At 65.5% G+C, this 57,671-nt stretch carries 46 protein-coding genes (2 of these 46 cut by a window edge); 23 read left to right on the top strand and 23 right to left on the bottom strand.

Annotated elements, in window-relative coordinates:
• From EDE08_RS22110 to EDE08_RS22080, 6 genes are all read left to right on the top strand, one after another.
• On the top strand, positions 1-297 hold the 3' portion of the coding sequence (locus EDE08_RS22110; RefSeq protein ID WP_131871028.1) for a c-type cytochrome, methanol metabolism-related. 195 nt of this gene lie to the left of the window's left edge; 297 of the gene's 492 nt are visible here — the last part of the coding sequence; its start codon lies off the left edge, out of view; the stop codon is at positions 295-297.
• Positions 298-358: 61 nt separating this feature from the next.
• Positions 359-1,468 (top strand): S-(hydroxymethyl)glutathione dehydrogenase/class III alcohol dehydrogenase, encoded by a 1,110-nt coding sequence (locus tag EDE08_RS22105; RefSeq protein ID WP_061883481.1) that lies wholly within the window; start codon positions 359-361, stop codon positions 1,466-1,468.
• A 33-nt stretch (positions 1,469-1,501) separates the two neighbouring features.
• The gene (gene gfa, locus EDE08_RS22100; RefSeq protein ID WP_131870909.1) at positions 1,502-2,065 is read left to right on the top strand and encodes an S-(hydroxymethyl)glutathione synthase; all 564 of its coding nucleotides are present in this window, start codon (positions 1,502-1,504) and stop codon (positions 2,063-2,065) included.
• Positions 2,066-2,686: 621 nt separating this feature from the next.
• A complete protein-coding gene (locus tag EDE08_RS22090; protein WP_061883483.1) occupies positions 2,687-3,139 on the top strand; it encodes a (2Fe-2S)-binding protein in 453 nt (150 codons plus the stop codon).
• Position 3,140: 1 nt separating this feature from the next.
• A complete protein-coding gene (locus EDE08_RS22085; protein ID WP_131870908.1) occupies positions 3,141-5,453 on the top strand; it encodes a xanthine dehydrogenase family protein molybdopterin-binding subunit in 2,313 nt (770 codons plus the stop codon).
• Positions 5,454-5,526: 73 nt separating this feature from the next.
• A complete protein-coding gene (locus EDE08_RS22080) occupies positions 5,527-5,784 on the top strand; it encodes a hypothetical protein (protein ID WP_131870907.1) in 258 nt (85 codons plus the stop codon).
• A 130-nt stretch (positions 5,785-5,914) separates the two neighbouring features.
• Here the strand turns inward: EDE08_RS22080 and EDE08_RS22075 are convergent, their stop codons facing one another.
• From EDE08_RS22075 to EDE08_RS22060, 4 genes are all read right to left on the bottom strand, one after another.
• Positions 5,915-7,639 carry a methanol/ethanol family PQQ-dependent dehydrogenase gene (locus tag EDE08_RS22075; protein WP_131870906.1) on the bottom strand — a complete coding sequence of 575 codons (1,725 nt, stop codon included), beginning with the start codon at positions 7,637-7,639 and terminating at the stop codon, positions 5,915-5,917.
• Between the two features lie 141 nt (positions 7,640-7,780).
• Positions 7,781-8,434 (bottom strand): QcrA and Rieske domain-containing protein, encoded by a 654-nt coding sequence (locus EDE08_RS22070; protein ID WP_131870905.1) that lies wholly within the window; start codon positions 8,432-8,434, stop codon positions 7,781-7,783.
• A gap of 243 nt (positions 8,435-8,677) precedes the next feature.
• Positions 8,678-9,142, bottom strand: coding sequence for a group III truncated hemoglobin (locus EDE08_RS22065; RefSeq protein ID WP_131870904.1), 465 nt, complete (start codon positions 9,140-9,142; stop codon positions 8,678-8,680).
• Positions 9,143-9,279: 137 nt separating this feature from the next.
• Positions 9,280-10,131, bottom strand: coding sequence for a 3-hydroxybutyryl-CoA dehydrogenase (locus tag EDE08_RS22060; protein WP_131870903.1), 852 nt, complete (start codon positions 10,129-10,131; stop codon positions 9,280-9,282).
• A 939-nt stretch (positions 10,132-11,070) separates the two neighbouring features.
• On the opposite strand from EDE08_RS22060, the gene EDE08_RS22055 reads away from it, so the two are divergent.
• The 4 genes from EDE08_RS22055 to EDE08_RS22040 all read left to right on the top strand — a co-directional run bounded on the left by EDE08_RS22055 (position 11,071) and on the right by EDE08_RS22040 (position 17,616).
• Positions 11,071-13,647 carry an autotransporter family protein gene (locus EDE08_RS22055; protein ID WP_245524849.1) on the top strand — a complete coding sequence of 859 codons (2,577 nt, stop codon included), beginning with the start codon at positions 11,071-11,073 and terminating at the stop codon, positions 13,645-13,647.
• A 194-nt stretch (positions 13,648-13,841) separates the two neighbouring features.
• Entirely contained in the window at positions 13,842-14,969 is a 1,128-nt protein-coding gene (locus EDE08_RS22050) for a hypothetical protein (protein WP_131870902.1), read from the top strand.
• Between the two features lie 63 nt (positions 14,970-15,032).
• Positions 15,033-15,311 (top strand): TonB-dependent receptor plug domain-containing protein, encoded by a 279-nt coding sequence (locus tag EDE08_RS22045; protein WP_131870901.1) that lies wholly within the window; start codon positions 15,033-15,035, stop codon positions 15,309-15,311.
• Between the two features lie 295 nt (positions 15,312-15,606).
• Positions 15,607-17,616: a putative bifunctional diguanylate cyclase/phosphodiesterase gene (locus tag EDE08_RS22040; protein WP_165936091.1), complete on the top strand. Its 2,010-nt coding sequence runs from the start codon at positions 15,607-15,609 to the stop codon at positions 17,614-17,616.
• 2 nt (positions 17,617-17,618) lie between these two features.
• On the opposite strand, the gene EDE08_RS22035 is transcribed toward EDE08_RS22040, so the two are convergent.
• The 8 genes from EDE08_RS22035 to EDE08_RS22000 are packed head-to-tail and all read right to left on the bottom strand — an operon-like array spanning position 17,619 to position 25,980.
• Positions 17,619-18,338, bottom strand: a complete 720-nt coding sequence (locus EDE08_RS22035; protein WP_131870899.1) for an ABC transporter ATP-binding protein — start codon at positions 18,336-18,338, stop codon at positions 17,619-17,621.
• On the bottom strand, positions 18,331-19,086 hold the full coding sequence (locus EDE08_RS22030; RefSeq protein WP_131870898.1) for an ABC transporter ATP-binding protein: 756 nt from the start codon (positions 19,084-19,086) through the stop codon (positions 18,331-18,333). Before EDE08_RS22030 ends, EDE08_RS22035 begins: the two co-directional genes overlap by 8 nt.
• On the bottom strand, positions 19,083-20,081 hold the full coding sequence (locus EDE08_RS22025; protein WP_131870897.1) for a branched-chain amino acid ABC transporter permease: 999 nt from the start codon (positions 20,079-20,081) through the stop codon (positions 19,083-19,085). Before EDE08_RS22025 ends, EDE08_RS22030 begins: the two co-directional genes overlap by 4 nt.
• Positions 20,078-20,953 carry a branched-chain amino acid ABC transporter permease gene (locus EDE08_RS22020; protein WP_124161847.1) on the bottom strand — a complete coding sequence of 292 codons (876 nt, stop codon included), beginning with the start codon at positions 20,951-20,953 and terminating at the stop codon, positions 20,078-20,080. The genes EDE08_RS22025 and EDE08_RS22020 overlap by 4 nt, the downstream gene beginning before the upstream one ends.
• Positions 20,954-20,965: 12 nt before the next feature.
• Entirely contained in the window at positions 20,966-22,207 is a 1,242-nt protein-coding gene (locus EDE08_RS22015; RefSeq protein ID WP_131870896.1) for an ABC transporter substrate-binding protein, read from the bottom strand.
• Positions 22,208-22,229: 22 nt separating this feature from the next.
• A complete protein-coding gene (locus EDE08_RS22010; protein ID WP_131870895.1) occupies positions 22,230-24,605 on the bottom strand; it encodes a xanthine dehydrogenase family protein molybdopterin-binding subunit in 2,376 nt (791 codons plus the stop codon).
• A complete protein-coding gene (locus tag EDE08_RS22005; RefSeq protein WP_131870894.1) occupies positions 24,602-25,123 on the bottom strand; it encodes a (2Fe-2S)-binding protein in 522 nt (173 codons plus the stop codon). The genes EDE08_RS22010 and EDE08_RS22005 overlap by 4 nt, the downstream gene beginning before the upstream one ends.
• Positions 25,120-25,980, bottom strand: coding sequence for an FAD binding domain-containing protein (locus EDE08_RS22000; protein ID WP_131871026.1), 861 nt, complete (start codon positions 25,978-25,980; stop codon positions 25,120-25,122). The genes EDE08_RS22005 and EDE08_RS22000 overlap by 4 nt, the downstream gene beginning before the upstream one ends.
• 251 nt (positions 25,981-26,231) lie before the next feature.
• Between EDE08_RS22000 and EDE08_RS21995 the strand changes: the two genes are divergently transcribed.
• Positions 26,232-26,867, top strand: coding sequence for a TetR/AcrR family transcriptional regulator (locus EDE08_RS21995; RefSeq protein ID WP_165936090.1), 636 nt, complete (start codon positions 26,232-26,234; stop codon positions 26,865-26,867).
• Between the two features lie 6 nt (positions 26,868-26,873).
• On the opposite strand, the gene hutU is transcribed toward EDE08_RS21995, so the two are convergent.
• From hutU to hutI, 3 genes are read right to left on the bottom strand one after another with little or no spacing between them, the layout of a single operon-like run.
• Complete coding sequence (gene hutU, locus EDE08_RS21990; protein WP_131870892.1) at positions 26,874-28,544, bottom strand: urocanate hydratase; 1,671 nt, start codon at positions 28,542-28,544, stop codon at positions 26,874-26,876.
• A gap of 10 nt (positions 28,545-28,554) precedes the next feature.
• Complete coding sequence (hutH, locus tag EDE08_RS21985) at positions 28,555-30,114, bottom strand: histidine ammonia-lyase (protein WP_131870891.1); 1,560 nt, start codon at positions 30,112-30,114, stop codon at positions 28,555-28,557.
• The gene (gene hutI, locus EDE08_RS21980) at positions 30,111-31,325 is read right to left on the bottom strand and encodes an imidazolonepropionase (protein ID WP_131870890.1); all 1,215 of its coding nucleotides are present in this window, start codon (positions 31,323-31,325) and stop codon (positions 30,111-30,113) included. The genes hutH and hutI overlap by 4 nt, the downstream gene beginning before the upstream one ends.
• 83 nt (positions 31,326-31,408) lie before the next feature.
• Between hutI and EDE08_RS21975 the strand changes: the two genes are divergently transcribed.
• The 8 genes from EDE08_RS21975 to EDE08_RS21940 all read left to right on the top strand — a co-directional run bounded on the left by EDE08_RS21975 (position 31,409) and on the right by EDE08_RS21940 (position 42,217).
• A complete protein-coding gene (locus tag EDE08_RS21975; RefSeq protein WP_131870889.1) occupies positions 31,409-32,767 on the top strand; it encodes a formimidoylglutamate deiminase in 1,359 nt (452 codons plus the stop codon).
• Positions 32,764-33,492, top strand: a complete 729-nt coding sequence (gene hutC / locus EDE08_RS21970) for a histidine utilization transcriptional repressor HutC (protein WP_131870888.1) — start codon at positions 32,764-32,766, stop codon at positions 33,490-33,492. The genes EDE08_RS21975 and hutC overlap by 4 nt, the downstream gene beginning before the upstream one ends.
• A gap of 105 nt (positions 33,493-33,597) precedes the next feature.
• On the top strand, positions 33,598-34,542 hold the full coding sequence (locus tag EDE08_RS21965; protein ID WP_131870887.1) for an ABC transporter substrate-binding protein: 945 nt from the start codon (positions 33,598-33,600) through the stop codon (positions 34,540-34,542).
• 71 nt (positions 34,543-34,613) lie between these two features.
• Positions 34,614-35,387 (top strand): ABC transporter permease, encoded by a 774-nt coding sequence (locus EDE08_RS21960; protein WP_131871024.1) that lies wholly within the window; start codon positions 34,614-34,616, stop codon positions 35,385-35,387.
• Complete coding sequence (locus tag EDE08_RS21955; protein ID WP_165936089.1) at positions 35,384-36,169, top strand: ABC transporter ATP-binding protein; 786 nt, start codon at positions 35,384-35,386, stop codon at positions 36,167-36,169. The genes EDE08_RS21960 and EDE08_RS21955 overlap by 4 nt, the downstream gene beginning before the upstream one ends.
• Positions 36,162-37,394, top strand: coding sequence for a Zn-dependent hydrolase (locus EDE08_RS21950; RefSeq protein ID WP_131870886.1), 1,233 nt, complete (start codon positions 36,162-36,164; stop codon positions 37,392-37,394). The genes EDE08_RS21955 and EDE08_RS21950 overlap by 8 nt, the downstream gene beginning before the upstream one ends.
• Positions 37,395-37,965: 571 nt before the next feature.
• Positions 37,966-39,126 carry an MFS transporter gene (locus EDE08_RS21945; RefSeq protein WP_131870885.1) on the top strand — a complete coding sequence of 387 codons (1,161 nt, stop codon included), beginning with the start codon at positions 37,966-37,968 and terminating at the stop codon, positions 39,124-39,126.
• Between the two features lie 247 nt (positions 39,127-39,373).
• Positions 39,374-42,217: an ATP-binding protein gene (locus tag EDE08_RS21940; RefSeq protein WP_131870884.1), complete on the top strand. Its 2,844-nt coding sequence runs from the start codon at positions 39,374-39,376 to the stop codon at positions 42,215-42,217.
• A gap of 209 nt (positions 42,218-42,426) precedes the next feature.
• Here the strand turns inward: EDE08_RS21940 and msrA are convergent, their stop codons facing one another.
• The 6 genes from msrA to EDE08_RS21905 all read right to left on the bottom strand — a co-directional run bounded on the left by msrA (position 42,427) and on the right by EDE08_RS21905 (position 47,484).
• Positions 42,427-42,945: a peptide-methionine (S)-S-oxide reductase MsrA gene (gene msrA, locus EDE08_RS21930; RefSeq protein ID WP_061883644.1), complete on the bottom strand. Its 519-nt coding sequence runs from the start codon at positions 42,943-42,945 to the stop codon at positions 42,427-42,429.
• Between the two features lie 162 nt (positions 42,946-43,107).
• Positions 43,108-43,530, bottom strand: coding sequence for an OsmC family protein (locus EDE08_RS21925; RefSeq protein WP_061883511.1), 423 nt, complete (start codon positions 43,528-43,530; stop codon positions 43,108-43,110).
• Between the two features lie 114 nt (positions 43,531-43,644).
• Positions 43,645-44,493 carry an enoyl-CoA hydratase/isomerase family protein gene (locus EDE08_RS21920; protein WP_165936088.1) on the bottom strand — a complete coding sequence of 283 codons (849 nt, stop codon included), beginning with the start codon at positions 44,491-44,493 and terminating at the stop codon, positions 43,645-43,647.
• Between the two features lie 32 nt (positions 44,494-44,525).
• Positions 44,526-45,839 (bottom strand): epoxide hydrolase family protein, encoded by a 1,314-nt coding sequence (locus tag EDE08_RS21915; RefSeq protein WP_131870881.1) that lies wholly within the window; start codon positions 45,837-45,839, stop codon positions 44,526-44,528.
• Positions 45,840-46,080: 241 nt separating this feature from the next.
• Entirely contained in the window at positions 46,081-46,770 is a 690-nt protein-coding gene (locus tag EDE08_RS21910; RefSeq protein WP_131870880.1) for a VOC family protein, read from the bottom strand.
• Between the two features lie 45 nt (positions 46,771-46,815).
• Positions 46,816-47,484 carry a sensor histidine kinase gene (locus EDE08_RS21905; RefSeq protein ID WP_131871023.1) on the bottom strand — a complete coding sequence of 223 codons (669 nt, stop codon included), beginning with the start codon at positions 47,482-47,484 and terminating at the stop codon, positions 46,816-46,818.
• Positions 47,485-47,808: 324 nt separating this feature from the next.
• On the opposite strand from EDE08_RS21905, the gene EDE08_RS21900 reads away from it, so the two are divergent.
• The 3 genes from EDE08_RS21900 to EDE08_RS21890 all read left to right on the top strand — a co-directional run bounded on the left by EDE08_RS21900 (position 47,809) and on the right by EDE08_RS21890 (position 52,572).
• The gene (locus EDE08_RS21900; RefSeq protein WP_131870879.1) at positions 47,809-50,652 is read left to right on the top strand and encodes an ATP-binding protein; all 2,844 of its coding nucleotides are present in this window, start codon (positions 47,809-47,811) and stop codon (positions 50,650-50,652) included.
• A 118-nt stretch (positions 50,653-50,770) separates the two neighbouring features.
• Positions 50,771-51,478 carry a hypothetical protein gene (locus EDE08_RS21895; RefSeq protein ID WP_131870878.1) on the top strand — a complete coding sequence of 236 codons (708 nt, stop codon included), beginning with the start codon at positions 50,771-50,773 and terminating at the stop codon, positions 51,476-51,478.
• 137 nt (positions 51,479-51,615) lie between these two features.
• Entirely contained in the window at positions 51,616-52,572 is a 957-nt protein-coding gene (locus EDE08_RS21890; protein ID WP_131870877.1) for an alpha/beta fold hydrolase, read from the top strand.
• Positions 52,573-52,597: 25 nt separating this feature from the next.
• On the opposite strand, the gene EDE08_RS21885 is transcribed toward EDE08_RS21890, so the two are convergent.
• Positions 52,598-55,477, bottom strand: a complete 2,880-nt coding sequence (locus EDE08_RS21885) for an ATP-binding protein (protein WP_131870876.1) — start codon at positions 55,475-55,477, stop codon at positions 52,598-52,600.
• Positions 55,478-55,824: 347 nt separating this feature from the next.
• Between EDE08_RS21885 and EDE08_RS21880 the strand changes: the two genes are divergently transcribed.
• Positions 55,825-56,802, top strand: a complete 978-nt coding sequence (locus tag EDE08_RS21880; RefSeq protein WP_131870875.1) for a helix-turn-helix domain-containing protein — start codon at positions 55,825-55,827, stop codon at positions 56,800-56,802.
• 247 nt (positions 56,803-57,049) lie between these two features.
• On the opposite strand, the gene EDE08_RS21875 is transcribed toward EDE08_RS21880, so the two are convergent.
• Positions 57,050-57,671: the 3' portion of a molybdopterin guanine dinucleotide-containing S/N-oxide reductase gene (locus EDE08_RS21875; protein ID WP_131870874.1), read on the bottom strand. Its footprint extends 1,700 nt past the window's final position; 622 of the gene's 2,322 nt are visible here — the last part of the coding sequence; the start codon falls outside the window, past its right edge — the gene reads right to left on this strand; it ends in the stop codon at positions 57,050-57,052.

Genomic DNA, 57,671 nt, shown 5'->3' with positions numbered 1-57,671 from the left:
GGCCCCGACGGCATGGGCTCCACCTACGCGCCGGCGCTGAAGGATTCCGTCAAGAGCATGAGCTATGGCGACTTCCTGGGCGTGGTCGCCTCCGGCCGCAAGAACATCTCGACCGCGCAGGAGAACGTCATGCCTGCTTTCGGCGACAACCCGAACGTCGCCTGCTACATGGACGACCTGTACGTCTATCTGCGCGCCCGCTCCACCGAAGCATGGGGCCGGCAGCGTCCCGCCAAGAAGGAGGAGAAGACAGAGGCGTACAAAAAGGCGGAAGACGCCTGCATGGGCAACAAATGAACGTTACGAGGACTGCCGAGACCACCTCTTGGCGTCCTATGAGAATCTGAGGAGTCTTACGATGAAAACACGTGCCGCCGTCGCCTTCGAGGCCAAGAAGCCGCTCGAAATCGTCGAGGTCGATCTGGAGGGACCCAAGGCCGGCGAGGTCCTGGTCGAGATCAAGGCCACGGGCATCTGCCATACCGACGCCTACACGCTCGACGGCTTCGACAGCGAGGGCATATTCCCGTCGATCCTGGGGCATGAGGGCGCGGGCATCGTCCGCGAGATCGGCCCCGGCGTGACCTCGGTGAAGCCGGGCGATCACGTCATCCCGCTTTACACGCCGGAATGCCGGCAGTGCAAAAGCTGCCTCAGCCGCAAGACCAATCTCTGCACCGCGATCCGTGCGACGCAGGGCAAGGGCGTGATGCCTGACGGCACCAGCCGTTTCTCCTACAAGGGCAAGCCGATCTACCACTACATGGGCTGCTCCACCTTCTCGAACTTCACCGTGCTGCCCGAGATCGCGGTCGCCAAGATCCGCGAGGACGCGCCGTTCGACAAGAGCTGCTACATCGGCTGCGGCGTCACCACCGGCGTTGGCGCCGTGGTCAACACCGCCAAGGTCGAGCCCGGCGACAACGTGATCGTGTTCGGCCTCGGTGGCATCGGCCTCAACGTGATCCAGGGCGCCAAGATGGCGGGCGCCGACAAGATCATCGGCGTCGACATCAACGATTCCAAGGAGGAGTGGGGCAAGCGGTTCGGCATGACCCACTTCGTCAACCCGAAGAAGGTCACTGGTGACATCGTCCAGCACCTCGTCGGCCTCACAGATGGCGGCGCCGACTACACGTTCGACTGCACCGGCAACACCACGGTGATGCGCCAGGCGCTGGAAGCCTGCCATCGCGGCTGGGGCACCTCGATCATCATCGGCGTCGCCGAAGCCGGCAAGGAGATCGCCACCCGCCCGTTCCAGCTCGTCACCGGACGCAACTGGCGCGGCACCGCCTTCGGCGGCGCGCGCGGCCGCACCGACGTGCCGAAGATCGTCGACTGGTACATGAACGGAAAGATCCAGATCGATCCGATGATCACCCACGTGCTCAAGCTCGAAGAGATCAACAAAGGCTTCGATCTCATGCACGAGGGCAAATCCATCCGTTCAGTCGTCGTGTTCTAGCTCGAAAGACATCACCCCAAGGAGGATCGACCCATGACTGTTGCACTCCATCCCTCGATCGACAACGGCATCAAGCAAGGCAGCGGCAACTTCGGCGGCGGCACGCTGGTCTGCAAATGCACGGACCATCCGGTCAAGGTCGGCATCAAGGGCGACGTCGCCCACAACCACGCCTGCGGCTGCACCAAATGCTGGAAACCGCAGGGCGCGACCTTCTCCGTCGTCGCCGTGGTGCCGCGCCAGAACGTCACCGTGCTCGAGAACGGCGACAAACTCCAGATCGTCGACCCCTCGGCGGTGATCCAGCGCCACGCCTGCAAGGCCTGCGGCACGCACATGTACGGCCGCATCGAGAACAAGAACCACCCGTTCTACGGCCTCGACTTCATCCATCCCGAACTGTTCCAGGAGCAGGGCTCGCAGGCGCCGCAATTCGCCGCCTTCGTCTCCTCGGTGATCGAATCGGGCGTGAAGCCCGAGCAGATGGCAGGCATCCGATCGCGGCTGAAGGAGATCGGGCTCGAGCCCTATGACTGCCTGTCGCCGGCGCTGATGGACGCGATCGCGACCCATGTGGCGAAAGCCAAAGCCGCCTGAGAAGGCCGCCTGAGCGGAGCCGCCGAGCCTTCACCGGTCCCCCATCCGCTCGCTGGCGCGTGCCGTTGCCAGCGAGCCGGACCGGTCGCCGTCCCGGGACCAGCGCGGCGATGCCGCCGCTTCTGCACCAGACATGTGAGGGCCATCAGTTCCTCAGTCCTGGTCTGTGAATGACTGCGCAGGGCCGCCCGCTTCCTGCTCGAAGCTCGCGTGCGTTTCTCCCTCCATCGACTGAGGCATCCTGCTTCGTCCGCGCAGTTCCTGGCGGACGAAGCTTTTTTGCTTGGGACCGTTGCAGAGGCGCGCAGCGCGATGACCACGCCCTGCTTTTGACAAACCACCGATGCAATCTTTTCCCGGTGAGAACACTCGGCTGTGAACGCCGGGTCGGAGCGACCCCTGCTAGGGTCGCGCCGTCACGATGCTGCGCGAAGTACAATCAATCAAGAAGACGACGGGAGTATCGAGCAAATCCAGACATCGCTATCCGCGCTCCTGCCTCCCTCCGGGATTTGCCCGCGCGGGACGACGGCGGAATGCGGCGAGACGACGCACGAACCGTCGCCGACCGGCGTCGGCGGACTTTGAATTTGGCATGCTTATGAAGAGCGAGGCACGATCATGATCAAGGTGAAGATCAACGGCCAGGAACAGAGCTGGGACGGCGACCCGGATCTCCCGCTACTCTGGTTCCTGCGTGACGAGGCCGGACTGACCGGCACCAAATACGGCTGCGGGCAAGCTCTGTGCGGCGCCTGCACGGTCATCGTCGACAAGCAGGCGGTGCGCGCCTGTATCACGTCCATCAACGACGTCGCCGGACGCGAGGTCACCACGATCGAGGGATTGCATCCCAACGGCGATCACCCGGTGCAGAAGGCCTGGCGCCAGGTCAACGTGCCCCAATGCGGCTTCTGCCAGGCTGGCCAGATCATGCAGGCTGCAGCCCTCCTGATGGACAACCCGAAACCCTCGCATGACCAGATCCGCGAGGCGATGTCGGGCAACATCTGCCGCTGCGGCTGCTACCAGCGCATCGAGAACGCCGTCCATCTCGCATCGACGGGAGTGTGACATGAACTTCATCGACAATCCCCGCAAGCTTCGCGGCTTCGAGAAGCATATCAGGGTCGAGAAGATCTCGCGCCGCAGCATCCTGAAGGGGCTCGGCGTCACCGGCGGCTTCGTCCTCGCCGCCCCCGTGATGTCGCGCCCGGCGCTCGCCTATGAGACCGGTGCCGGCCAGATGCCGCACGGTGTCGTGGTCGATCCGCGCGTGTTCGTTTCGGTCGCCCCGGACGGCATCGTCACCATCATCGGGCACCGTTCGGAAATGGGCACCGGCGTGCGCACCAGCCTGCCGCTGATCGTGGCCGAGGAGATGGAAGCCGACTGGTCCAGGGTCAAGGTGCAGCAGGCCCATGGCGACGAGGTCAAGTTCGGCAACCAGGACACCGACGGCTCGCGCAGCACACGGCACTATCTGCTGCCGATGCGCCAGATCGGCGCCTCCGCCCGCACCATGCTGGAGCAGGCTGCTGCGAAGCGCTGGGGCGTGCCCGCGACCGAGGTCAAGGCGGTCAACCACGAGGTCGTCCACAGCGCGAGCGGCCGCAAGCTGGGTTTCGGCGAACTCGCCGCGGACGCAGCCAAGGAATCGGTGCCGAGCATCGAAGGTCTCAAGCTGAAGGATGCCAAGGACTTCCGCTATCTCGGCAAGGGCCAGGTCGGTATTGTCGATCTTCACGACATCACCACCGGCAAGGCGCATTACGGCGCGGACATCCGCTTGCCCGGCATGAAGTATGCCGTGATCGCGCGCCCGCCGGTGACGGGCGGCAAGCTGGTCTCGTTCGATCCGGACGCGGCTCTGAAGGTCCCCGGCGTCGAGAAGGTGATGCAGGTGCGCGGCTGGCCGTGGCCCTCGAAGTTCCAGCCGCTCGGCGGCGTCGCCGTGATCGCGCGCAACACCGGCGCGGCGATCAAGGGCCGCGACGCGTTGAAGCTGGTATGGGACGACGGTCCGAACGGCAAATACGACTCCGTCGCCTATCGCAAGGAGCTCGAGGAGGCCTCGCGCAAGCCCGGCCTCGTCCTGCGCAAGGAGGGCGATGCGGACACCGCCCTAAAGGGGGCCGACAAGGTCATCGTCGGCGAATACTACATCCCTCATCTCGCCCATGTCGCCATGGAGCCGCCGGTCGCGGTTGCCAACGTCAAGGGCGACAAGGCGGAGATCTGGGCGCCGGTGCAGAGTCCCGGCGGCACTCGCGAGGACGTCGCCAAGACGCTGGAGATCCCCGAAGGCAACGTCACCGTCAACGTGACGCTGCTCGGCGGTGGTTTCGGTCGCAAGTCGAAATGCGACTTTGCGCTCGAGGCCGCCCTGCTGTCCAAAGAGCTCGGCGCGCCGGTGAAGGTGCAGTGGACGCGGGAAGACGACCTCCACAACGGCTTCGTGCACACCGTCTCGGTCGAGCGGATCGAGGCCGGTCTCGACAAGAGCGGCAAGGTGATCGCCTGGCGCCACCGCAGCGTGGCTCCCAGCATCGCATCGACCTTTGCCGCCGGCACGGTGCATCAGGCCCCGTTCGAGATCGGCATGGGCCTCGTCGATATGCCGTTCGAGATCGCCAACATCTCCTGCGAGAATCCGGAAGCAGCCGCGCACACCCGCATCGGCTGGTTCCGTTCGGTCTCGAACATCCCTCGCGCCTTCGCGGTGCAATCGATGGTCGGCGAAATCGCGCAGGCGACCGGCCGCGACCAGAAAGACATGCTGCTCGAGCTGATCGGCTCGCCCCGCATCGTCAAGCCGAACGTGAAGGACCTCTGGAACTATGGCGAGCCGCAGGACAGCTACCCGATCGACACCGCGCGCCTGCGCAAGGTGGTCGAGCTGGTCGCCGAGAAGGGGGAATGGGGGCGCAAGTTGCCGAAGGGCCACGGTCTCGGCATCGCCGTGCACCGCAGCTTCGTCAGCTACATCGCGACCATCGTCGAGGTCGCCGTCGACGACAAGGGCAAGCTGACGGTGCCGCGGGTCGACACCGCGATCGATTGCGGCACCTATGTCAACCCCGAGCGCATCGCCTCGCAGATCGAGGGCGCGGCGATCATGGGCCTGAGCCTCGCCAAATACGGCGAGATCACCTTCAAGGACGGCAAGGTGCAGCAGAAGAATTTTGACGACTTCCAGGTCGTCAGGATGGACGACTCCCCGTTGGTGACCAACGTCTACATCGTGCCGCCGGCATCGGACACGCCGCCAAGCGGCGTTGGCGAGCCCGGGGTTCCCCCGTTCGCGCCGGCCCTGATCAATGCGATCTTCGCCGCGACGGGAAAACGTATCCGCGCGCTTCCGATTGGCAAGCAATTGGAGGCTTGAGCTGGAAACTAAAGCGTGAGGCGGAACACAAGGCGCCTCGCGCTGTTTTCATCGATCTGACAGGAGCAGATCGATGACCAACATCTCCAAGGCGCTCGCAGTCTCGCTGTCGGGCGTCTTTCTTTTGACGGCCTCCGGCGCATTCGCTCAAGGCAACACGACACCGCCGACCAGCGCCACGCGCCCCGGCACGCCGGACCAGACCTCGCTGCCCAACGCCAATGCCCCGCCCGCCTCGACCACCCAGAGCACGGGGCAGCACAATCCGGACCCGAAGATCCGCGAAATGAACCAGAAGGAAAAGGACAAGGTCGAACGCCTCGGCAAGTAGCAATCTGACGCCTGGGCATCGACGTACCCGCTGGCGATCGTCAAGCAAACGCAAGAATGCGGCGGACGTTGCCGCCCGCCGCATTCGCTACCCCCCCTGCCGCTCCGCGTCTTTCGATCCGCCTGCGGAGCTATTTCTTCAGCGCAAACACCCAGACGACCCCGCCCTGCGGCACGTTGGCCTCGATACCGATATTGTTGGTCACGAGTGCATCCTGGATGCGCTGTGCGTCCACGCCCCAGCCCGACTGGATCGCGATGTACTGCGTGCCGTCGATCTCATAGGACACCGGCATGCCGACGATGCCGGAGTTGGTCTTCTGTTCCCACAGAAGTTCGCCGGTCTTGGCGTGGAAGGCTCGGAAGTTGCGGTCGTTGGTGCCGCCGACGAAGACGAGATCGCCCGCCGTCGCCGTCACCGAGCCGAACAGTTGCGACTTCGGGAAGTTGTGCTGCCACACCTTCTTGCCGGTAGCGGGATCCCAGGCCTGAAGCTCGCCGAAATGATCCGCGCCCGGCCTCGTCTTCAGGCCGATGTCTTCCGGCTTGGTGCCGAGCCAGAGTTCGCCCGGCTTGAGCGGGACCTTCTCGCCGGTGAATCCGCCGCAGAAATTCTCGTTGGCGGGCACGTAGACGAGGCCGGTCTTCTGGCTATAGGCGGCCGACGGCCAATCCTTGCCGCCCCACAGCGACGGACAGAACTCGACGCGTTTCCCGATGACCGGCTTGTGCGCGGGATCCACGATCGGCTTGCCGGTCTCGTCGATGCCCTTCCAGACGTCGGTATAGACGAACGGCCAGCCTGCGACGTAGTTGATCTTGGTCGGCGTGCGCTCGAGCACCCAGAAGATCGCGTCGCGTCCCGGATGGACCAGGCTCTTGATGGTGCGACCGTTGCGTTGCAGATCGATCAGCATCGGCGCCTCGACCTCGTCCCAATCCCAGGAATCGTTCTGGTGATACTGGTGATAGGCCTTGATCTTGCCGGTGTCGGGATCGAGCGCGAGCACCGATGCAGTGTAGAGATTGTCGCCGGGATGGGTCTCGCCGGGCCACGGCGCCGCATTGCCGACGCCCCAATAGATCGTCTTGGTCTCCTTGTCGTAATTTCCGGTCATCCAGGCCGACCCACCGCCGTTCTTCCAGTCGTCGCCCTGCCAGGTGTCGTGACCGGGCTCGCCTTCGCCGGGGATGGTGTAGGTCCGCCACAACTCCTTGCCGTCCTTGGCATCATAAGCAACGATATAGCCGCGCACGCCGAACTCGCCGCCGGAGCCGCCGACGATGACCTTGCCGTCCACGATCAACGGCATCAGGGTCATGTACTGACCCTTCCTGTAGTCCTGCACCTTGGTATCCCACAGCACTTTGCCGGTCTTGGCATCGAGCGCGACCACATGGTCGTCCGTGGTGGCGAGGTAGAGCTTGTCCTCCCACAGGCCCACGCCCCGGTTGGTCGGATGCAGCTGGAACAGATCGTCAGGAAGCTGCCGCTTGTAGCGCCAATATTCGTCGCCGGTCTTCGCGTTCAGCGCGATCACCTGCCCCATTGGAGTCGTCACGAACATCGCGCCATTGTTGACGATCGGGGGCGCCTGGTGGCCTTCGACCACGCCGGTGGCAAAGGTCCAGACCGGCGTGAGGCTCTTCACGTTCGATGTGTTGATCTGGTCGAGCGGACTGTAGCCCTGCCCGTCATAGGTGCGCCGATAGAGCATCCAGTTGCTCGGCTCCGGATTCTCCAGCCGCTGCGCCGTGACCGGTGTGTAGTTCTCGATAGGGCCCGATACGGCGGCGGTCGAGGCGAGGCAGGTGAAGGCGACGAAGCCGGACAGTAACCATTGCTTCCTTGCCATGGAAGTTTTCATGGACGTTCCCCTTTTCATCCGTTTGAATTCTTGTTGTGAATTCTTGTTGTGAATTCTTGTCGTTCGTCCCGTCGTCCGCCCATCGGCGGAGGCGGCCTCTCGTGACACGGGCATGGCCCGCAACGTCCATCATCCTGGCTGCGCGCCACCTACCTTTCCGACGAAATTGCCGGCGACGCTGAGTGATCCGTCAGCCAGCGCCAGAGGCAACGCCGCGAGCCGTCGCGGCGCCGGTCCGAACACGACCTGCGCGCCCGCGCGAGGGTCGTATTCGGAATTGTGGCACATGCACTTGAACACCTCCTTGTCGCCGACATCGCTCTTCACCCAGGCGGTGACAGGACAGCCCGCATGCGAGCAGATCGCCGAATAGGCGATGATGCCGTCGACAGCACGCGCGCGGGTTTTTTCGTCGAGCTCGGCGGGATCGAGCTTGATGATCAGGATCTCGTTGAGCCGCGAGGCGCTGCGCACCACCGATGTGTTGGGATCCTTCGGCCAGGCATGGAGCGGTGGCCCGCCGGCCTTCAGATCATCCGTGGTGATGATCTTCCCCTCCTGGTCACCTTCGGAGAAGACAAGCAGGTCGCCCTTCTGCGGCCGTTCGTCGGCGCCGGGCGGATCCTCGCCTGCACGCGCTGGCGGGGAGCAGCCGAGGCACGCCGTCGCCGCCAGCGCACCGAGCAGCACGGATCGCCGTGTCTGTTCGGCGTCCGCTTCGACGTCGGATTCCGCAGCATTCTCGGAGGATGATGAATGGGTATCGAACGATGCGCGAGCCATGCCCGCTAGCAGGCGCTGGAACTCTGCCGAAATGAAGGCAAAGACTTGGCGCCGCAGTGCATCAATGTGGCTCTACTCTCTTTGATTGAATCAATCCCAGCGAGCAAGCGCATTTTCGCGAATTCTACATCGCATCACGCGAACCGCATGATGATTTTGCAGATCAGACCGATGATGTTGGAATTGGTGCAGCGCGCCATCGCGGGATGCGAGCCGCGCGTTTCTCAGGCGGGCATCTTGTATTCAGGACCTGAGCACGTGACGCGGCGATGCGATACGACCTGCGACAGTTGCCGAAGCCATCTCGAAACTGTCGGCGATGCGACGCGCCTTGTCGATGAACAACGCGGCCGCCGCCGGCGGGCAGACCTCGCGCGCGGTCTGTTCGAACAGATCGAGCCAACGGTCGAAATGATCTCCCACCAGGTTCAGCGGCAGATGCGCCCGCATCGGCGAGCCATGATAGCGGCCGCTCATCAGCACCACCGAGGACCAGAAATCCTTGAGCTTGGCGAGGTGCTCGTCCCAATTCTGCACGATGGCGAAGACCGGACCAAGCAGCTCGTCCTCGCGCACGCGTCCGTAGAAGCGGGTGACGAGCTCCCCGATCATCTCTTCGGTGATCCCGGTGCGCTCGATCGCATCCCGCGTCAGCAGGCTCCGCCGTGCAGCCGCAGCTTCGCGCTCGGCCTTCAGTCGATCCGACATATCCTCTGTGTCCGTTCCATTGTTCCCGCGGGCCGCCCGTTCGACATTGTCGGGCCAGTTGCGCGCGGCGTCTTTGTCGCAGCGCAAAGTGCGGGATCCGGCGGCGAACGCGAAAGGCCCGCCGCCGGTCGCCCTGATCAGGCGCTGTAGATGTAAAAGCCCTGCCCGGTCTTGCGGCCGAGATGGCCGGCATCGACCATTTCTTTCAGCAGCGGGGCCGGCCGATATTTGGGATCGTTGAAGCCCTTGTAGAAGACCTCCATCACCGAAAGCATGGTGTCGAGCCCGACCAGATCGGCCAGAGCCAGCGGCCCGATCGGATGGTTGCAGCCGAGCTTCATGCCGGCGTCGATCTCTTCCGCGGTTGCGATCCCCTCCTGGAGCGCGAAGATCGCTTCGTTGATCATCGGGCACAGGATGCGGTTGACGGCGAAGCCCGGGCTGTTCTTGGCTGTGATCGCCACCTTGCCGACGCGCTTGGCGAAATCGAGCGCCTTGGCATGGGTGTCGTCCGAGGTCTGCAGGCCGCGGATGAGCTCGAGCAGCGCCATCACCGGCACCGGATTGAAGAAGTGCATGCCGATGAAGCGGTCGGGACGATCGGTCGCCGCAGCGAGCTTGGTGATCGAGATCGACGACGTGTTGGTCGCGACCAGCGTGCGCGGCGAGAGGGTGGCGCAGAGATCCTTCAGGATCTTGACCTTGAGCTCCTCGTTCTCGGTCGCAGCCTCGATGACCAGATCGCAGTCCGCCAGTTTCGCCCGGTCGGTGGTGCCGGTGATGCGCTTGAGCGTCGCCTCGCGATCGGCCGCCGACATCTTGTCCTTCTTGACCAGGCGCTCGAGGCTGCCGCCGACGGTCGAAAGGCCGCGGTTCACCGCCGCATCGGAAATGTCGACCATCACGACCGAAAGCCCGGCCGCGGCGCAGACCTGCGCGATGCCGTTCCCCATGGTCCCTGCCCCGATGATGCCAACCGTCTGGATCATTGCGTCATATCCTTCATCCTTGCGGCACGTGCCCTGGCGGCCGGCCCAAATTGTTCCTGCGTCCGGGTCTAGCACTGCCATTGGGCTGGCGCGACCCGATCCTGGTCCTCCATAAAGCATCCATGGATGGAATAAAGCCGGCCCGGTTGCGCAGCGGCAGAATTCGCGCTGTTTCTGCCCGAATTCGCGGATTTTCGCCCTCTGGGCCAGGGTGGCCCATGGGCGCGGACGCGGCCCCCGACCTTCACACTGATGCCTTCAGCCCCCGAGAACAGCGGCAGCAAATGGCCACCCGGGCCAGGCGGGCCCACAAAACAAAAAGCGAAAAAACAACCCCATGCACAGTAGCGATGGGGCTGAAAGGCTTGAGGATTTTCGGTCTTGCCGAAGACGCGGTTGCGGCGTCGGGCAAAACAGGGGTATTATTGCATCATCGGCTGCTGTGCGGGTTTCGCAACACGGGCGGCTGCGAGTGCTCCTTCGCCTTTTCCTGCACGCGCGGTCCCCATCCTCCCCTGGAGGGCACGGCGAGTCTCGGCTCGCGTCTTGTTCGAGGCACTGTGGAGCGCGCGCAAAATCGCGGTCGCAATTCTGCAGCATGCCATTACGCGCATCCAACAGGCGTGGTTACTGCTCCACTAACTTTGACGACCTGACGTTGCACCGGAAACACACTGCGCAGCTTTCCCAATGCGCGGCAATGATCTGCACTGACCGGTCACCGGCAGCCACATACCGTAACAACCACGATCCGCTGTCGATGATGCTTGGCAATCTGCCATCCGGGGCACAGCAGCAAGACAACAAGGGCTGTGCGCCATGCGCGAATGCATCGGGGCTGCGACGCTTTCACGGCAATCGAACGGCGATCAGGGCAGACATCCGCATCGCCCTTCGTCCATCGGAGGCAAGCGATCTGCGTTCCTTCGCCTGCTGTCAATGAGCGCCTCGGCGGCCGCGCTCTCGATGCTCTTGCCGGGCGCAACGGCGGCGCAGACCTGGACCGGTGCGACCAGCAATGACTGGACGGTGGGCACGAACTGGACGGGCGGAACTCCCCCGGTTGCCGGGGGCGCCGTCAACATTGCGCCCGGTTCAACCGTGGTCCTCGGCGTCAACCCTGGCGCGGTCGGTGCGACCGGCAACATGACTGTTCGCACGGCTGCCGGCCTCACGACGAGCCTCACGATCCAGAACGGCAGCACGTTGACGAACACTGCCAGTGTTTCGATGGGTGATCTCCCAGATGGTACAGCCATCATCACAGTGACGGGGGGAGGCTCGCGGTGGAACACCACGGCGGTGACCGTCGGCACCTCCGGCACAGGCATCGTCAACATTACGGACGGCGCGACCGTCGTCGCGACGAATCGAATCATCCTCGCCACGCCAGCCGCCGGACGCACAGGCATTCTCAACATCAGCGGCGGCACGCTGCAGACGGGCAGCGTTTCGGTCAACAGTGCAGCCAGTCAGGCGACCTACGACAACGCCGTCGTGCGCGCGATAACCAACCATGCGAGCTTCTTCGGCGGAACGGTCAGCCAGCACAGCATCGCCGCAGGCGGGCTGACATTCGACACCAACGGGTTCGACGTCGGCACGCTCGGATTCAGCGGTGTCGGCGGGCTCACGAAAACAGGCGTCGGGACCTTCACATTGGGTGGCGCGAGTACGTTCACCGGGCAAACGGTGATTCAGCAAGGCACGCTCGCGCTGGCGGGCGCCGGCTCCGACGATGCACTCGCCAATTCAAGCCGCATCGTGGCCAACGCGACCTTCGACATTTCGGGCATCGTCGGCACCTCCCACATCAGGAGCCTGGCCGGAACTGGCACGGTCGCACTCGGTACGAAGGCGCTGGCGATCACGAATGCAGCTGACACGTTCGCGGGCACAATCAATGGCACAGGCGGCCTGACGGTGACAGGTGGCGTGCAGACGCTCTCCGGCGCCAACGGCTACACCGGCGCAACCACCATCGCCGGAGGCACGCTGCGCGCCGGCGCGGCGGGCGCCTTCAGCGCCGCGTCCGCCTATGTCGCGGCGGCCGGCGGAACGTTCGACATCGACGGCTTCAACCAGACAATCGCATCGCTGGACAATGCCGGCCTGGTGCGAACCGGCGGCGCACCGGGGACGACGCTGACGGTGACCGGCAATTACACCGGCAACGGCGGCACGGTTCTGCTCAACACCGCGCTCGGCGGCGACGGCTCGATCACTGATCGACTGGTCGTGCAGGGAGCCACGTCTGGCACATCCACCCTGCGCATCGCCAATATCGGCGGCAGCGGTGCGCAAACGGTGGAAGGCATCAAGGTGATCGACATAGCCGGTGCCTCGAACGGCAGCTTTGCCTTGCAGGGCGACTACGTCATCAACGGCCAGCAGGCTCTGGTCGGCGGCGCCTATGCCTACACGTTGCAGAAGAACGGAGTTGGTACGCCGGCGGACGGCGATTGGTATCTGCGCTCCAGCCTGATCGACCCACTGGGGCCGGCCGCCGCCGGGCCGCTCTATCAGGCCGGCGTCCCCCTGTACGAGAACTACGCACAGGTGCTGCTCGGCATGAATCAAGCGCCGAGCCTTCGAGAGCGCGTCGGCAACCGTTACTGGGGCGGCAGCGAGGCGATGGCGCGCGCGGGAATCGATACCGCGCAGACCACGGACGGCTCATGGACGCAATCGGCCTTCTGGGGCCGCATCGAGGGCGGGCAGTCCAAGCTGCGGCCGTCCAACACGACCGGCTCGGCCTATGATTCCGACGAGATGAAAGCGCAGGTCGGCCTCGATGGCGCCGCGCTCGACAACGCGCGCGGCCGGCTGATCGTCGGCCTCACTGCGCAATACGGCCTGACCACGGCCTTCGTCAATTCAGTGTTCGGCAACGGCCGCATCCGCGCACAAGGAACCGGCGTCGGCGCCACCGCGACCTGGTACGGCCATGACGGCTTCTATGTCGACGGCCAGGCGCAGACCATGTTCTACCGCAGCGACCTGTCATCGGCGCTTGTGGGCAGCATGACGCATGGCAATGAAGGCTTCGGCTATGCGTTCAGCCTCGAGGGCGGCAAGCGGATCGCGATCGGCAATGGCTTCTGGCTGGCGCCGCAGGCGCAGCTTGCCTATTCAAAGGTCGGCTTCGATGCGTTCACCGACCGCTTCGGCGCGCTGGTCTCGCTCGGCAATGCCGACAGCCTGCTCGGCCGTCTCGGGCTGTCGCTCAATCATCAGCGCACCTGGAACGACGGCACGGGCATCGTCCGCTCCGACCTCTATGCCATCGGCAATCTGCACTATGAGTTCCTGGGCGGCACCGGGATCGATGTCGCCGGCACCGGCTTCGCGAGCGGCCATGATCGCCTGTGGGGCAGCATCGGCGGCGGCGGCACCTATAGCTGGGTGAACGGCCGTTATGCCGTGTTCGGCGAGATCACCTATCGCGCGAGCGTTGATGATCCCGGTGACAATCACGGCTACAGGGGCACCGGCGGTTTCCGCATCGTGTGGTAAGCCTGCGCGCGTGACCTCGATCTGATTGCGTCGCCATCTGCGCGCAGTGGACGCGTGGATGTTCTGCAATTGGTCCTCCCTACATTGACACGAGTGTGACGGCCGGGGCAGGTTTTCTCATTGCTGGCGAATCAGCGATTGCCTCACGCCGAGTACCTCTTGGACAGCTCCCAGTGCTTTCGAGACTGATATCGTTGCTGCGCCGCATCCCCGCGGTGAACTGGGCGTTGACCCGACTTCGGCCCTTGCCGCACGGCGGCAGCATTGACGTCGCGCCGATCGCCACGGACGCTTCGCCCGCCATCGTCGAAGACGTCGCGGCCACTGCTCAAGCTCCAATCGCCGAGATCAGCACCCCTGTGCGCGAAGAGACCGATCTTGCCGCCACAGCTCCGGTCGCGGAGAACGATGCTTCTGTGCCTGTCGTCGCGGAGAATCCGTCCGACGATATCTGTACCAGCGATGACTCATCTCCGGAGAGAGTGACGGAAATGGACGCGCCCGCGACGCCGCCCGTCGCCGAGGAGGTGTTGGCTTCGTCGCCCGACGCGGAGAACGAGCCAGTTGCGGAGGCTGATCTCGCCATCATTGGCGATGCATCTCCCGCCGAAATCGATTCCGACGTCGCAGAAGAGGCTGTGGTTTCACCACCAGACGTTGCGACCGCTTCGACTGACGTCCCTGAGGCCGTCATCGAGGCTACCCCATCGCCCGACGTTTCCGCCGAGGTCGAAACGGTCGCCGTCGAAGCGATCCCGGTCCTCCTCGGCGATGCCAACAGCGTCGCGCCTGACGTTTCTGAAGCCGGAACCGACAGCGACCCGGCGCTCGCCGTCGAGGTCGCGCCGGCCCCTGCAAACGATGTCCCGCTCGTCACAGCCGTTGCGACGGCGGCCAACGGGTCAGCCAGCGTCGCCATCGAGATCGAACCGGCTCTGCCGCTCGAGTCTCCTGCTCCGGAGATCCGCAACGCACCGAAAGCTCGCGAGAGAGCCGCGGAACCCGCCGACCGCGCCGCGTTGATCCGGCAGCGCTGGGCGGAGACCGGAATCCGTATGTGGAATCCGCGGCTTCACGGCACCGGCGAGGCCGCGCTGAACATCCAGGGAAGCGTCGGGCTGCTGCCGCCGGCACCCGGCGAGACAATGCCGCGCTACGACAAGCTGGAATTCAAGATGCTCGGCGGACAGATCATCTGTGAGGGCGTCATCGTCGAGGCGCCCGCGCAGGCGAACCATCGCAGCTTCACCCGGCTCGCTGAGCCGCGAAACATCGAGCGGGTCCGCGAACCGACGCGGGAGCGCCAGGCCGCTCTCGCCTGATCCTTTCTTCTGCGACCACGGTCCCGATGTGCTAGGCTGATATCCCGACATGGGAGATCGCACATGCGCGCAAGATCGCTGCTTCTGGTCGTGATCGCCTTCGCCATCTCACAGCCCGCGCTCGCCGCCGGCAAACGGCCGCGTCCTGCAGCCATGGCCGCATCCGCCACCGATCCGGCCGCGCCCTACAAGGCCGATCGGCTCTCTTCCTCGCGCGGAGAGACGATCCTCGACACGCCCGGCCAGACCACCGTGCTGACGCGGCAGGTCCTCGACGACAAGAAGGCAACCAGCCTTCGGGACGCCATGCGCTCGACCGCCGGCGTGACCATCGGACGCTGAAGCATACACGTTCGAGCGACGGCAACCGGCCGATCAAAACGACAAGCACCGGGACGCGCGAACCGGCCAGCACCATGGTTAGCGGGCTGTAGCTGCGGCGGACAGCTTGGCCGAGAACGCTTGCCCTTGGCGCTGGATACCCTTAACGCGGCCTCACCAATTGCACGCGGCCGGAAAGTCCTGAGGTAGCGCGCAACCTGTGCTGGCCTTCCGCGCGCCGCCCGATCTAACGCACCCTTTACCCGCGCCGTGCAAGATCGCCCGCGTTTTGAGGGGATCCGGGGCTCGTATTTCAATGCCTGTTGCCGATTTGAAGTCTCATCTTGCCGCCGCAACGCGGCTGTTTCGCGTACCGGCCGATAACCCGGACTTGACGCGTGCGCAGTTCGACGCGTTCTCCAAGCAGATCCCGCTGCTCTACTTCATCCTGATCAGCAACACGATCGCGGTCGCCTACACCTATGTGAACGTGGCGCCGGACTGGCTGACGATGATCGTGCCGAGCGTGCTGACCATGCTCGCGGGCTTACGGACCTTCTGGTGGCTGCGCCAGCGTCACATCGTGCGCAGTGACGCCGACATCCTGCGCAATCTGCGCACCACCAACTGGCTGACCCTGCCGATTGGCGCCGGATTCACCGCCTGGTCCTTCGCGCTCTACCCCTACGGCGATCCCTTCGCCAAGAGCCAGGTCGCCTTCTACATGGCGGTCACCGTGATCGGCTGCATCTTCTCGCTGATGCATCTGCGTTCAGCAGCGCTGATCGTGACGCTGATCGTCGACGTGCCCTATGTGCTGTTCTTCTTCGCCACTGGCGAACCGACGCTGAAGGCGATCGCCGTCAACAACCTCCTGGTTTCCGGCGCGATGGTGACGGTGCTGTTCATCTACTATCGCGACTTCGCCGATCTCGTCGCCAGCCGCAAATCGTTGCTGGCGCAACAGGCGGCGACACAGGCGCTCTCGGACGAGAACTTTCGCCTTGCCAATCTCGATACCCTCACCGAACTGCCGAACCGCCGCCGCTTCTTCGCCGAATTGTCGAGTGCCTTCGCAGATGCCGAGCGCAGGAACGTTCGCGTCGCTGTCGGCATCATCGATCTCGACGGCTTCAAGCCGATCAACGACAATTACGGCCACTCGGTCGGCGACCGCGTCCTGATCGAGGCAGGCCGGCGCATCCGCGAGGTCTGCGAGGGCTTTGGCCCGCAGCGCGTGGAGTTCGCCCGGCTCGGCGGCGACGAGTTCGGCCTCGTCGTGTGCGGCGACCCCGACGACGCGGATCTGATACGACTGGGCGAACGCATCGGCGGCCAGGTCAAGCTGCCTTACCAGCTCGACACCGCCCACACCGGGCTGTCGTGCTCGATCGGATTCGCATCGTTTCCGGACTCAGCGACCACGTCGGAAGCGCTATATGAGTGCGCCGACTACTCGCTCTATCACGCCAAGCGCAATCTGCGCGGCCGCACCGTGATCTTCTCGAGCGAGCTCGAGGCCGAGATCCGCAGTCGCGGAGTCATCGAGAACCTGCTGCGCACGGCCGATTTCAGCACCGAGATGGATCTGGTGTTCCAGCCGATCGTCGACGCCATGAGCGAGTACACCGCCGGGTTCGAGGTCCTCGCGCGCTGGCACAGCACTCGCCTCGGCATGGTTTCCCCGGCCGATTTCATTCCGGCCGCCGAGCGTATCGGTCTGATCCGGCCGCTGACGCAGGCGCTGCTGGTGCGCGCACTCGCCATCGCCAGGACATGGCCCGATCACGTCCGCCTGTCGTTCAACCTCTCCGCCCACGATGTCTGCGCGGCGGAGGGCATTTTGCCGCTGATCTCCATCATCGAGAAGAGTGGATTGCCGCCGCATCGGATCGACTTCGAGATCACCGAGACCGCCGTAACCTTCGACTTCGTGCGCGCGCAGCAGTCGATCGCGACGCTGAAGGCGATGGGCTGCGGGATTTCGCTTGATGATTTCGGCACCGGCTATTCGTCGCTGAGCCACGTCCACCGGCTGCCGCTCGACAAGATCAAGGTCGACCGCAGCTTCGTCGCCGACATCAACGAAAATCCCGTCAGCCACAAGATCATCAAGTCGCTTACGGGCCTGTGCGACGACATGGAGATCGCCTGCGTCGTCGAGGGCGTCGAGACCCGCGCCCAGCTCGATACCCTGCGCCGGCTCGGCTGTGACTTCATCCAGGGCTACTATTTCGCAAAGCCCATGCCGGCCGATGCGATCGGCGACTATCTGGCGACCGAAAGCGCGCGCCTCGAAGGTGCCGGGGCCAAGGTCGTCGCCTGAGATCACACCGCGCAGTAGCGCTCCTGGATGTCCTTGTCCGCCAGCAGCGCCGCCGCGCTGCTTTGATGAACGACCTCGCCTTGATCGATGATGACGGCGCGGTCGGCGAGCCGCAGCGCCCACTCGACGTTCTGCTCCACCAGGAGCAGCGTCTTGCCCTGTTCGCGCAGGCGACGGAAAAGCACGCCCATCTCCTCGACGAGCACAGGCATGATGCCCTCCGAGGGCTCGTCGAGCAGGATCATCTTGGGCTTTGCGATCAGCGCGCGCGCAATCGCCAGCATCTGCTGTTCTCCGCCCGAGAGCGTCACGCCCTCCTGATCGAGACGCTCCTTCAGGCGCGGGAAGGTTTCGGCGATCTCGTCGATCGCCGCGCGCTCCTCGATGTCGCCGCCCGCCGCGACGAGACCGAGCCGCAGATTCTCGCGCACGGACAGGCCGGGGACGATGCGGCGCTCCTCGGGCACGTAAGCGAGGCCGAGGTGGAAGCGCTGATGCGCACGGAGCGGCAACAGCTCCCTGCCTGCGAAGCGCACGCGGCCCGTCGCCTTCGGCATCAGGCCCATCATCGCCCGCAAGGTCGTCGTCTTGCCGGCACCGTTGCGGCCGACGAGGGCGACGACCTCGCCCCGGTTCACGTGCAGGGAGATGCCGTGGAGGATATGGCTTGCGCCATACCAGGCATGGAGATCGTTGATTTCGAGCAGCGCGGTCTCAGCCATAGCCTTCACTCTGTCCGAGATAGACCCGGCGGACCTCCGGATTGCTCCTGATCTCGTCGGGCGCGCCGTCCGCCAGCAGGCGGCCGTGATGCAGCACGACGACGCGCTTACTGAGCCCCAGCACCATCTTCATCTTGTGCTCCACCAGGAGCACGGTGCGCTTCTCGGCGAGGCGCTCGAGCAGAGCGACCATGTCCTTGGTTTCCTCCGGCCCCATGCCGGCAGTCGGTTCGTCAAGCAGCAGCAATTCCGGCTCGGAAACCAGTGCGATCGCGATCTCCAGTGCGCGCTGCTGGCCATGCGACAGGAATTTCGCCAGTTCGTTCCGCCTGGCCAGCAGCCCGACTGCGTCGAGCGCGGCGTCTGCGCGCGCACCCAGTTCAGCGAGCCGGGCGCGGTTGCGCCAGATGTCGTAGCTCACGATCAGCGCCTGGGCAGCCACGCGCACGTTCTCGTGCACGGACAGATCCGGAAAAATGTTCGTAATCTGATAGGAGCGCGAGATGCCCTGATGCACGAAGCGGTGCTGCGGCAGCCCGTTCAGCTCACGCCCCCTGAAGTGCAGCTTGCCCGAGGTCGGCGTCAGCGCACCCGAGAGGATGTTGAAGAAGGTGCTCTTGCCGGCGCCGTTCGGCCCGATGATCGAGGTGAGCTGGCCGGCCGCGAACGAAACGGTGATGTCTTCGAGCGCGACGAAGCCGCCAAAGCGTTTGCCGATGCCTTCGGCGCGAAGCAGTTCGCCGCTCATCGCCGCGCCTTTCCGACGCCGAGCGCATCGAGCAGCGTACCCCAGATGCCCTTGGGCAGGAACAGCACGAACAGCACGAAGATCGCGCCGACGAAGATCTGCCAATGCGGCGTCCAGAGCGAGATCACGTCCTCCAGGATCAGGAAGCTGGCAGCACCAACGAAGGGCCCGAAGAAGCTCCGGGCGCCGCCGAGCAGCACCATCATCACGATCATGCCCGAGGTCTGGTAGTGCAAGATGTCCAGCGGCACGATGGACAGATGCAGTGCCAGCATGCAGCCGCCGAGCGATGAGATCGCGCCCGACAGCATGAACACGACCAGCTTGCTGCGTTCGACGTCATAGCCGCAGGCCCGTGCCCGCTGCTCGTTCTCGCGGATCGCCTCGATGACGGCCCCGAAAGGTGAGTTCAGGATGCGCGACTGGAACCACATCGCCAACGCCGCGAACGCCATCAGCACGTAATATTTGTTGACGGGATCGAGGAAATTGACCTGAAGGCCGAACAGACTGATGCGGTCGACCGTGAAGCCGCGCAGCCCGTTCTCGCCGCCGGTGAAGGAGGCCGCCTGGAGCGCGACGTAGTAGACGAGTTGCGCCAAGGCGAGCGTCACCATGGAGAAGTAGATGCCGCGGGTGCGCGTCGAGACGATGCCGATCGCGGCGGCGAGGCAGGTGCTGAGGAGTACGGCGATCGGGATGGCGGCGAACCAGGGTATGCCGTAGCGTCCGATCGCGATGCCGGTGAAGTAGGCGCCTGCACCGAAGAACGCAGCCTGGCCGAACGACAGCAGCCCGGTGTAGCCGAACAGCAGATTGTAGCCCATCACCACGACGCCGTAGATCAGGACGTTGACGGCCAGCGCCTTCGACGGCAGCAACCAGGGCAGCAATGCAAGCACGGCAATGGAGAGGAGCACGCGCTGGTCGAGCAGCCAGCCGAGTCCGCCGGAGGCAGGTTTGGCGACCGCTTCGCCGCTCGAAGGGTGCGTCACGCGGTCCTCCCTCTCACACCGAACAGGCCTTGCGGGCGGATCAGCAGCACCACCGCCATCAGCGCGAACATGACGATGGTCGCCATCTCCGGCGCGAACAGCGCCACCATGCTGATGGATACGCCGACCATCAGACCAGCTACGACCGCGCCAACGATCGAGCCGAGCCCACCGATCACGGTCACCACGAAAGCTTCCGCCAGAACCAGCGAGCCCATCTCCGGATTGACGCTGCGCATGGGGCCGGCGAGTACGCCGCCGAGCGCGGCAAGCCCGACGCCGAGCCCGAAGATCGCGAGCCAGACCCGCCCGATATCGACACCGAGCACCTGCATGATGGTCGGATCGCGCGCGCCGGCGCGCACGATCAGGCCGACGCGGGTCTTCTCCAGCGTCAGCCAGAGCGCCAGCAGCACCACCGCCACCAGCACGATGACGAACAGGCGGTAGCGCGGGAAGAAACCGATGCCGAGATCGAGCACGCCGATCAGCTGCGGCGGCGTCGGAAAAGGAATGCCGTCGCTGCCGAACACGATGCGCACGCCCTCGACCAGGATGTAGCTGAGGCCGAAGGTCAGCAGCAGCGGATCGTCGATCGAGCGTCCATACAGTCTCCGGATCAGAACGAACTCGATCAGCATGCCGAAGGCGCCAATCAGGATGGGTGCGAGCAGCAGCCCCCACCAGAAGCTCCCAGTGAGCGATGCCAGATACAGCCCCGCATAGGCCCCGATCATAAACAGCGCGCCGTGGGCAAAATTCACCACCCCGAGCATGCCGAACACGATCGTCAGCCCAAGCGCAGTGATCACCAGGACCGCCCCAAGGGCGATCCCGGAGAGAAGCTGCATGATGATCAGCGACAGGTCCATCGTGACAGGGCTTCAGGTCGCGTGGCCGAGCTCGCTGCAGCTGCGCAGCATGTCGTCGGCCCCCGCGTCGTTGGCCAGGATCGCGAACAGATCGTTCTCGTTGGCCATGGCGGACTTCTTCTTGGACTCCAGCACCAGCACCGACTGAACCGATTGGTGGTCGCATTTGCGGTAGTGCTGCGGGCCCTTGGTCAGATCGTATTTCAGCTTCTCCAGGGCATCGACGACCTTGTCCGTATCGGTGCCGCCGGCGACCTGCATGGCGGCCAGCAACGAACCGACGCCGGAATACCCGTAGGCGCCATAGTCGGTCGGAATGGCGCCGCCATTGGCGGCCTTGAACGCCGTGTTGAAGCTGGCGGCCGACTTGCTCTGCGTCTCGAGCCCCCAATAATAATTGGCACCGCCGACCACACCCTCGAACACGTCGGGGCCGACGGCGAGGCGCTGATTGTGCAGGATGACCGGGACGACGATCTTCATCTGCTGCTTGACGCCGAAGTCCACGGCCTGCTTGATCGCATTGGCCTGGTCGCGACCGAAATTCGAGATGCAGAGCACGTCGGGTCGCATCGACATCAGGCGCGGCATGAAGGTGGAATAGTCGGCGGCGCCGAACGGATGCAGGATCTCGCCGACACTGTCCGCACCGATCGCCGCCTGCGCGCGCTTGAAGCCCCGCAGCATCTCGTGACCATAGGCATAGTCGGCGACGAGATGGGCGACCTTCATGCCCTTCTTCAGGGTCTGCCGCGCCACGGCTGATGTCGTCATGTGCGGGTTCAGCGCCTCGTGGAAGGTGTATTTGCTGAAGTCCTTGGCCTCATTGATGGTGTCGGACTGGCTGATCGAGACGTAGATCACGCCGCGGGCACGGGTGACCTCGTTGACCGCCAGCTGCACCGCGCTGGAGAGCGCGCCGACCACGGCATGGACCTTGTCCTTCTCGATCAGCTCGAGCGTGCGGGTCGCGGCTTCACCGGCGTTGAGCTTGTCGTCGCGCACCAGCAGCTCGACCTTGCGGCCGGCAATGCCGCCCTTGTCGTTGACGAGCTTCACCGCGAGCTCGGCGCATTTGACCTGGTCGCGCGCTTCGGCGGCGAACGGCCCGGTCAGCGGCGTCGGGAAGCCGATGCGGATCGTCTCGTCGGCGGCGCGGCCGAGCCGCGGCATGGCGAGCAGGGCCGCGCCGGCCGAGAGGCCGGCGAGCGCGGTGCGGCGGGTTATCTTCGGGGTCGAACCGGATTTTGGCATGATTTCCTCCAACTGTTTTTTTCTAGAAACGCTTCAGGGCTTTCAGGACTTTGGTGGGCGTGATCGGAATCGAATTGATGGTGGCTCCGAACGGCGCGAGCGCGTCGTTGACGGCATTGAGCACGCAGGCGGACGCTGCCGCGGTGCCGGCCTCGCCGACGCCCTTGGCGCCGAGCTCGGTGTCGGCGGTCGGCGTCTCGACGTGGGCGATGACGATGTCGGGCATCTCCATCGGCATCGGGACGAGGTAGTCGGCGAGCGAGCCGTTCATGAGCTGGCCTGTCTCGCTGTAGCGGCATTCCTCGAACAGCGCCGCGCCCAGCCCCTGCACGATGCCGCCGCGAAGCTGCTCGTCCACCAGCATCGGGTTGATGACCCGGCCGCAATCCTCCACGATGAAATGCTTCAGGAGCTTGACGAAGCCGGTCTCGACGTCGACCTCCAGCAAGCAGCCCTGGATGCCGTTGGTGAAGGCAAAGGGATAGCCCTGCGGCGCGAAGTGATGACTGACCGTGAGCTGCGCCTGCGTGCCCGGGGGTAGTGTGTCGGAGCGGAAATAGGAGATCCGTGCGATCTCCGCGATCGGCATCCGCTGGCTTCGCGTGCCTGCGTCGACGACCTCGCCATCGACGATGTCGAGGGCCGACGGCTGCTCCTGAAGGATGAGCGCGGCGATCTCCAGAATGTTGCGCTTGAGCGCGCGCGCGGCCTGGAGCGCGGTCTCGCCGCCGATGCCGGCGCCGCGGCAGGCCCAGGTGGCGCCGCCATGCGGCGTCACCTCGGTATCCCCAGTGATGACCTTGACGTGCTCCTGCGCAAGGCCGAGCTGATCGGCCACGATCTGGCTGATGATCGCCTCGGTGCCCTGTCCCTGCTCGGTGACCGAGATCAGGCAGCGCACCTCGCCCGACGGTGTCAGGCTGACGATCGCTCCATCTTGCGAGGAGATGCGCGCGCCGCCGACGCCATAGAATGCCGGGCTGGGGTTGGTGATCTCGACAAAGGTGGCAATGCCGATGCCGCGGTAGATGCCGCGCTTGCGTAACTCCGCCTGCTCGGCACGCAAGCCGTCATAGCCCATCATCTCGTGCAGGCGCTTCAGGCAGGCCTGATGCGACAGTGCCTCGAAGCGGTAGCCGGTCGGTGAGGTCTGCGGATAGGCGTCGTCGGGGATCACGTTCTGCGCGCGGATGGCGAAGGGATCGAGGCCGAGCTTCACCGCCGCCATATCGACCAGCCGCTCGGTGACGGCGCAGGCGATGGGATGGCCGACGGCACGATACTGGCTAGTCTGCACCTTGTTCTGGAAGATCACCTCCAGCGTGGCGCGGTAATTCCTGAAGCGGTAGGGCGCGCCGATCAGGCGGATCACCTGGTTGCCCTCGACCACGCTGGTGCGTGGATAGGTCGAGAATGCGCCGATCGCGGTCAGATCCAGCACGTCCATTGCGAGAATCTCGCCCTTGGCGTCCAGCGCCATGCGGGCCCGCACGCGGTGGTCGCGGGCGTGGATGTCGGAGACGAACGATTCGATGCGGTCGGCGACGTACTTCACGGGACGGCCGAGCAGGATCGAGAGGCCGACCACCGCCATGTCCTCGTGATAGACGTGCAGCTTCATTCCGAAGGAGCCGCCGATGTCGGTCGCGATCACGCGAACATGGGCTTCCGGGATGCCATAGTGGCGCGAATAGAGGTCCTGGAACTGGTAGGGCGTCTGGGTGCCATGATGCACGGTGAGCATCCCGGCGGCGGGATCGTAGTCGGCAACGATGGCGCGAGGCTCCAGCGTCACCGCGGTATGGCGACCGAAGGAAAATTCCTCCTCCACCACATGGGCTGCATGCGCGAAGGCGTCATCAACGGTACCGCTGTCCAGCTGGCTGCGGAAGCACACATTGCTCGCGGTGCCGGGATTGACCAGCGGGCCGCCGGCCTCACGCGCGCCGTCGATGTCGACGACGATGGGAAGGTCCTCGTAGTCGACCTCGATCAGCTCCAGCGCATCCTCGGCGATCGCACGGTTCTCGGCGACGACGGCGACCACCGCCTGTCCGGCCCAGACCACGCGATCCAGCGGCAGCGGCAATTGCGGCGCGGAGGTCATGCCCTTGAAATGATCGAGCGCGCCCGTCCAGGGCGTGCAGATTTTTGCGAGATCCGCCCCCGTCGCGACGAGATGCACGCCTTCCAGCGCGCGCACTTCGTCGGTCCTGATCGAGACGATCTTGGCGTGGGCATGCGGACTGCGCAGGAACGCAGCATAGAGCATGCGCGGCAGACGGAGGTCGCTGACATAGCGCCCGCGCCCGGCGAGCAGGCGCTTGGCATTCGGCCGCGGCAGGGAGCGGCCGATGTAGGAGTTCGGGCGGTCGAGCGAGGTCAGCGGCGCCGTCATCTCGCGCCTCCGGCGCTGCGTGCCTTGGCGACAGCGTCGATGGCGTCGACGATGGCTTCATAGCCGGTGCAGCGGCAATAATTGCCCGACAGCGCGTCACGGATCTGCTCGCGACTCGGTTGTGCCACCTGCGAGAGCAGCTCGGAGGCGTTGACCAGCATGCCCGGCGTGCAGAAGCCGCATTGCAGCGCGTTGCGGCGATGGAATTCGGCCTGGAGGTCGGCGATCGCCCCGCTCTCGGTGAGCCCCTCGATCGTATCGATCCTGGCGCCGTCGGCCTGCACCGCGAACATCAGGCAGGAGTGCGCGGCGCGGCCGTCGATCTGGACCAGGCAGGCGCCGCAGGCGCCCATCTCGCAACCGGCATGCGTGCCCGTCAGCTCGAACTCGTCGCGCAGGCAATCAACCAGCGTCTCGCGCGGAGCAACCTCGCAGGCGACCTTGCGGCCGTTGACGACGAAGCGGACCCGCACAGTCTCGTCGGCCTCGTCCAGCAGGGTTTCGTCGAAGCCTCTCATGCGCCCTCACCGAGACGTCCAAGCAGGCGGCCAAGCAACACGCGGGCGAGGTGCAGGCGCATCGCGGGCGGCACCTCGTCGTTCTCGGGCGGCGCGAGATCACCCTCGAGCGCCGCCTGCGCGGCAGCGATGTGTTCCGCATCGAGGCCGAAGCCGATCAGAGCCGCCTCAGCGGCTTTCGCCCGCGTCGGCCTATTGCCGACGGAGAAGAAGGAGATGCGGATGTCGTCGATCCGATCACTCGTGAAAGTCGCGAGCATGCCGCAACCGACCAGCGCATAATCCCCACGCCGCCGCGCCAGTTCATCGAACGCATAGCGCTGATCGGCCTTGAACAGCGGAACGTAGATCGCCGTGATCAGTTCGCCGGGCTGCAATGCCGTCTCGAACAGGTCGACGAAGAACTCATCGGCCTTCACGCGCCGCCTGCCCGAGGCACCGGCGATCTCGATCTCGGCATCCAGCGCCAAGGTCATCGCGGGAAATTCGGAAGCCGGGTCGGCCAGCGCGACGCTGCCGCCGAACGTGCCGCGGTTGCGGATCGCGGGATGGGCGACGAAGGGTGCGGCGGCATGCAGCAGCGGCGCAAACTCCGCGATCAGCGGCTCGCTCAGCATCTCGCAGTGGCGCGTCAGTGCGCCGATGCGCAAATAGGTGCCCTCGCGCCCGATGCCGCGCAGCTCGGCAATGTGCGCAATGTCGATCAACAGCCGCGGCGCCTGGAGCCGCAGCGTCAGCGCCGGCACGAGGCTCTGGCCGCCGGCGATGAAACGCGCGTCGTCCCCGGCGCGCGCATAAGCGTCCAGCGCCTGGTCGATCGTCGCAGCACGAAAATAGCTGAAAGCCCTCGCCTTCACTGCCGTTTCCTCGAAATCCATCGGCTCATCAGCCGGGAGCCAGATTTGTAACCATCTGGTCTCAAAATCCTGACACGCCGCCGGGAGGCGGTCAACAGGAAATGACCATTTGGTCACAAATGCAGCTTGGGCTATGAAGGCACCAAGGCGTACGATTCAGCGACGAAATGGCCCGAAAAGCGCAGAAAACGGCGAAGCGACTGGTCCGAAAGCGGACCGAGACAGGCAAGTCCGCGCCAAAGCGCCGCAACATGCGCGCGGCGGATCGAGAGCGCGCGATCGTGGACGAGGCGATCCGGTTCTTTGCAGAGCGCGGCTTCGAGGGCCAGACCCGCGAGCTCGCCAAGCGCATGGGCATCACGCATTCGGCGATCTACCGCCACTTCCCCAGCAAGGAGGCGCTGATCGAGCGGGTCTACCAGGAAGTCTATCTCAGCCGCTGGTCACCCGATTGGGGACCGATGATCCGCGACCGGGCCTTGCCACTGGAGGCCCGGCTCACGCGTTTCTATCTCGACTATGTTGAACGCGTGTTCGAGTACAATTGGGTGAGGATCTTCGTGTTCTCCGGCATGAAGTCGTTCGGCATCACCAGCCGCTATCTCGACATCGTCCGCCGCGAGATCATCGAGCCGGCGGCCGCCGAGCTGCGTCATGAGCTGAAGTTGCCCGATGCAAAAACTCACGCATTGAGTGAACGCGAGACCGAGCTGTTCTGGGGCTTGCACGGCCGCATCTTCTATCTGGCGATCCGCAAGTTCATTTACGCGACGCCGATCCCGCCCGATCTCGGCGCCATCGTCCGCGACGCTGTCCAGACTTTCATGGACGGCGCGAAGACGACGATGCCAAGACTGGTAAGCAATACGTCCCGGCTCGGCGCCTGACTTCGCCTATTTTGCCAAGCTCGGCAGATCAAGACCCTTGTCACGGGCGCAGTCGATCGCCGTCTCATAGCCCGCGTCGGCATGGCGCATGACGCCGCTGGCCGGGTCGTTCCAGAGCACGCGCTCGATGCGCCTGGCGGCTTCCGGCGTGCCGTCGGCCACGATCACCATGCCCGCGTGCTGGGAATAGCCGATGCCGACGCCGCCGCCATGATGCAGCGACACCCAGGTCGCGCCGCTGGCGCAATTGAGCAGCGCATTGAGCAGCGGCCAGTCGGACACCGCATCCGAACCGTCCTTCATCGCCTCGGTCTCGCGGTTGGGGCTGGCGACCGAGCCGCTGTCGAGATGATCGCGGCCGATCACGATGGGGGCTTTCAGTTTGCCCCGCGCCACCATCTCGTTGAAGGCGAGGCCGAGGCGATGGCGATCGCCGAGGCCGACCCAGCAGATCCGCGCCGGCAGGCCCTGGAACTTGATGCGCGCCTTGGCCATGTCGAGCCAATTGTGCAGATGCTTGTCGTCAGGCATCAGCTCCTTCACTTTGGCGTCGGTCTTGAAGATGTCCTCGGGATCGCCCGACAGCGCCGCCCAGCGGAACGGGCCGACGCCGCGGCAGAACAAGGGACGGATATAGGCGGGAACGAAGCCGGGGAAATCGAAGGCGTTTGTCAGGCCCATGTCCTGTGCCATCTGGCGGATGTTGTTGCCATAGTCGAGCGTCGGGATGCCCTGGGCGTGGAAATCCAGCATGGCCTGGACATGCTCGACCATCGACGTCTTCGAGGCGCGCTCCACGGCCTTCGGATCGGACGCGCGCTTGGCCTCCCACTCTGCGAGCGTCCAGCCTTTCGGCAAATATCCGTTGATCGGATCGTGCGCGCTGGTCTGGTCGGTGACGATGTCGGGCTTGACGCCGCGGCGAACGAGCTCCGGGAAGATCTCCGCGGCGTTACCGAGCAGGCCGACCGAGACCGCCTTGTTCGTCTTTGCGGCGTCCGCCATGATCGCGAGCGCGTCATCAAGCGTTGCGGCCTGCCGGTCGAGATAGCCGGTGCGCAAGCGCATCTCGATGCGGCTCGGCTGGCATTCGACGGCAAGCATCGACGCACCGGCCATGGTCGCGGCCAACGGCTGCGCCCCGCCCATGCCACCAAGGCCGGCGGTCAAAATCCATTTGCCTGCGAGGCTGCCGCCATAATGGCGGCGGCCGACCTCCACAAAAGTCTCGTAGGTGCCCTGCACGATGCCCTGGCTGCCGATATAGATCCAGGAGCCCGCCGTCATCTGGCCGTACATCATCAGGCCCTGGCGATCGAGCTCGTTGAAATGGTCGAGCGTTGCCCAATGCGGCACGATGTTGGAGTTCGCGATCAGCACCCGTGGGGCGTCGGCGTGGGTCCGGAACACGCCGACCGGCTTGCCGGACTGAACCAGCAGCGTCTGGTCGGACTCGAGGTTGCGCAAGGCCGCAACGATGCGGTCAAAACTCTCCCAGTCGCGTGCGGCGCGGCCGATGCCGCCATAGACGACGAGCTCGCTCGGACGCTCCGCAACATCGGGGTCGAGATTGTTCATCAGCATGCGCAAGGGCGCTTCCGTCAGCCAGCTCTTGGCGCTGATCTCGCTGCCGCGGGGGGCCCGGATGGTGCGATCATTGTCCAGTCGATGGTTCATGCGGACCTCTTCAGACGAGTCTCGGAAACGGATCGGTGGGAAGCTGCGCGCGCGCAGCAGCCGGCAACGCGTCGGCTTCGACCAGCGCCGCGGCCTTGGCGAGATCGCCGGCCATGTAGCGATCTGCACCCAGCGCAGGGACCTGCTCGCGCAATGCGGCGATGACGGCAGCCAGCGGCGCGCTGGTTGCATGCGGCGCACGCAGCGTGATGCCCTGAGCGGCGACCAGCAGTTCGATGCCGAGGATGGCGGCGAGGTTGTCGGCCATATCGGACAGGCGCCGCGCGGCATGTGCGGCCATCGACACATGGTCTTCCTGGTTGGCGCTGGTCGGCGTCGAATCGATCGAGCAGGCGGCCGCGCGCTGCTTGTTCTCGGCGTAGAGCGCGGCCGCCGTCACCTCGGCGATCATGAAGCCGGAATTGATGCCGGGATCGGGGGTGAGGAACGGCGGCAGGCCGAAATTCAGCGCTGGGTCGACCAGCGTGGCGATGCGTCGCTCGCTGATCGCGCCGATCTCCGCCAGCGCCAGCGCGATAGCGTCGGCAGCGAAGGCGACCGGCTCGGCGTGGAAATTGCCGCCTGAGACAATCTCACGGGTTTCGACCAGCACCAGCGGATTGTCGGTGACGGCATTGGCCTCGACGATCAGCGTGCGCGCGGCCTGCGTGATCAGGTCGAGCGCGGCGCCCGCGACCTGTGGTTGGCAGCGCAGGCAATAGGGATCCTGCACACGCTCGTCGCCTTCGAGATGCGAGAGGCGGATGTCGCTGCCATCGAGCAGCGCCGTCAGCGTCGCGGCCGCCGCGATCTGCCCGGCATGGCCGCGCAACGCCTGGATCTCGGGCCGGAACGGTGCCGTCGACGCCATCGCCGCATCCACCGACAGCGCACCGGTCACGAGTGCGGCGCGGGCGAGGCGGAATGCACGCAGCACGCCTGATAGCGCGTAGGCGGTCGAGAATTGCGTGCCGTTGATCAGCGCGAGGCCTTCCTTGGGCCCAAGGGTCAGCGGCTCGAGGCCGGCGGCCGCGAGTGCCTCGCTGCCGGGTACAGTCTTGCCATCGACGATCGCCTGCCCTTCGCCGATCATCACCGCGGTCATATGCGCGAGCGGCGCGAGATCGCCGGAGGCGCCCACAGAGCCTTGCTGCGGCACCAGCGGACAGACGCCACGGGCCAGCATGTCCTGCAACTGCTCGATCACCGCGCGGCGCACACCGGAGGCGCCGCGGCCGAGCGAGACGATCTTCAGCGCCATCATCAGGCGGACGATCGGCTCTGGCGTCGCCGCGCCGACGCCGCAGCAATGTGAAACGATCAGGTTGCGCTGGAGCAGTGCGGTCTGATCCGGCGGAATGCGCCTCGACGCCAGCTTCCCGAAGCCGGTGTTGATGCCGTAAACGGGAACATCCGCGCGCGCGGCTCTTGCCACGATCTCCGCCGCTGCTTCGATGCGCGGCCAGAACGAGGAAGCGAGCACGACGGGCGCGCCATCGAGCACGCGCGCGAGGTCATCGAGACCGACCGTCCCCGGTTTGACGACGATCGCTGCGCCCTCGTTCGTCATTGTCCCCTCCACACCCGGCGGTGCAGCGGATTGAAGCCGATGCGGTAGACCAACTCGGCGGGCCGCTCGATGTCCCAGATCGCGAGATCGCACCATTTGCCGGCCTCTAGCGTGCCAGCTTCGCTGAGGATACCGAGCGCGCGTGCACCCTCACGGGTGACGCCTGCGAGGCATTCGGCCACATTCATCCGGAACAGCGTCGCGCCCATATTCATCGTGAGCAGAAGCGAGGTCAGTGGCGAGCTGCCGGGATTGCAGTCGGTCGCGAGCGCCATGGCAACCCCGTGCGTGCGGAACGCCTCGACCGGCGGCTTTTGAAACTCGCGAATGAAGTAGAACGCACCGGGCAGCAGCACCGCAACCGTACCGGCCTTGGCCATTGCGGCGGCGCCGGCCTCATCGGTGTGCTCCAAATGATCGGCCGACAGCGCCGAGAATTTCGCGGCAAGCGCAGCGCCGCCGAGGTTCGAGAGCTGATCGGCATGCAGCTTGACCGGCAGGCCGAGCTCCCTCGCCGTCTCGAACACCCGTGCGGTTTGCGCAGCCGAGAACGCAATGCCTTCCATGAAGGCATCGACCGCATCGGCGAGGCCCGCCTTTGCAACCGCCGGCAACATCTCCTGACAGACGAGATCGATGTAGCGGTCCTTGTCGCCATCAGCTTCCACCGGCAGCGCATGTGCGCCGAGAAAGGACGTGCGGACCGCAACCGGTCGCCGGCCTCCGAGGCTGCGTGCGGCTGCGAGCTGCCGCATCTCGGTCGCAGTGTCGAGGCCGTAACCCGACTTGATCTCGATCGTGGTTGCGCCCTCGCCGATCAACGCATCGAGCCGCGGCAGCGCACTTGCGACGAGATCGGCCTCGCTCGCCTTGCGCGTCGCGGCCACCGTCGACACGATGCCGCCACCGGCACGCGCGATCTCCTCATAGCTCGCGCCCTTCAGGCGCAATTCGAATTCGTGCGCGCGGTCACCGCCATAGACGAGGTGGGTGTGGCAATCGACAAGGCCGGGCGTGATCCAGCGCCCTTCGCAGTCGATCCGTTCGGCGGCATCGGCGTCCGCCGAAAAATCGGCTCGCGCACCGGCATAGACGATGCGGCCGCCGCGCGCGGCGATCACGCCCTGTTCGATCTCGCCGAGGTCGGGGCGGTCGGCCCGTAGCGTGGCGAGCCGGGCATTGTGCCAAATCCGGTCGAAGCGCTCTGCCATGCAACGGCCCCCCTCGTGGGATGCTTGACTTATATGTCTAGACATATAATCGTGCGGGAGTTCTGTCCAGCCGGCATGGAAACATGACACGACTGCATTTCGCCTCCGCGCTCCTGCCCTCGGGCTGGGCCAATGACGTGCAGGTGGTGATCACCGCCGGCGCGATCGCCGAGGTGACGCCGAATGTCGCGCCCGTTGACGGCGATGAACGCCACGCAATCGCGCTGCCGGGATTGGCGAGCCTGCACAGCCACGCATTCCAGCGCGGCATGGCGGGACTTGCGGAGCTGCGCGGAGACAGCACCGACACCTTCTGGACCTGGCGCGAGACGATGTATCGCTTTGCGCTGGCCATGACACCGGACGACGTCGCGGCTGTTGCGACGCTGCTCTATGTCGAAATGCTCGAGCAGGGATTCACCCGCGTTGGCGAATTTCATTACTTGCATCATGATCGCGACGGCTCGCCCTATGCGGATCCTGCCGAAATGGCTTCGCGCATTGCGCTGGCTGCTGAAGCATCAGGCATCGCCCTCACGCTGCTGCCGAGTTTCTATGCGCATGGCTCGTTTGGAGGAGCAGCGCCGCATGCCGGCCAGCGTCGCTTCATCTGCTCGGTCGATCAGTTCGCCGCATTGATGGCTGCTTCGCGCAAGGCGATCAGCGCATTGCCTGGCGCCAACATCGGCATCGCCCCGCACAGCCTGCGCGCGGTGACGCCGACCGAGCTCACGGCGATCGTTCCGCTGGCCGACGGCGGGCCGGTGCACATTCACGCGGCCGAGCAGGTGAAGGAAGTCGAGGACTGCCTCGCCTGGTCGGGACAGCGCCCGGTGCAATGGCTGCTGGAGCACGCGCCAGTCGATCAACGCTGGTGCCTCATTCACGCAACGCACACGACCGACGAAGAGGTCAGCGCATTTGCCCGCACGGGTGCAGTCGCCGGCCTCTGTCCCGTCACCGAGGCGAGCCTCGGCGATGGCATCTTCCCCGCGCGCGAATTTCTTGCTGCCGGCGGTGCGTTCGGTGTGGGCACCGATTCCAACGTGCTGGTCGGCGTCGCGGACGAGCTCCGTCAGCTCGAATACGGCCAGCGCCTCAAGCATCGCCAGCGCAACGTGCTCTCCAGTGGCGCGGGTCGTTCGACGGGACGCACGCTGTTCGATCATGCGCTCGCGGGCGGAGCACAGGCGCTGGCGCAATCGACAGTCGGCCTCACGCCCGGTGCGCGCGCCGACATCGTCACCCTCGCCACTGCGCATCCATCGCTGGCCGGACGTCAGGGCGATGCGGCTATCGACGGCTGGATCTTTGCGGCCGGCAGCGGTGCGATCGATTGCGTTTGGGCCGGCGGCGCCAAGGTCGTCGAAGGCGGCCGGCACAGGCTGCGTCAGTCAGCGCGCGAGCGCTTCAATGCATCGGTGCGGAGGCTCGTCGCATGAGCCTTGCCACTGACGCAGCCGACAAGCCGACGCTCTACAAGCGCATCCGTGCCGACATCGAGAAGCGCATCCTGACCGGCGAGTGGCCGCCGGGCCATCGCATTCCGTTCGAGCACGAACTCGTGGCCCGCTACGGCTGTTCGCGCATGACCGTGAACAAGGCGCTGTCGGAGCTGGCGCAAGCCGATCTGATCGAGCGGCGGCGGCGTGCCGGCTCGTTCGTGCGCCGACCGCAGCATCAGTCGGCGGTGCTCAAGATCGCCGACATTCGCGCCGAGATCACCGCCCTCGGCCGGGCTTACGGCTACGAGCTGATCGGCCGCAAGCTGCGCGCGGCGACCGCTGCCGACCGCGATCGCCTCGGCGTCAAGAAGGCGGGCAAGGTGATCGCGATCACCTGCCGCCATAGCGCCGACAACGTGCCCTTCGCCGCCGAGGACAGGCTGATCGACCTGTCGTCCGTGCCGGATGCCGCGACCGCGGACTTCTCGCGCGAGCCCCCCGGCTCGTGGCTGCTTCACCATGTCCCATGGACCGAAGCCGAGCACACGATCAGTGCCATCGTTGCGGACGATCGCACCGCGGAGGCGCTCGACATCGCCGTCGGCGCGCCCTGCCTCGTGATCGATCGCTACACCTGGCGCAGCGCGCGCACCATCACCGCGGTGCGCCTGCTCTATCCCGGTGACTCTCACCGCCTTGTCGCCCGATTCAAGGGAGGCTGAGAGAGCATGTCGGCACAAATCGTGCAACGCTTCGGGCAACGGTCCAGATGGGCCGACAGTGATCAACAGGACGTCAATCCATCGATCGGCAAGAGGACGACAATCATGCGTAGTTCAAGGGTATTTGCGACAATCATTGCTCTCGCAGCCGCCACTCCCGCGCTCGCCGACGACGTCAAGGTCGGCGTCGGCATCTCCGGATGGACCGGCTTCGCGCCGCTGACATTGGCGAAGGAGGCGGGCATCTTCAAGAAGAACGGCCTCGACGTCACCATCAAGAAGATCCCGCAGAAGGACCGCCACCTCGCCATCGCCTCCGGCGACATCCAGTGCGCGGCGACCACGGTCGAGACCTGGATCTCCTGGAACGCCAATGGTGTTGCGACCAAGCAGATCTTTCAGCTCGACAAGAGCTATGGCGCCGACGGCATGGCCGTGCGCAACGACGTCGCCGCGATCAAGGACCTGAAGGGCAAGACCGTCGCCGCCTCCGCACCGGGCACCTCGCCCTATTTCGCGCTGGCCTGGATGCTCAAGAAGAACGGGCTTTCGGTGAAGGACGTCACCGTCGTGAACCTCGAACCGGCCGCGGCGGCGCAGGCCTTCGTCTCCGGCCAGAACGATGCGGCGATGACCTATGAGCCATACCTGTCGACCGTTCGCGCGGCGCCCGACAAGGGCAAGATCATCGCCACCACGCTGGACTATCCGATGGTGATGGACACGTTCGGCTGCACGCCGAAGTTCCTCACCGACAATCCCAAGGCCGCCAAGGCCCTCGCCGACAGCTACTTCGAGGCGCTCGAGATGATCGCCAAGGACCAGGCCAAGGCCTACGAGATCATGGGCGCCGACGTGAAGCAGACCGGCGAGCAGTTCGGCAACTCGGCGAAATATCTGCGCTGGCAGGACAAGGCCGCGAACCAGAAATTCTTCGCCGGCGAGTTCCTGACCTTCAACAAGGAAGCCGCCGACCTCCTGCTCGAGATCGGCATCATCAAGGCCGCGCCGAAGGTCGAGGACCTCTTCGACGCGAGCTTCATCAAGTAAGCTTCTGCAGGCCGCCGGTTCCGCCACGAGGCGGAGCCGGCCCGTGATCGACTATTCGGATAGACAGTTTGATGCGTCCCCTGGACCCTGTTACATCGAGGCAGCGCGTGGCCTACGGCCTCGCGTTCTTCGTGCTGTTCGTTGCCCTCTGGTCGTGGGCGACGTTCGGCGGCCATGTGTCGAAGACCTTTCTCGCCAACCCGTTGACCATGGTCCAGGAAGGCTTCGACCTGCTGACCAAGCAGGGATTCGCGTTCGACATCGGCATGACGATCTGGCGCGTCGTCGGCGGCTTCGCGCTTGCGGCGATCATCGCGGTGCCGCTTGGCGTCTTGATGGGCGCCTACAAGCCGGTCGAGGCGTTCCTCGAACCTTTCGTGTCTTTCGCGCGCTATCTGCCTGCCTCCGCCTTCATTCCGCTCCTGATCCTGTGGGCGGGCATCGGCGAGCTGCAAAAGCTGCTCGTGATCTTCATCGGCTCGGTATTCCAGGTCATCCTGATGGTCGCGGTGACCGTCGGCGCCACGCGGCGCGATCTGGTCGAAGCCGCCTATACGCTGGGCGCCGGCGACCGCGGCATCATCCGCCGGGTGCTGCTGCCTTCCTCGGCACCCGAGATCGCCGAGATCCTGCGGCTGGTGCTTGGCTGGGCCTGGACCTACGTCATCGTCGCCGAGCTGATCGGCTCGTCCTCCGGCATCGGTCACATGATCACCGACAGCCAGGCCCTGCTCAACACCGGCCAGATCATCTTCGGCATCATCGTGATCGGACTGATCGGCCTGATCTCGGACTTCCTGTTCAAGGCGTTCAACGCCTGGCTGTTCCCCTGGAAGCTCGCATGACGACGCTCAAGATCGAACAGGTCTCGCGTACCTTCCCCGCGCGCCACGGCAACGCGCCGACCAGGGCGCTGGAGCCGACCGACCTCGTCATCGGCAACAACGACTTCGTCACCATCCTCGGTCCCTCCGGTTGCGGCAAGTCAACGCTGCTGCGCATCGTCGCCGGCCTCGACCGCCCGACCAGCGGACGCGTCACGCTCGACGGGCGCGTGGTGACGGGCCCGGGCGCCGATCGCGGCATGGTGTTCCAGTCCTACACGCTGTTCCCGTGGCTGACGGTGCGCGAGAACATTGCCTTCGGCCTGCGCGAGCGCGGCGTGGCGCAGGACGAGCGGAACAAAATCGCCGATGCCTTCATCCGCCAGGTCGGATTGTCGGGCTTCGAGAACCATTGGCCAAAGCAGCTCTCCGGCGGCATGCAGCAGCGCACCGCGATCGCGCGTGCGCTCGCCAACGATCCGAAGATCCTCTTGCTCGACGAGCCCTTCGGCGCATTGGACAACCAGACCCGCGCCCTGATGCAGGAGATGCTGCTCGGGATCTGGGAGCGCGACCAGAAGACGGTGCTGTTCGTGACCCACGACATCGAGGAAGCGATCTTCCTCGGCAGCCGCGTCATCGTCATGAGCGCGCGTCCCGGCCGCATCAAGGCCGAGATCCATGTGGACCTGCCGCATCCGCGCTCCTACAAGATCAAGACCACGCCGGAATTCGTCCAGCTCAAGGAGCGGCTGGTCGAGGAGATCCGCACCGAGGCGCTGAAAGTTGCCGAACATGCCTGACACCCAGCCCCGCGCCGACGGAATTCGCGTCCTCGCCGACCTCCATGCGCTCCGCGCCATGGGCGCCTACAAGACCGGCGTGCACAAGCCGACCTTCTCCGAGCCGCACAAGCTTTCGCTGGAGTGGCTCGTTCAGAAGCTGCCCGAGGCCAACCTCTCCGCGACGATCGACGGCATCGGCAATGTGTTCGGCACCAGCACGAAGCCCGGGCCGAAGCTGCTGGCGGGCTCCCACCTGGAAAGCCAGAACTACGCCGGCTGGCTCGATGGCCCGCTCGGCGTCGTCTACGCGCTCGAGGCCGCGCGCGTGCTCAATAACGATCCATCGCTCAACGGCGCGGTCGAAGTCGCCGCCTGGTGCGACGAGGAGGGACATTTCGGCCATTTCCTCGGCTCGCGCTCCTATGTCGGACAGGTGACCGAGGCCGACATCGACGCCGCGCGCGACCGCACCAGCGGCCGCACCATGCGCGATGCGATTGCCGAGATGGGGCTCGCCGGGCGTCCGCGCATCACCGCGGAGCCCGGACGGCACGTCGGATATCTGGAGGCGCATATCGAGCAGGGCGACACGCTCGAAAGCGGCGGCCTCGCGATCGGCGTCGTGACCTCCATCGTCGGCATCTGGCAGTACCAGATCAATTTTACCGGCGAGCAGAACCACGCCGGCACCACGCGCATGGCAGTGCGCAAGGATGCCGGCCTCGCGCTGGCAAAATTCTGCGTCGCGATCGACGACCGCTTTCCGTCTGCCTGCGGCCCGCGCACGGTCTGGACCACCGGGCGCATCACGCTCGATCCGGGCGCGCCGAGCATCATTCCGGGTGGCGCAGAGATGCTGTTCCAGATCCGCGACGATGATCCGGCCGTGATCGCGCGGCTGGAGCAATTGCTGCGGACCATGGCGGAGGAGGCCAGTGCGAACGGTCCCTGCACCGTCACCGTCGAGAAATTGCGCACTGGTGCGCCCGCCATGATGAATTCCGGCTTCCAGGACGCAATCGAGGCCGCAAGCAGGGCCCTGGCCGGCGGCCGGTCCCTCCGCATGCCCAGCGGCGCCGGGCATGACGCGCAGATGCTCGCGACCGTCATGCCCGCGGGCATGCTGTTCGTGCCGTCGATCGGCGGCATCAGCCATCACTGGACCGAGAACACGGCGGATGCCGATATCGTCACCGGCGCAGAGGTGTTCGTCGACGCCTGCCGGCGGATCCTCGGCGGCTAGAGCGAGATGCGGCTGCCGACCTGCCGCAGTCCATCGTGCGGCACAAGCGCTCGTGTCCCGGACAAGCTGCAATGCGTGGAGCATTGCGGCGCAGAGCCGGGATCCAGAGCCACGCGGCAATTGCAGCCACAGGTGAAGCCCAACACGCGGCCTTCCCTGCGCGATGGTCGGACGGCTTATGCCGTGTCTCTCCCGGGAGCCGGGTTCGTTCTGGCCTCCCTCACCCTCGCGAAACTCACCGGCGCCGCGTCATCCCGAGGTGCGAGTGGTGCGATGCGCACAGCATCGCACCGGGAGCCTCGAAGGATGAACGGCCACAGTTGGGCCGTCGCCCTTCGAGGCTCGCCGAAGAGGCGAGCACCTCAGGGTGACGGTGATGGAGTCGCGTTCATTGCTTCTACGGGGCATACGAGACAGCCGCGTTCGTTACGAATCTGCCCTGGTTCCAACGATCGAATGCACATCGATCGAAGGTCCCCCGCGGCCGCGATACCTCGTGTGCGCCACAGACATAAAGTCGCGACAATCGTCGGGCTTGTCGATCGCCCTGCCTGCTTCCCCGGGAGTTCTCATGTCTTCAGCCGACCGGCCGGCGACCCGCCTTGCGACCAGACTTGCCTTCTTCGTCGCAGGCTTCGGCATCGCGTGCTGGGCGCCGCTGGTGCCCTTCGCGAAGGCGCGGCTCGGCGTCGACGACGGTGTCCTCGGGCTGCTCCTGCTCAGCCTCGGCATCGGCTCGGTCGTCGCGATGCTGCTGACCGGCGTTCTCAGTGCGCGCTATGGCAGCAGGCCGATCATCGTCGCAAGCGGGTTCATGCTCGCGCTGGTCCTGCCGCTGCTCGCGATCGCAGGCTCGCCCACGTCTCTGGCGCTGGTGCTCTTTGCGTTCGGCGCCGCGCTCGGCTCGATCGACGTCGCCATGAACATCCACGCCGTGGAGGTGGAGCGCGCCGCGGGACGCCCGCTGATGTCCGGCTTCCACGCTTTGTTCAGCATCGGCGGCTTCGCCGGATCCGCGCTGATGACGGTGCTGCTCTCGTTGCAACTCGGTGCGCTGGCGTGCACGTTGATCTGCTCCATCCTGATGCTGCTCGCGATGTTTGCGACCTGGCCGCGCCTGCTTCGCTCAATGCAGGTGCAGGAGGGCCCGTTGTTCGTGCTGCCGCACGGATCGGTGCTGCTGCTTGCGCTGCTCGGCGCCATCACCTTCCTCGTCGAAGGCGCAATGCTCGATTGGGGCGCGCTCCTGGTCATCGGCGCGGGGCTCGTCACCGAGGCGCAAGGCGGAGCCGGCTACATCGTGTTCTCGATCGCCATGACGATAGGCCGGCTCGGCGGCGACGCGGTCGTTGCGCGCATCGGGGACCGTACGACCTTGCTCTGGGGCAGCCTCATCGCGATCGCGGGCTTTGTGGTCCTGCTGACGGCGCCTGTCGCGGCGGTCGCCCTCGGCGGATTCCTGCTGATCGGGCTCGGTGCGTCAAACCTCGTGCCGGTGCTGTTCCGGCGGGCCGCGCAGCAAACGGTGATGCCTACCGGGCTTGCGGTCGCGGCGATCACGACTGCGGGATACGCGGGGGTCCTGATCGGCCCCGCCGGCGTCGGCTTCGTCGCACGTCTTGGCGGATTGCCCATGGCGTTCTGGCTGCTGGCCGGATTGATGGGCCTCGTCACGCTGTCGGCGCGGATCGTCACGGCGGAGCAGCGCCAGATGTCGCGCGTCGATGCGTGAGCGGCCCTGCGCCGAATTATGGATGGGAGGGGCGGAAAATGGTCCCATGCACGCGGGGGCAAGGATCATCATCCTGGCATGCCAGCCTAAACCCTTCTTCACAGACTCTATTTTAGCTGGCCGAAACAAGCCCAAGCCATCTGCGCCGGTCTGTCTGCCATGCGGCTTTCGGCCAGTTTACTGGACGCGTCGTTCTGCTAGATCATAACCCAATACCTTTTGACTCCCGTGAAGGGGGCAATGGCACGTGGAAGCCCATAGTAATCACGACTCGCACATTTCTTTTGGGCCATTTCGGCTGTTTCCAAAGTCGCGGCTCCTGGAGAAGGAGGGGGCGCCGCTTCACATCGGCGGCCGCGCGCTCGATATTCTGATCTTGCTTGCCGAGCGCCCCGGTGAAGTCATCGACAAGAGGGAGCTGGTCAAGCGCATCTGGGCCGACGTGAATGTCGACGAAGGCAGTCTGCGCTTCCATGTCGCTGCACTGCGCAAGGCGCTCGGCGATACCGGCAAGTCGACCCGTTATGTCCTCAACGTGCCCGGCCGCGGCTATTGCTTTGTCGCGCCGTTCGTTCAAGCAGCTCCACCGGCCTCCGCAGTCGCAGCCGAGATCTCCCCTCCTCGCTCTCTGCCTGCTCAGCTTGCAAAGATGATTGGGCGAGAGGAGGTCATCGAGAAGATTTCGAACGGATTGACGGTGCATCGCTTCATGACGGTGGTCGGCCCGGGCGGCATCGGCAAGACCGCCGTCGCCGTCACGGTCGGGCATCGCCGCTCGGCAGATTTCGGTGGACGCGTCTTCTTCGTCGACTTCGGTCCGCTGCGGGACGCCGGCCATGTCACGACCACCGTCGCCTCGGTCCTCGGACTGACCGTGAGCTCGGAGGACCCGACGCCGGCCCTCCTGACATTCCTGAAGACCGGCCCCGCCCTGCTGATCTTCGACAGTTGCGAGCATGTGCTGGATACGCTGGCTCCGCTCGTGGAGCGTATCGTTCGCGAAGCGCCGCTGCTTCGCGTTCTCGCAACCAGCCGCGAGTCGTTCCGGAGCGAAGGCGAGCGGATCTTTCGTCTGTTCCCGCTGGATTGTCCGCCGGAGCGTGGGGGTCTCGAGGTCGCCGAGGTCCTCGCCTATCCCGCGGCTCAACTCTTCGTCGAGCGCATCGCGCAGAGCTCGGGTGCGTTCCAGCTCAGCGCTGAAGAAGCGCCGCTGGTGGCGAGCATCTGCCGGCGCCTCGACGGCATAGCGCTGGCGATCGAGCTCGCGGCGGGCCGTGTCAACGCATACGGCATCGCCGGAACGGCCTCCCTGCTCGACAGCCGCTTTTCGCTGCAATGGCGGGGGCGGCGCACGGCCGTGCCGCGGCACCAGACCCTCGCCGCTGCGCTCGACTGGAGCTACGACCTCCTGTCTCCGGCGGAAAGCGCCACCTTGCGGCGACTATCGGTGTTCGCCGGGCCGTTCGCGCCGGAGGCGGCCGCCGCGGTCGCATCCGGCGAGGGCCTCAGCACCTCGGAGACGTTGGAGGCGATCGACAGCCTGGTCACCAAATCGCTGATCTCGCCATCCGGTTCGCGGACGCTGCGCTATCGCCTGCTCGACACCACGCGCACCTACGCGCTCGGGAAGCTGAACGAGCTCGGAGAAGCGCGGACGTTTGCGCGGCGCCATGCCGAGCATTTTCGCGATTTCTTCGAGCATGCGGAGGCCGATACATCGACACAGCTGCCCGAATGGTTGAGCATCTATGCAGGGGAGCTGGACAATGTGCGCGCCGCGCTGGATTGGGCTTTCTCGCCCGACGGCGACGCAAGGCTCGGCATCGCGCTGACGGCGGCCGCGATCACCCTCTGGGTGCGGCTTTCGCTGTTCGCCGAATGCCGAGAACGCAGCAGAACGGCACTGGCGGCGCTCGGAGACGGCAAGGACAACGACCGCATCCGCATGCAGCTGCTGTCGGCACTCGGCTGGTCGCTGATGTATGGCGAGGGTCGCGCGCGCGAGGCGCGCCCGATCCTTGAGACGACTCTCGAGCTGGCGGACAGGCTCGACGACAAGGATTTCCGGCTGCGCGCGCTCTGGGGCCTGTGCATCGACCAGTTCAACAACGGACAGTTCGGCAAGGCCCGTGCGTTCGCCGATCGTTTTGCGAGCGCGGCGACGAACTCTCCCGACAAGACCGACGTCATGCTGGGCGACCGGCTGATGGCCGTCGCGCTGCACTATCTCGGCGACCAGAACGAGGCGCGGCAGCGCATCGACCGGGTCAATGCATCGCTGCACTTTCTGGCGGAGAAGCCGAAGATCTTCCCGCTCGATCTCAGGATCTCGACGCAATATTTCCGGGCCCGCATCCTTTGGCTTCAAGGCCTCGCCGACCAGGCGCAGGCGCTGGCGGCAAGAAACATCGAGGAAGGCCGAGCCAACGGCCACGCCCTGACTTTCTGCAGCGTGCTGGGCCAGGCCGCCTGCCCGATCGCCTTCTGGGCCGGCGATCTCGACGCCGCGGAACGCCACGGCAACGAGCTGCTCGAGCACACCGATCGGCACGCGATCCGGCTGTGGGGCCTGTGGGCAAGGGCCTTCAATGCGGCAGTCGTCGCCAAGCGCGGCGACGTCGCGATCGGCCTGCCGCTGCTGCGCGAAGAACTCAACCGCGCCGGCGATGCACGCTTCCTGCCGCGCTTTCTTCCACTGCTCGGCGAGCTTGCGGCGTGCTTTGGCGAAGCCGACCAGGTCGATCGCGGCCTCGACGTCATCGATGACGTCCTGACCCGTTGCAGCGACCGGCAGGAGCTCTGGTATCTGCCTGAGTTGATGCGCATCAAGGGAGAGTTGATGCTCAGGAGCGCGCGGCATTCAGCGGACGCCGAGGCACGCTTTCGCGAGGCCATGGAGATTGCCGTCCAGCAGGGCGCGCGCTTCTGGGAGCTGCGCTGCGCGATGAGCCTCGCGCGGCTCAGGATGGGGGCCGGCCGGAGTGCCGAAGCTCTGGCCGATCTGAAGAATGTCTCCGGATCATTCACGGAGGGCGCCGAGATCGCCGACATGCGCACCGCGCGCGAACTGATGGCGCAACTCCGGAACTGACGGCGCCGCCTCGCCCCCAGCAGCAGCCGAGGGAGCAGTTCACGAGTTGGTCATCATGCCCGGGCTTGTCCCGCCTGCGCGGCCGAAGCCGCATCGGCGAGGCGAAAGCCCGAGCATCCACGTTCTTTGTGCGACGTGGCAAGGCGTGGATGGCCGGGACAAGCCCGGCCATGACGTCGTGGAGAGTTCGGTTTCTCCAACGCTCACTATCATACGCCCTGAGCGGCAGCCGCACGCCGCGGCAGCTTCCAGTCGGGCCGGATGAAGTGGCAGGTGTAGCCGTCAGGATAGCGTTCGAGATAGTCCTGATGCTCCGGCTCGGCCTCCCAGAACTCGCGAGCGGGCGCGACCTCGGTCACCACCTTGCCGGGCCACAGGCCGGACGCCTCGACGTCGGCAATGGTGTCTTCGGCGATCCGCTTCTGCGCTTCACTCGTGTAGAAGATCGCGGAGCGATAGCTGGTGCCCAGATCATTGCCTTGGCGATTGAGCGTGGTGGGATCGTGGATCTGAAAAAAGAACTCCAGCATCGTGCGGAAGCTGGTCCTGGCGGGATCGAAGATGATCTCGATCGCTTCGGCGTGCCCTTCGTGATTGCGATACGTGGCGTTCTTCACATGCCCGCCGGTGTAGCCGACGCGGGTGGAGATCACGCCCGGCTGCTTGCGGATGAGATCCTGCATCCCCCAGAAGCAGCCCCCGGCCAAAACTGCGCGTTCCGTCGTCATCTGTCCGCTCCCAATTGATCGCTCTGTCCGCTCTGCATTCGCACATCATATATATGCTTTCGCTCGAAATATATGCATTCGCCCGCCGGACCGAAAGACATGCATTGCAGGCGTGTCCACCCGGCTCCTGGAACCGGGTGGACCCAAAGCAAACGCGTGCCTCTAGCCCAGCTTGGCGTCGAGCGTGATCGCGGCGTTGAGCACCTTCGACACCGGGCAGTTCTTCTCGGCCTCGCCGGCGAACTTCGCAAAGCCGGCCTCATCGAGGTTCGGCACTTTTGCACGCAGGGTCAGCGCAGACTTGCTGATCTTGAAGCCCTTGCCTTCTGGCTCGAGTGTCACCGCGGCCTCCGTCGACAGTTCGTCCGGCGTGAAACCTGCCATCTGAAGGCCAAACGCCAGCGCCATCGTAAAACAGCCTGCATGGGCCGCCGCGATCAACTCCTCGGGATTGGTCCCCTTCTCGTTCTCGAAGCGGGTCTTGAACGAATAGGGCGTCTGCGCGAGCACGCCGGATTCGCTCGAGAGATGACCGGTCCCATCGCGACCAGTGCCCTTCCAGACTGCCGTTGCCTTGCGGATCATTTCAGTTCTCCTTGTTTGATTTCAGCACCGGCGCTGCGTACCGGTGGAAAGGCGACATTGGCACGACCGCCCGTCACCGTTCCAACCGGCCGAACGCCGCAGCGGTTCCGTCAGCTAGGTGCCGATCTGCCCGACGTGGAAACCGAGCCGGTTCTCGACATCGCCCGCGCGGTGGAAGCCGCGCGCCATCAGCGCCTTGATCCGGCAGTGGCTCGCAGGCCGGCCGAGCGCCGCCAGGAACGCATCCCATTCCGGCTTGATCTCGGCATCGGGTGGCAGGCTCGCGACGTCGACGAGGCGCTTGGTCTCGGCGATTGCCTCCTTGTCGAAGGACGCGATGCGCATCGCGAGCGCCTCGACGAAACCGTCGAGCTCGGCATCCGGCAGCGACCGGTTGACATAACCGTAGCGCTCGGCGAGATCGCCGTGGATGTCGTCTGCGCCGAGCAGCACTTCCAGCGCGCGGCCGCGGCCGATCAGGCGCGGCAATCGCGCCATCGGCCCGCCACCGGGCACGAGGCCCGCGCCGACCTCCCATTGCGACAGGATCGCCCTCTCGCGGCTGGCAAAGCGCATGTCGCTGGCGAGTGCGAGCTCGCTGCCGACGCCGGTGGCGCGGCCCCGGATCGCGGCAATCGAGACCACCGGCGCACGGCTGAGGCGGACCAGCATGTCGGGCAGCGCCTGCAGGCCGGTCGGCCCGGGCGGGATGCTCAAGGACTCTTCCAGCGGTGCGAGGAAATCGTAGTGGGTAATGAAGAAGCCTTCGACGGCGCTGTCGAACACCACGACCTTCACGTCCGGATCGGTCTCGATCGCCGTGACGATGTCGCCCAGCAGCGGGAGCTGCTTCGGCCCGAAAATATTCACCGGCGGCATGTCGAAGGTGACGCGCCAGTAGGACGGCAGCCGGCGCTCCAGTCGGATGTCACCGGTCGTGAAATTGCGTTCGGGACGGTTCATCTCTTGTACTCCCTGATGCATGTGTTCGCGCTTCAGATCGATTGCCGCAGCGGACGAAACGCGGTGCGCATCTCCGCACAGAACAGCGCGGGTTGCTCCCAGGCAGCGAAATGTCCACCCTTGTCGAGACGACTGTAGTGGATCAGCCTGGGATAGGCCTTCTCGGCCCAGCTCCGCGGCGCGGCGTAGATCTCGTCCGGAAAGACGCTCACAGCGACCGGTATCTTGACGTGCTTGGGCACGAAGAACACCAGCTTGTTCTCCCAATAGAGCCGCGCCGACGACACCGCGGTGTTGGTGAGCCAATAGAGCGTGATGTTGTCGATCACATCGTCGCGTGACAGACCTTCCGTCTTGCCGTCGAAAACGCGCGCGATCATTGCGGCACTGCGTGCGTCGTGGTCGAGCATCCAGGAGGCGAGACCCGCGGGCGAATCCACGAGGCCGTAGAGCGTCTGCGGCCGGTTCGACATCTCGATCGCGTAGCCCAGACCATGCTTGTAGAAATCGTCGAGCTGGTCGTAGGCGATGCGCTCGTCAGTCGAGAGATCCGGCGGCCGCACTCCGCCGGGCTGAAGCGCCTTGGCGATGTCGTCGGGGACGGTCGCGGGCATGTTGGTGTGGATGCCGAGCAGCTCGGGCGGTGCAATCAGCGCCATCTGCTCGGTGACGGCATTGCCCCAATCGCCGCCTTGCGCGACATAGCGGCTATAGCCGAGCCGCTTCATCAGCACGATCCAGGCTCGCGCGATGCGCTGGGGATCCCAGCCGAGCTCCGTCGGCTTGCCCGAAAATCCGTGGCCGGGCAGCGAGGGGATCACCAGATCGAACGCCTCCGTGGCGCTGGCGCCGTGCGCGGTCGGATCGGCGAGCGGGCCGACGATCTTCATCTGCTCAATGATCGAGCCGGGCCAGCCATGCGTGACGATCATCGGCAGCGCATTCTCGTGCCGCGAGCGGACGTGAATGAAATGGATGTCGACGCCGTCGATGTCGGTGACGAATTGCGGCAGAGCGTTCAGCCGCGCTTCGATCTTGCGCCAGTCGTAGTCGCTCTGCCAGTAGCGCACGAGCTCCTGCACCGTCCTCAATTGCACGCCCTGCGATTGATCGGTGACGATCTCGCGATCCGGCCAGCGGCTGGCCGCGAGACGACGGCGGAGGTCGAGCAGGTCCGCCTCGGGCACGTTCACGTGGAACGGGCGGATCGTGCCGTTCGCAGCCGCCCTCGTCGGCCGCAGCGGCAGCAGGCTCGACACGCTGGCGGCAACCGCGCCCATCGCGGCCTGGCTCAGCAATTGACGGCGATCGGGGTTGAGGATGTCGGTGCGGACTTGCGTCGTCATTTGGATCTCCCTTGCTTCGACCGGTGCCCGGGATCGGGTTCGAGAGCGGAACATCGGTCCGTTCTGTGCAGAGATTGACGCGGGCAAGTCCGATTTGCTCGTTATGGCTTGTTAGGCCTCGTTAGCCCTTGAGAGTCCGCGCGATGCAACAGAACACGCGATATCGATGCGGCACGGCGCGCGACGAGGTCAGTCATCGCGCGCCGTATCGGCCAAGGTCAGGAGCGGGCTGGCCTGCAATTCACGACGGTAGCGGCTGGCCGGCCTGCTCGCGGACGATATAGTCGGCGTACCAGTCCGCCCAGTTCTCGTCGTGTCCGCCGGTCCGCGTCTCGTGCTCGCCATGCGCGGTCGCCGCTCGGCGCAACGCCGCCGCCAGATCGATGGTCGACGCGAATGTCGTCGCGCCGACCGCGATGCGCCCGGGCAGTCGTGTCGTGACCTCCTGGAACAGCCAGCCATTGCCGTCGGGGTCGCTGAACGATGCGAACGAGCTGTAGCTGCCGCGCTTCGGGTCGGCACCGCCGACCCGTACGCTGCCGAAGAGATACGGCTCATCGGGCCCGGCATGAACGTCGCCGGCACCGTGAAATGGCTCGCTGACCTCGACGCCGCGGTCGAGCAGGTCCTGCCGGGCGACCTCCAGATCGGAGACGATCAGGTACAGGCCTCGCGCCGAACCGGGCGCTGCGACCGTCACGTTCCTGCCGAAGATCACCGAGCAGGCCGAGCCCGGCGGCGTGAACTGGATCACGCGCCAGTCCTCGCCCGACGAAAAATCGGCGTCCAGTCGCCAACCGAGGCGGGCGTAGAACGCCTTGGCACGGTCGACGTCGGACACGGGGATCACGACGACCTCGAGCTTCAGGTCAACGCTGCGCGATGTCGAGGGCCTGGTTCCGGTTTCGCGATCGATTTCGATGGCGGTCATGTCGAACTCCCTGATGTGAGACGCGGTTGCAGACATGGAAGGGCTTCATGCGACAGTCGGCATCACGATCGTCACCCGCGTGCCGCCCTGCCCCGCCTCGCCATGCAACCGCGCGTGGATGCTGCGTGCGAGCCCTTCGAGGATCCGGCTGCCGGTGCCCTGGAGCGGGCCGGTCGCACCGATGCCGTTGTCGGCCACCGTGCAGAGCCAGGCGCCGTCGCGGTTCGCCAATTCGATGCGGATCATCGCATCGCTTCGGTTCGGGAAAGCGTGCTTTGCCGCGTTGGTGACTAGCTCGGTGAGCATCAGTGCGAGCCGGTGACATTGAGCGGACGGCAGCCTGCCGCTCTCGATCGCGGCTTCGCAGCGGATGCCTGCCGGCTCCAGCACCGCTTCGGAGAGGGCTCCGCACAGCTTTTCGAGGAACGGCTCCACGGCGATGGCCGATGGATCGTCGTTGTCGGACAGGAGCTGATAGAGCCGGCCGAAGGCGACGATGCGCCGCTCGAGGCGGTCCACCGCGAGCGACACATCCCTCTTACTCGCGTGCGTGAAGTCGCGGCGGACTGCTGCACCGAGCAGCGTCAGCGTGTTCTTCATGCGATGGTGGGACTCCCGCAGCACGAGCTCCCAGTCACGCGACTGATCATCGAGACTGGTGACGAGTTGAGGGCGAACGACGTGGTCGCTCGCCCGAGCGCCGATACCGGACATCATGGCCTCCCGTTGAAACAGGATCTCACTCGAAGGCCATAGTGGATGCGTCGCGCGCGTTTTGCCCGTTAGACGTTGCAAGATTCTGTTATGATCGGCGGAGCCCGCGATCTCGCGGCGGACGCCTGCCTCGAGGGTCAGGCGCGCTGACGAATTGTCGCAGTCGCGTCGTAAGCCGCTCGCGTTTAAGCAAAATTTGCAACACACGTCCCGGTGCGATCGGCGGTCGGCCACGCGATTTCGCCACTTTCGGCCAGTTTACTGGACGCCTCGATCTGCTAATCAAATTGCACACTTCAGCTCATTGACTGGAATTGTTGGCCCGTGCCGGACACTAACGAGCAGGATTCGGTCATAGCCTTTGGGCCGTTCCGCCTGTTCGTGAAATCGCGGCTGCTGGAAAAGGACGGCGCCCCGCTTCCCCTCGGCGGCCGTGCGCTCGACATCCTCATTTTTCTCGCCGAACGCGCCGGAGAGGTCATTGACAAGCGGGAGTTGATCAAGCGCATCTGGGCCGACGTGAACGTGGACGAAGGCAGCCTGCGCTTCCACATCACGACGCTGCGCAAGGCTTTGGGCGATGCGGGCGAAGGCTCGCGCTACGTCGTCAACGTCCCGGGACGGGGCTATTGTTTCACGGCTCCGCTGCTCCGGCCCGCAGCATCGGAGAGCCGGACGAGCCCGCCCGCCGCTTCGCCCTCCTCGCTGCCCTCGCCGCTCGCGAAGATGATCGGGCGGAACGATGCGGTCGAGAGAATCTCCGCCGAGCTTTCGCAGCATCGCTTCGTCACGATCGTCGGCCCCGGCGGGATCGGCAAGACCTCGGTCGCACTCGCCGTCGCGCAGGGCGAGCTCACGGCCTTCGGCGGCCAGGTGTGCTTCGTCGATTTCGGCGCGCTGACCGATACCCGGCTCGTCCCCGGAACCATTGCGGCCGCGCTGGGCCTGACCGTCAATTCCGAGGACCCGATACCGGGCCTGCTGACGGTCCTGCGCAACCTGCGGATCCTGCTGGTGTTCGACAGTTGCGAGCACATCCTCGACGAACTCGCCCCTTTGGCCGAGCGCCTCATCCGCGAGGCGCCGCAGCTGCATATCCTGGCCACCAGCCGGGAATCCTTTCGCGCCGACGGTGAACGCATCCATCGGTTGTTTCCGCTGGATTGCCCGCCGGAACGCGACGGCCTCGGCATTGCTGACATCCTTGCCTATCCCGCAAGTCAGCTCTTCGTGGAACGCATTGCCGAGAGCTTGAGCGAATTCGAACTCCGCGATGAGGATGCGCCGCTCGTCGCCGAGATCTGCCGGCGACTGGATGGCATTGCGCTCGCGATCGAGCTCGCGGCCGGACGTGTGAACGCCTATGGCATTGCCGGCACCGCCTCGCTGCTGGACAGCCGCTTCTCGCTGCTGTGGCGGGGACGGCGTACCGCAATTCCGCGGCATCAAACGTTGAGCGCGGCGCTGGCCTGGAGCTACGACCTGCTGCCGCCGGCCGAAAGCGCGACGCTGCGCGGCCTGTCGGTGTTCGTCGGGCCGTTCACGCTGGAGGCCGCGCTTGCCGTCGCGTCCTGCCAGGGCATCGGCGAGCCCGAAGCCGTCGAGGCGATTTCGAACCTGCTGTCCAAATCCCTGATCGCGACCTCGCCCGCGGAGCGGCGACTGCGCTATCGCCTGCTCGACACCACCCGCGCCTTCGTCGCGGGCAAGCTCGTCGAGAACGGGGAAGCGGACCGCGTCGCACGTGCCCACGCCGAATATTTCCGCGACTTCCTGCACGACATTGCCCTCAAATCCCCGGGCATGCAGAGCGCCGGCGGCTTCCTTCCCTATGCCGACCATTTGCCGAATGTCAGGGCCGCGCTGACCTTCAGCTTTTCGGAGAGCGGCGACCGGACGATGGGCGTGGATCTGGCGGCCTCGGCGGCGCAGTTCTTCCTCGAACTGACCTTGCTGACGGAATGCTACCGCTGGACCCGGCAGGCGCTGGCGTCGCCGGATGCGCGCGGTGCGGACAGCCGGAAGGAGATGACCTTGCAGGCCGCGCTCGGCGTCTCCGTGATGTTCACGCAGGGCAACAACGAAGGGGTCCGGTCGGCCTTCACGCGCAGTCTCCAGCTTGCCCGGGAGCTCGAGGACCTGCACTGGCAGCTCTGGCTGCTGCGCGGATTGCACATCTACCTGACCAGGGTCGGAGATTTTCACGGCGCGCTCGGAATCGGCGAACAGGGCGAGAGCGTCGCGCGAAAGCTGAACGATCCCACCGCCACGCTGAACGTCGAATGGATGCTCGGCGTGGCGCATCATCTGATCGGCAACCAGGACAAGGCGGTTCGGTTCTGCGAGAGCGCGATGGTGCACAATCCCGGCTCGCAACGGCTGAACATCGGCCATCTCGGCTATGACGATCGCATCGTCGCGCTGGTGGCGCTGGCGCGCGGACTCTGGCTCACCGGCCGGCCCGAGCGTGCGATCGAGGCCGCCAGATACACGGTTCGCGAGGCCGAGCTGCTCGAACAGCCGCTGACCCTCGGCATCTCCCTGATCTGGACGATTTACGTGTTCCTCTGGGTCGGCGATTGGGACAACGCCGAAATCCTGATCGAGCGGCTGATCGACCATTCGGCGCGGCACTTCCTCGGGCCCTATCACGCGGTCGGCATCGGCCAGAAGGGCGAGCTGCTGCTGCGCCGCGGCGACGTTGCCGCAGGCATCGAGCACCTTCGCCGCAGTCAGGCCACGTTGCACGCGGCCCGGCACCGGATCATGACGACCGTGTTCGCGACGACGCTCGCGGAGGGTCTCGCGTCCCAGAATCAGCCCGACGAAGCCCTGCGGACGATCAACGAGGCGATCGCCCAGATTCCCGATCATGGGGAGTCCTTCGACATGCCGGAGATGCTCAGGGTCAAGGGCGACATCCTCGCCCGATCGGGCAGCGCGGTGGAGGCCGAGAGCTGCTTGCGTCAATCGCTCGATCTGTCGCAGCGCCAATGCGCAGTCGGCTGGGAGCTCCGGGGCGCGATCAGCCTCGGCCGCATCTGGCGCGAGGCCGGAAAGGGCGGCGACGCACGCGACTTGCTCGCCCCGCTCGTCGCGCGCTACCAAGAGGGGCTCCAGACCCGCGATCTGGCCGCCGCAAGGGAGTTGCTGGGCACGCTGAATTGACAGCATCTTCAACGGCATACCGCCAAACTGCCTGCTCGCAACTCCTAACAACTTCTAACACGCCAAGCCGCCTGCGCCCCGCCATGGTGGCGACACTTCAAGGTGGATATGGCGGGACATGGCGCTTCTTGACGACGTAATGGATGCCAGCGGCGGCTTGACCCACTGGAACAGCTTGAACCGGTTTACGCTCCACCTTTCCGTCGGCGGATCGTTGTTCTCCAGCGCCGGACATGCCAAGGAATTCAAGGACGTGACCGCGGAAGGCTCGACCCGCGCGCAATCGCTCCGGTTCACCGGCATCACCGGGGGCGAACACTCCGGCTCCTTTCAACCCGATGCGATCACGATCGAGAGCCTGGATGGTGAAGTTCTGCGGACCTGGAACAACCCGAGCCTCGCGTTGACCGAGCCCGGCTCGCCTGCGCTTGCGGACGAAATGCATCTGGTCTTCTTCTGCGGCGTCGCGATCTGGAACTATCTGACCAGCCCCTTCCTGCTCGCCCATCCCGATGTCGCGGTGGAGGAGCTGCCGCCCTGGCGCGAGGGCGCCGAGACGTGGCGGCGGCTCAGGGCACAATTCCCCCCGCACCTCATCACGCTCGCGCCTGAACAGATCTTCTATTTCGACGAAAGCGCCCTGCAACGGCGGACGGACCACGATCTCTTCGGAAACAAGGTTGCACACTTCTCCTGGGCTCATGACAGCTTCTGCGGCATCGTCGTGCCGACACTTCGACGCATGCAGACGCTGCAGCCTGACGGAACGGTCATCGCCAGGCCCGTGCTGATGGACGTCGAGATCTTCGACGCCGTCTTCGAGTAGAGACGAGCAGCACCCGCGGGAGCGGCGACCACTTCTGCCTCTCAACGCCTAACAATACATAACGAGCCAACCGACGGCATCCGGTGCAGATTGCACGCGCGAGCAACCAACGACGCGTGTGCCACCGGAGCAATGACATGAAGGTTCCAGTTACCCTTGCCCTCTCGGCGGTCTTGGCCTGCGCGACTGCGCACGCCTCGGCGCAGGACCTCCGATCGAGCCGGCGTTCGATCAGCTATCACACCGTCAATATCCAGGGCCTCGAGATCTTCTACCGCGAGGCCGGTCCCGCCGACGCACCGACCGTGCTGCTCCTGCACGGCTTCCCTTCCTCGTCGCGGATGTGGGAACCTCTGCTGCCGCTGCTCGCCGACAGATATCACGTGATCGCACCTGACTATCCCGGCTTCGGCAACAGCAGCGCGCCGCCGCCGTCCGCTTTCACCTATACGTTCGACAACATCGCCGGCGTGATCGGAGAGCTCACGACGCAGCTCGGTCTCGGCAAATATGTTCTGTTCATGCAGGACTACGGCGGTCCTGTCGGCTTCCGCATGGCGCTGGCGCATTCCGAACGTGTCCGCGGAATCATCATCCAGAATGCGGTGTCGCACGAGCAGGGCTTGAGCCCGCTCTGGGAAGCGCGTCGCAGGTACTGGGCCGACCCGGCACACGAGCTCGAGGCGCTCAAGGCCAATTTCACCTCGCTGGCGGCGACGCGTCAGCGGCATCTCGGCTCAAGCCCGCACCCCGAACGGTACGACCCCGACACCTGGGGCGACGAATACGCGTTCCTGACGCGTCCCGGCCAGGCCGAGATCCAGGCCACGCTGTTCCTGGATTACCGGACCAACGTCGCCTCCTATCCCAAATGGCAGGACTGGTTGCGCAAGATGCGGCCGCCGACGCTGGTGGTCTGGGGCAAATACGATCCATCGTTCACCGTCGCCGGCGCCACAGCCTATCGCGACGACGTGCCGGATGCCGAGGTTCACATTCTGGAGGCAGGCCACTTCGCGCTGGATGAAGCCACCGACGAAATCGCCGCGCTCGTTCGCGACTTCTTTGCGCGCCTGGATAAGGACAAGGACTAGGCCTCGGATTTCGGACCGCGCACAATCAGGCCGGCTGATCCAGCATCAGCCGTGCCGCCCTGAGATCGGCGGTCTCGAACCCCTCGGAGAATCGGGCGTAGGTGCTGGCGAGCCGCTCGAGCGCATCTGGCACACCCTGACGGTCTCGCAGCCGCGCCAGCGACATCTCGGTTCGCAACCGCCAGGACAATGCGCCCTGGCGCTCGGCGAGCGTCGCCGACGCGACCAGACTTGCCTCGGCAGCTGCGAGGTCTGCGCCATGCGCCTCGAGCTCGCCCCGCAGACGGAGCAGCTCCGGCATATCGAAGGCGCCGCCTTCCTGCTCGATCCGCGCAATGGTCTCGTGCAGCACCTTTTGTGCGTCCGGCAGCCGTCCGAGTGCCGCCAATCCCCGGGACAGATCGGCTGCGAACGCCGATGCGTAGAGTTCGTAGCGATCCGCATGCAGGCGCGGGAGCGCAGTCCGCAACAGGTCGATGCCACCGGTGACCTCACCGCGGGCGATCATGGCCTGCGCCCGAAAGCCGCTCGCGACGGCTTCGTAAGGAACGAGCCCGTGCAGGTTCGCATGCTTCGCCAGGCGACCGGTCATGGCCTCGACGGAGGACCAGTCGCCGACCCAGCCGAACACCGAGGCGGACCAGCATAATGCGATACAATGCATGACCACGTCGCGCGGCGCTGACGCGCCGACGAGCGGGCGGATGCATTCGAGCGCACGGTCGGGAAAGCCGCGCAGCCATAGCACGCGCGCGAGCGGAATCTGCGGCGTGCGCGAATAGGCGAAATGTCCGGGCTGGATGCCGCGCAGCGCGGCGTCGTCGCGCAGGCCCTCGTCGAGATGGGCCTGCGCCTCGAGCTGGTCCCCGGCGAGGTGATAGGACACGCCGAGCAGTGCCTTGCTGCCGGCAACGCCTGCGGTATCGCCGATCAGGTGGGCAATCCGCTCGGCGTGACGCGCGGTCGCCACCAGATGCCGATAGCCGCCGGTCCGGCGGTAGAACATGTTCAACCGCGACAGCAGCCGGAAGGTATTGGCGTGGTCGCCGAGTGCCTTCGCAATCTCCAGCCCACGCCTGAGCGCCGCTTCCGCCTGCTCGCTGTTGCGCTCGGTGAACATGAGGGCATGACCGAGCGTCGACTGGAGCTCGAGCTCCCATCTGTCGCTCGGTTCGGCCTCACCAAGCGTTGCGAGTGCCCGTTCGGACCATATGCGCGCTTCGTTCAGCAAACTGAGCTCGGCGAACAGCCTCGTGCAGCTCCCCGCGAGCGGAACGCGCAGGCCGGCGCCGTCGACATTGGCGTAGCTCCATGCCAGCGCCGCGCGGGCGTCGGCGAGCAGGCCGGCCCGCTCCTGCGCGCGGGACGCCTGGTCGCGGCTAACCGGCTCCGTCATGCCGGCTTCGAGCGTGCGCTGAACATAGAGGGCGTGCCGGCGCGCGATCGGGTCGGCCTCGCCGCCACCGACCAGCTTCTGCATGGCATAGGCACGCGTTGCATCCAGCAGGCGATAGCGCCGCGACGCGCCGGCCGGTTGCGCCGACACCAGCGACTTGGCGACGAGTTGCTCCAGTGCATGGACGACGCGATCCTCCGCCGTCGCCGCGTCGGCAGCCACCGCGATCGCGCCCTGCAACGTGAAGGGACCCGCGAAGATGGCGAGGCGCTGGAACACGATGCGCTCGCTCTCGCCGACCAGGCCGAAGCTCCAATCGAGCGTGGCGCCGAGCGTCTGCTGGCGCGGCGGCGCCGTTCGCCGCCCGCGCCATTCGAGCTGCAAATGGCTGTCGAGCAGCGCCGCCATCTCGCGCAGTCCGTAGAGACCGACGCGCGCGGCAGCCAGCTCGATCGCGAGCGCGATGCCATCCAGCTTGCCGCAGATCCGGACCAGGACCTCGGCATCCTCGTCCGTGATGGCATCCCGATGGCCCGCCGCGACGGCACGGTCCACGAACAGACGCGCTGCCGGATAACCCAGCACCTCACCGGCGCTGAGCCGAGCGTTCTGCGGCGGACCAGGCAGAGGAGCGAGTTCGAAGATCCGCTCCCCCTCCACCAGCAGCGACTCGCGGCTGGTTGCCAGGATGGCGACGCCGGGCGCCTCACGGTAGATGGCTTCTGCGAGACGTGCGACCTCGTCGATGACGTGCTCGCAACTGTCGAGAATGAAAAGCAGCCGTCGCCCGCGCAGAAAATTGACGATGCTGCCTGCGGGATCGTTGTGATGCACGACGAGACCAAGCGCGGCGGCAACCGTGCTCGCGACCAGCGCGGCGTCCTGCAGCGGACCGAATTCGAGGAAATGGACGTTTCCCTCGAATCTGTCGCGCATGTCATGCGCGAGCGCGGCCGCAACGGTGGTCTTGCCGATGCCACCCGGCCCTCGCAGCGTGACGAAGCGATCGCGGAGCAGGCGCTTCGACAGCTCGGCCACGACGTCGTCCCGCCCGACCATCTGGTCCAGGCGACGCGGCAGAAACGGCGGCAAGACTGACGTTTCGGGCAACCGCGACGCGGTCACAGGCGGCTCTGCGCGTTCGCCACGCCGCACGGGCGCGACGAAGCAATAGCCCCGGCTCGGAATGTTGGTGATGTAGCGGGCGCCATCCTTGCCGTCGCCGAGCACCTTGCGCAGCTCCGCGACATGGACCCGCAGGCTGATCTCCTCGACGGAGAGGCCCGACCATGCGTAGGCGAGAATCTCGTTCTTCGGCACCACCTCGCCGGCACGGCTGACGAGCAGCCGCAAAATGTCCATCGCCCGGCTACCGAGCTTGACCGGCACGCCGTCCTTCTCCAGCAGCCGCGAACGCAGCGAAAATGGTCCGAACGAGACGGCATCGAGATCAAGAATCGGCCCGGTGTCGCCGCTGCGGCCACCATGTCCTGCCGAAAGCTCGGTCACATCGCGCTCATTTGACGACTGCTTCCTCGAAACGTTGCGCGACTATACAAGGCGCCGCAACGCGGTCCAGCGAAGGCACAGCAACCCGCACCGCGCGGCGGTCGCCAGGCGATGCCTTGTGCTCCCCTCAAGCCAGTCCGGTTCGCGCAAAATGCGTGACAAATTGGTCCTAGTCAGCCCACTGCGACGAGCTGTCACACCTGATGCACACCCACAGAATCTAACAGATCCTAATCACCCCTAACGGGCGTCCTCGCCAGCTCACGTCTATCCTCTCAGCATGGAAAGCATTGGTTTGCGCGCCTGCCGGTCGTTGCAAGCTGCGGCGAAACCAGGAGAGGACGACGATGTCGAGCAACTTGCACGCGGCGCATGCCTGGATTGAATTTCCGGCCGCCCCGCGGGATCATGAGGGTCTTCGCCCCACACAGGCGATCGCCCGGGAGAGCCGGTGGCGTCAGATCGATCGCACTCAGGAGAGCATGATCGAGGAGATCACGATCTCGCGATGGGACGACCCGCGGAGCACCTCGTCGCACGAAACGACGACGCCGGATGACCGCTATTTCGTCGGCATTGCCCTGAAGACCACGCGCGCGAAGCTGATACGGGATGGCCGGATCATCTTCGAAGGGACCATGCCGGCGGGGTCGCTGTATGTCACCGCGCCGTCGAAGCCTCTCGGCGCACAATTCCAGTCGCCGAGCGCCTTCCTGCACGTCCACATCTCCACGGACCATCTTCCGGCGCACGCCGACGGGCTGAATGACCTCGTGCTGTTGCGCGATCCGCTCGCTGCGGAGCTCGCCAAGGCGCTGATCGAACATGGTGACGCCGCGGACCTGCAGTTCACGCGCTGCATCGGCCAGACCCTGGCGATGCATCTCACCCGGATGGAGCTGCCGCGCGTCAAGGTCAATGCCTTGCCGAAATGGCGGCTGCGGCGCGTCGAGCAGCACATCGCCGATCATTTCGACCGCTGCATCAGCCTGTCCGAGCTCGCCAATGTCGCCGGCCTGTCCAGGATGCACTTTGCGGCACAATTCCGCGCCGCGACCGGTTATCGTCCCCGCGAATATCTGCTGACGCAGCGGGTCGAGCATGCCAAGACGCTGCTCGCGACCACCGAGCGGCCATTGGCGGATATCGCGCTCGCGGTGGGCTTCAGCACGCAGGCGCATTTTTCGACCGTCTTCAAGCGCATCAGCGGTCAATCTCCGGCGCGCTGGCGCCTTGCCAACGTGGACGGACAGCGCGAGGTCGAAGCGCGGCCGAGGCGGCACGCGTCTCCGGAGCGGGACTGGATCGCCAGCGCCGCTGCATAGCTGATCCGGCGGGCGACGGACGACGGGAATCCCGAGGCGCGTGCCTCAACTTGTTTGCTGCTCCCGATCTCGCCGCTGCAAGTCCGTGTCCCGGACGAGCTGCAACGTGCGAGCGTTGCGTCGCAGAGCCGTCCGCCCCAACAGAACGCTCCACGGTAGCTTGCGGTGAGATGGGCCCGGCTCTGCAGCGCATCGTCGAAGAGACGCTCCGCTGCGTCCGGGGCACGAAAGCGCAATACTGACGCCCCTACACCGGATCGAACGCCCGGATCGGCGGCAGATTGCCGGTGAACTTCTCCACCTCCACGATGGTCAGCTGGCCGGTGCAACCTTGCGCCAGTGAGGAGGTGCCGATGTCGCGAGTGAGCACGTTCGGATTGCCGTGGACGCAGAGCGGCGCCTCGTCTTCGGGATCCATCGGATCGTACCAGGCGCCGGTCGAAAGCTGGACCACGCCGGGCGCGATGCCGTCGGTGACGTGGACCGCGGCGAGGCACGCGCCGCGCTCGTTGAACAGGCGAATGATGTCGCCGTCCTTGATGCCGCGCGCGTCCGCATCCACTGGGTTCATGCGCGCGACCTCGCGGCCGCGATGCTTCGAGCTGAGCGAATGTCCGCCGAAATCGAGCTGGCTGTGCAGGCGTGTTGCCGGCTGGTTGGCGACGAGGAAGCACGGCGCGCCGGGCCTGGGCGTATCGGTCTTGTCGAGCCAGACCGGATGGCCGGGACAATCCGCATCGCCGTGGCCTGCGATCTTGGCCGAGAAGATCTCGATCCGCCCGCTCGGCGTCGGCAGGGCGTGATTGACCGGATCGTCGCGGAAGCGGCGCAGCCGGCCACCGTCATCTGGATGCTGGGGCACGACCAGG

Origin of the sequence: Bradyrhizobium sp. R2.2-H (assembly GCF_004346455.1) — a bacterium.
GTDB classification, from domain to species: Bacteria; Pseudomonadota; Alphaproteobacteria; order Rhizobiales; family Xanthobacteraceae; genus Bradyrhizobium; species Bradyrhizobium diversitatis.
This window is presented reverse-complemented; position numbering and strand designations above follow the sequence as displayed.

Bases quoted from the DNA above. Each gene is read 5' to 3' on its own strand.
- EDE08_RS22045 (WP_131870901.1), top strand. From the start codon at position 15,033: ATGCGCGCAAGATCGCTGCTTCTGGTCGTGATCGCCTTCGCCATCTCA.
- EDE08_RS21895 (WP_131870878.1), top strand. From the start codon at position 50,771: ATGGCGCTTCTTGACGACGTAATGGATGCCAGCGGCGGCTTGACCCAC.
- hutI (WP_131870890.1), bottom strand. From the start codon at position 31,325: ATGGCAGAGCGCTTCGACCGGATTTGGCACAATGCCCGGCTCGCCACG.
- EDE08_RS22075 (WP_131870906.1), bottom strand. From the start codon at position 7,639: ATGGCAAGGAAGCAATGGTTACTGTCCGGCTTCGTCGCCTTCACCTGC.
- EDE08_RS22020 (WP_124161847.1), bottom strand. From the start codon at position 20,953: ATGGACCTGTCGCTGATCATCATGCAGCTTCTCTCCGGGATCGCCCTT.
- EDE08_RS22005 (WP_131870894.1), bottom strand. From the start codon at position 25,123: ATGAGAGGCTTCGACGAAACCCTGCTGGACGAGGCCGACGAGACTGTG.
- EDE08_RS21880 (WP_131870875.1), top strand. From the start codon at position 55,825: ATGTCGAGCAACTTGCACGCGGCGCATGCCTGGATTGAATTTCCGGCC.
- EDE08_RS21960 (WP_131871024.1), top strand. From the start codon at position 34,614: ATGCGTCCCCTGGACCCTGTTACATCGAGGCAGCGCGTGGCCTACGGC.
- hutH (WP_131870891.1), bottom strand. From the start codon at position 30,114: ATGACGAACGAGGGCGCAGCGATCGTCGTCAAACCGGGGACGGTCGGT.
- EDE08_RS21950 (WP_131870886.1), top strand. From the start codon at position 36,162: ATGCCTGACACCCAGCCCCGCGCCGACGGAATTCGCGTCCTCGCCGAC.
- EDE08_RS21975 (WP_131870889.1), top strand. From the start codon at position 31,409: ATGACACGACTGCATTTCGCCTCCGCGCTCCTGCCCTCGGGCTGGGCC.
- hutU (WP_131870892.1), bottom strand. From the start codon at position 28,544: ATGAACCATCGACTGGACAATGATCGCACCATCCGGGCCCCCCGCGGC.
- EDE08_RS21945 (WP_131870885.1), top strand. From the start codon at position 37,966: ATGTCTTCAGCCGACCGGCCGGCGACCCGCCTTGCGACCAGACTTGCC.
- hutC (WP_131870888.1), top strand. From the start codon at position 32,764: ATGAGCCTTGCCACTGACGCAGCCGACAAGCCGACGCTCTACAAGCGC.
- msrA (WP_061883644.1), bottom strand. From the start codon at position 42,945: ATGACGACGGAACGCGCAGTTTTGGCCGGGGGCTGCTTCTGGGGGATG.
- EDE08_RS22060 (WP_131870903.1), bottom strand. From the start codon at position 10,131: ATGATCCAGACGGTTGGCATCATCGGGGCAGGGACCATGGGGAACGGC.
- EDE08_RS22035 (WP_131870899.1), bottom strand. From the start codon at position 18,338: ATGGCTGAGACCGCGCTGCTCGAAATCAACGATCTCCATGCCTGGTAT.
- EDE08_RS21955 (WP_165936089.1), top strand. From the start codon at position 35,384: ATGACGACGCTCAAGATCGAACAGGTCTCGCGTACCTTCCCCGCGCGC.
- EDE08_RS22040 (WP_165936091.1), top strand. From the start codon at position 15,607: ATGCCTGTTGCCGATTTGAAGTCTCATCTTGCCGCCGCAACGCGGCTG.
- EDE08_RS21925 (WP_061883511.1), bottom strand. From the start codon at position 43,530: ATGATCCGCAAGGCAACGGCAGTCTGGAAGGGCACTGGTCGCGATGGG.
- EDE08_RS22105 (WP_061883481.1), top strand. From the start codon at position 359: ATGAAAACACGTGCCGCCGTCGCCTTCGAGGCCAAGAAGCCGCTCGAA.
- EDE08_RS21920 (WP_165936088.1), bottom strand. From the start codon at position 44,493: ATGAACCGTCCCGAACGCAATTTCACGACCGGTGACATCCGACTGGAG.
- EDE08_RS22015 (WP_131870896.1), bottom strand. From the start codon at position 22,207: ATGCCAAAATCCGGTTCGACCCCGAAGATAACCCGCCGCACCGCGCTC.
- EDE08_RS22065 (WP_131870904.1), bottom strand. From the start codon at position 9,142: ATGTCGGATCGACTGAAGGCCGAGCGCGAAGCTGCGGCTGCACGGCGG.
- EDE08_RS22070 (WP_131870905.1), bottom strand. From the start codon at position 8,434: ATGGCTCGCGCATCGTTCGATACCCATTCATCATCCTCCGAGAATGCT.
- gfa (WP_131870909.1), top strand. From the start codon at position 1,502: ATGACTGTTGCACTCCATCCCTCGATCGACAACGGCATCAAGCAAGGC.
- EDE08_RS21965 (WP_131870887.1), top strand. From the start codon at position 33,598: ATGCGTAGTTCAAGGGTATTTGCGACAATCATTGCTCTCGCAGCCGCC.
- EDE08_RS22010 (WP_131870895.1), bottom strand. From the start codon at position 24,605: ATGACGGCGCCGCTGACCTCGCTCGACCGCCCGAACTCCTACATCGGC.
- EDE08_RS22055 (WP_245524849.1), top strand. From the start codon at position 11,071: ATGAGCGCCTCGGCGGCCGCGCTCTCGATGCTCTTGCCGGGCGCAACG.
- EDE08_RS21910 (WP_131870880.1), bottom strand. From the start codon at position 46,770: ATGACCGCCATCGAAATCGATCGCGAAACCGGAACCAGGCCCTCGACA.
- EDE08_RS22080 (WP_131870907.1), top strand. From the start codon at position 5,527: ATGACCAACATCTCCAAGGCGCTCGCAGTCTCGCTGTCGGGCGTCTTT.
- EDE08_RS22090 (WP_061883483.1), top strand. From the start codon at position 2,687: ATGATCAAGGTGAAGATCAACGGCCAGGAACAGAGCTGGGACGGCGAC.
- EDE08_RS21995 (WP_165936090.1), top strand. From the start codon at position 26,232: ATGCGCGCGGCGGATCGAGAGCGCGCGATCGTGGACGAGGCGATCCGG.
- EDE08_RS22085 (WP_131870908.1), top strand. From the start codon at position 3,141: ATGAACTTCATCGACAATCCCCGCAAGCTTCGCGGCTTCGAGAAGCAT.
- EDE08_RS21890 (WP_131870877.1), top strand. From the start codon at position 51,616: ATGAAGGTTCCAGTTACCCTTGCCCTCTCGGCGGTCTTGGCCTGCGCG.
- EDE08_RS22030 (WP_131870898.1), bottom strand. From the start codon at position 19,086: ATGAGCGGCGAACTGCTTCGCGCCGAAGGCATCGGCAAACGCTTTGGC.
- EDE08_RS21905 (WP_131871023.1), bottom strand. From the start codon at position 47,484: ATGTCCGGTATCGGCGCTCGGGCGAGCGACCACGTCGTTCGCCCTCAA.
- EDE08_RS21915 (WP_131870881.1), bottom strand. From the start codon at position 45,839: ATGACGACGCAAGTCCGCACCGACATCCTCAACCCCGATCGCCGTCAA.